We start from the raw sequence: 55,317 nt of genomic DNA on the forward strand, positions 1-55,317 counted from the left end.
AAGGCGTACCAGGAACAGCAGGCCCAAGAGCAACAGCGGTCCTACCAAGAGCAGCAGCAGGCGTACCAGGAACAGCAGACCTATCAAGAGCAACAGCGGGCCTACCAGGAGCAACAGCGGGCATACCAAGAGCAACAGCAGGCATACCAAGAACAGCAGGCCCGCCAGCAGCAGCAGCAGTACGCCGAGCAGCAGCAGTACGTCGAGCAGCAGCAGCACGACCCCGAGCCTGAGCCGGCCTACGAGTCGGGCAGCTTCCTGTCCGACGACGACTACGGCAACGATCCGGCAACCGACACCTCGGGCGGCGGTTCGCGCCGTCGGAGGCCGAAGAAGAAGCGCGGCGGTGGCGCCCGCTGGCTGGTGGTCCTCCTGGTGCTCGGTCTGTTCGTGGGCGCCGGCTGGTTCGCGGTCGGCAAGGGCATGGACGCATGGAACAGCCTGTTCGCCGACGCGCCCGACTACCCCGGCCCCGGCTCCGGCTCTGTGATGGTCGAGGTCAAGTCCGGCGACAGCGCGGCCGCGATCGGCCGGACGTTGAAGTCCGCCGGTGTGGTCGCCTCGGTGGATGCCTTCATCGACGCCGCCAGCCAGAACCCGGATTCGGGCGGCATCCAGGTCGGCCACTACCAGCTGAAGAAGAAGATGAAGGCATCCGACGCCTTGGCGGTGCTGATCAACCCGAAGAACATCGTCGCTAGCGGGGTCACGATCCCGGAGGGCTACACCGTCGAGCAGACGATCGAGAAGATCGCCAAGGAGACCGACTTCAAGGAGGCCGAGCTTCGCAAGCTCGTCGAGAAGCGGTCCGGCCTGGGCCTCCCGGCGTACGCCGAGGGCAACCCGGAGGGGTTCCTGTTCCCGTCCACCTACGACGTCAAGCCCGACATGACCGCGGCCGGTCTGCTGCAAGAGATGGTCAAGAAGTTCAAGGACGAGGCCGGATCGACGGTGAGCAAGGCCAGCTCGGTCGACCTCACCGAGCACGAGCTGGTGATCCTGGCGAGCATCATCGAGAAGGAGGTGCGGCGGCCGCAGGATCTGCCCGCCGTCGCCGAGGTGGCGCTGAACCGGTTGAGCGGGGCGTGCTCGGACCAGGGCGTGCCGCAGGGCCGGCTGCAGATGGACTCGACCGTCCACTACATCGAGGGCGAGAACGGCAGCGTCTTCACCACCGACGAGATGCGCAACAACCAGTCGGAGTACAACACCTATGAGCACGACGGCCTGCCGCCCGGTCCGATTGCGGCACCCGGCCTCGCGGCTCTCAAGGCTGCGCTGAATCCGACCGACGAGGGCTACTGCTACTTCGTGGCGGTCAACCTGAAGTCGGGGGAGACTCTCTTCGCCCAGTCGATCTCCGACCACGAGACCAACAGGGCGAAGCTCGACGAGTGGTGCGCCGACAACCCGGACTACGACTGCTGATGGTCGGTACCCGCCGCTGCGGCGTGCTCGGTGACCCGATCGCGCACTCGCTGTCGCCGGTGCTGCACCGCGCCGGCTATGCGGCTCTCGGGCTCGGTTGGGAGTACGACGCGCACCGGGTCGGCGAGGCGGAGCTGCCGGCGTTCCTCGCGTCGCTCGACGACTCCTGGCGCGGCCTGTCGCTGACGATGCCGCTGAAGCGCGCCGTACTTCCGCTCGCCGATGACCTCTCCGAGACGGCGGTGCTTGCGGGAGCGGCCAACACCCTGGTCCTCGGCGATCGCGGCATGCTCGCCGACAACACCGACGTCCCCGGGGCGGCGGCCGCACTCCGGGAGCGGTACGACGGGCCGGTCCGCTCCGCCACCATCCTCGGCGGCGGCGCTACTGCGGCGTCGACCCTGCTCGCGCTCACGGACCTGGGCTGCACGTCGTTCCGCCTGCTGGTGCGCGATGCCGGCCGGGCCGCGGAGACGCTGGCGGTGGCGACCCGGCACCCGTCGACACCGTCGGTCGAGGTGGCGCCGCTCGAGCTGGCGCCGGCGGAGGGCGACGTACTCGTCTCCACGGTGCCGGCGGCCGCTCAGACCCCCGACCTGCTCGCCCGGTGCGCGGGCGTACCTGTGGTGTTCGACGTGCTCTACGACCCGTGGCCGACGCCCCTGGCCACGGCGGCCAGCGTCAGCCAGCAGATCCTGGTCGGCGGGCTGGACCTGTTGGTTCATCAGGCGGTCCTGCAGTTCGCCGCGTTCACCGGCCAGGAGGCCCCACTCGCCGCGATGCGGTCGGCGGGAGAGCTCGCTCTAGCCGGCTGAGGTCGGGCGTACGACGTTCGCGCGGCGCCCGCGCTGGGTAGGGTTCGTCCATGGACTGGGCCGCAAACCTGGACACCGCCGCAGTGGCGGCAGCAGTGGGCGCGGTCGCCTCGGCGTTCGTCCCGCGCCTGATCGCCGCCGTGCCCGAGCCGGAGCCCGAGGAGGCACCGCCTGCCGACGGCCAGGACGGCCTGGTCGGCGAGGCGGACACGCCGCGCACCGACAAGCTGCTCGACAAGCCCAAGGAGCCGTACGCCGACATTGCGGCGCGGCCCCGGCTGGCCGTGAAGTCGACCGTGGCGGGGCTGGTTGCCGGTGGTCTGCTGGGCGCCGCGGTCGGCTGGGAGTGGCCGCTCACCTTCCTGGTGTTCCTGGTGCCGGTCGGGATCGCGCTGGCGGTCATCGACTTCCACACCTGGCTGCTGCCCACCTGGCTGATCCTGCGGGCCTATGCCCTGGTCGCGATCCTGGTCGTGATCTCGGCCGCAGCGACCCAGGACTGGTCCGCACTCGGCGCCGCGTTCGGCGGGTCGCTGCTCGCGTTCGGGCTCTACTGGGTGCTGTGGGTCGTCTCCGCCGCGATGGGGTACGGCGACGTCCGGCTCTCCGCGCTGCTCGGACTCGCGCTGGGCTACCTCGGCTGGGGTGAGCTGATGACCGGCATCTGGGTAGCCTTCCTGCTCGGCACTGTCGGCTGGATCCCGCTGCGGCTCCTGCGGATCACCGAGACCAAGCACTTCCCCTTCGGCCCGTTCATGCTGCTCGGCGCGCTGTTCGGCGTGCTCTTCGGTGCCGATATCTGGAGCAGTCTCTTCGAATAGCGGCCTGCGCCGACCCGGCCCGTGTTCACGCGGGGCGACGCCGACCCGGCCGGTGTTGACGCGGGGCGACGCCGACCCGGCCGGTGTTGACGCGTAGCGATGCCGACCCGGCCGGTGTTGACGCGTAGCGACGCCGACCCGGCCCGTGTTGACGCGTAGCGACGCCGACCCGGCCCGTGTTGACGCGTAGCGATGCCGACCCGGCCGGTGTTGACGTGTGGCGACGCCGACCCGGCCTGTGTTCACGCGCTGCCAGCGGACCTTCGAGTCGCCACAGGGGTCGTGACCAATGGCCGGGTCGGCGTGGTGGTGCGTGAAGACGGGCCGGGTCGGCGTGCTGGTGCGTGAACACCGGCCGGGTCGGTGGGCTGGCGCGTGAAAGACTGGCGCCATGTTGCGTTGGCTCACCGCGGGCGAGTCCCACGGCCCGTCCCTGGTCGCGATCCTGGAGGGTCTGCCCGCCCACGTCGAGGTCACCTCGAACGACATCGCGGAGTCGCTCGCGCGACGCCGGCTGGGCTACGGCCGCGGCGCCCGGATGAAGTTCGAGCAGGATCAGGTCACGGTCATCGGCGGCGTCCGACACGGACTCACCCAGGGCGGCCCGGTGGCGATCCAGATCGGCAACACCGAGTGGCCGAAGTGGGAGAAGGTGATGTCGGCCGACCCGGTGGACCCGGTCGAGCTGGACGCCCTGGCCCGCAACGCGGCGCTGACCCGGCCCCGGCCCGGCCACGCCGACCTGGTCGGCATGCAGAAGTACGGCTTCGAAGACGCCCGGCCGATCCTGGAGCGCGCCAGCGCCCGGGAGACCGCGGCCCGGGTCGCGCTCGGCCGGGTCGCCACCAACTTCCTGCAGCAGGCGGTCGGCGCCGAGGTTGTCTCGCACGTCGTCGAGCTCGGCGGCGTGCCCGCGCCGTACGGACTGGTGCCCGAGCCAGGTGACGTCGCGCGACTGGACGCCGACCCGGTGCGCTGCCTGGACCCGGACGCCAGCAAGCAGATGGTCGCGGCGATCGACCAGGCCCACAAGGACGGCGACACACTGGGCGGCGTGGTCGAGGTCGTGGTCCACGGGCTGCCACCTGGCCTCGGCTCGCACGTGCACTGGGACCGTCGCCTGGACGCCCGGCTGGCCGGTGCGCTGATGGGCATCCAGGCGATCAAGGGCGTCGAGGTCGGCGACGGCTTCCAGCTCGCGGCCGACCCGGGCTCCAAGGCGCACGACGAGATCGTGCCGACCAGCGAGGGTCTCCGGCGTACGTCGGGTCGCTCGGGCGGCACCGAGGGCGGCATGAGCACCGGCGAAGTCCTCCGGGTACGCGCCGCGATGAAGCCGATCGCCACGGTCCCGCGTGCTCTGCGGACCGTCGACCTGGCCACTGGCGAGGCGGCCGTGGCCCACCACCAGCGCTCGGACGTATGCGCGGTTCCGGCTGCAGGCATCGTCGCCGAGGCGATGGTCGCGCTGGTGCTGGCCGAGGCCGTGGTCGAGAAGTTCGGCGGCGACTCGGTCCGCGAGACCCGGCGCAACGCCGAGAGCTACCTGGACACGCTGAGGTTCCGGTGAGTACACCGACGCCACGGCCGCTGGCCGTGCTGATCGGGCCGATGGGTGCCGGGAAGACCACGGTCGCCCGCCTGCTCGCCACGGCGTGGGGCGTCGAGGTCCGCGACACCGACGCCGACGTCGAGGCCACCGCCGCCAAGCCGATCTCCGAGATCTTCGTCGACGACGGCGAGGCGCACTTCCGGTCGCTCGAGCGCGCGGCGGTCGCGGCAGCCCTCGCCGAGCACACGGGCGTACTCGCGCTGGGCGGGGGAGCGGTGCTCGACCCAGCGACCCGGGAGGCGCTGGCCGGGCACGCGGTGGTCTTCCTCCGGGTCGGCCTAGCCGACGCGGTCAAGCGGGTCGGGCTCGGCACCTCGCGGCCGCTGCTGCTCGGCAACGTCCGCGGCCGGATCAAGGCGCTGCTCGATGAGCGCACACCGATCTACGAGTCGGTCGCCACGCTGGTCGTCGACACCGACGGCCGAGCGCCGGAGGACGTGGCCGACGAGGTACGCCGCCAGATCGAGGCCGCCGCCCATGTCTGAGCCAGCCGACACGAGCCGCCTCCACGTCGCCGGCGCCGCGCCGTACCACGTCCTGATCGGTACCAACCTGCACGCCGAGGTCGTCGGGATGCTCGGGGACTCGGTGCAGCGGGTCGCCTTCCTGTACGCCGCCGACCTGGGCGAGCTCGCTCAGCCGCTGCTTGAGGCGCTGGTCGCCGAGTACGACGTACTCGCGCTCGGCCTGCCCGAGGGCGAGCAGGCCAAGTCCGCCGCGATCGCCGCCGACTGCTGGGACGCGCTGGGCGAGTCCGGCTTCACCCGGTCGGACGCAGTGGTCACCTTCGGTGGCGGCGCGACCACCGACCTCGGCGGCTTCGTAGCGGCGACCTGGCTGCGCGGTGTCCGTGTCGTACACGTGCCGACCACGCTGCTCGGCATGGTCGATGCCGCGGTCGGTGGAAAGACCGGGATCAACACCGGCGCCGGCAAGAACCTGGTCGGCTCCTTCCACGAGCCGGCCGGAGTGGTCTGCGACCTTGCCACTCTCGCCACGCTGCCGCGACCGGAGCTGGTCAGCGGCATGGGTGAGGTGATCAAGTGCGGCTTCATCGCCGACCCGGAGATCCTCACGCTGGTCGAGAAGGACCCCGAGGCCGCGCTCGACCCCGCCGGTCCGGTCCTGCGCGAGCTGGTGGAGCGCAGCATCCAGGTCAAGATCGACGTGGTCACCGCCGACCTCAAAGAAACAGTCGCCACGACGGACTCTGCTGGCTGGCCTGGCCGCGAGGTGCTCAACTACGGGCACACGATGGCGCACGCCATCGAGCGGGCCGAGTCCTACTCGATGCGGCACGGCGACGCGGTCGCGATCGGCTGCGTCTTCGTGGCCGAGCTGGCTCGGCTGGCCGGCCGCCTCGACGACGCCACCGCCGACCGGCACGCCGCGACCTTCGGTTCCGTCGGCCTGCCGACCGGCTACGCCGGTGCGTCGTACGACGACCTGCACGCCGGCATGAAGGTCGACAAGAAGGCACGCGGCAACACGCTGCGGTTCGTGGTCCTCGACGGCCTCGCCGAGCCGGCGATCCTCGCTGGGCCGTCCGACGAGCTGCTGCGGGCGGCGTACGACGCGATGGTGGGCCGGGCATGAGCAAGGTCCTGGTCCTGAACGGACCCAACCTGGGCCGCCTGGGTCGCCGCCAGCCTGATATCTACGGCCACACCACCCACGCCGAGCTTGCCGAGCTGTGCCGGCAGTGGGGCGCCGAGCTGGGCCTCGACGTGGAGGTCCGGCAGACCAATCACGAGGGTGAGCTGCTCGACTGGCTCAACGAGGCCGCCGATGCGGCTGTGCCTATTGTCCTCAACGCGGCCGCGTGGACCCACTACTCGTGGGCGATCTTCGACGCCTGCGCCCAGCTGACCGCGCCGCTGGTGGAGGTGCACATCTCCGACCCGTCGCAGCGGCCCGAGGAGTTCCGGCACACCAGCGTGGTCACGCCGCACGCGGCCCAGGTCATCGCCGGTCAGGGCATCGACGGCTACCGCCAGGCCCTGGAGGCGCTGGCGGCAGCCGACTGAAGCTGCTGCCTACTTGCGGTGCGTGCCGTGGTACTTCCCGCCGCGGCCATCATCGGACCGGCGCGGGGGGACGGCGCCGGCGTCGCCCCATTCGAACGCCCGGACCGCCTGCGCCACGATGCTGTGCCGCCGCCCGTAGATGACGTAGAAGAGCAGGCCGATCGCCATCCAGATCGCGAAGTTCCGCCACGTCGGCACCGTCAGGTTGAGCATCAGCCACAGCGTGGCGAGGGTCGACAGCAGCGGGAGTAGCGGCACCAGCGGTGCCCGGAAGCCTCGCTCGAGGTCCGGCTGGGTGTAGCGCAGGACCATCACCGCGAGCGAGCAGAACAGGAACGAGAAGAGCGCGCCGATGACCAGCAGCTCCTCGAGGTTGACCAGCTTCGGGTAGAGCGCCAGCACGGCCGCGGCGATGCAGGCGACCGCGGCGGCGCTGGTCGGCGCGGTGAAGGAGTGGTTGATCCTGCCGAGCGGCGCCGGGAGCAGCCCGTCGCGGCCCATCGCGAAGAGCACCCGGCTCTGCGCGATCAGCACCACCAGGATCACCGTGGTGAGTGCGAGTACGGCGCCCACGTTGACCACGTCGGCCGCCCAGTCCACGCCTGCCGCGGCCAGCGCGTCGGAGACCGGCGCTCCGGATGCGAGCTCGGAGTACGGCCGCAGCCCGACCATCACCGCGGCCATCGCGATGTACAGGACGGTCACGATCAGCAGCGAGATGAAGATACTGCGCGGAATGCTGCGCCGCGGCTCTTTCGCGTCCTCGGCGGCGGTGGCGATCAGGTCGAAGCCGATGTAGGCGAAGGCGACGACGGCGGCGGCGCTGAAGACTCCCAGCCAGCCGAAGGAGCCCGAGGACCCGAGCATGGTCTCCAGCACCGACTTGCTGGCGTCGGCTGCCTGGACGTGCTCCGGGACGAACGGGGTGTAGTGGTCGGCCTTGACGTACGCCGTACCGACGGCGATCACGAACAGGATCACCGCGACCTTGGCGATCACGACGACGATCAGCACCCGCGCCGAGAGCTTGGTGCCGGTCGCGACCAGCAGACCAAGGGCCAGCACGGTGGCGAACGCCACCCAGTTGACGCCCTGGTCCGCCTGGGCGTGCTCAGCGACCCAGGTCGGCACTGCGACCCCGAACCCGTCGAGCGTGGCCAGCAGGTAGGTTGCCCAGAACCGTGCCACGAGCGCGGCGGCCACGAGCAGCTCCAAGATGAGCGCCCAGCCCACCAGCCAGGCGCCGATCTCACCGATTGCGACGTAGCTGAACGTGTAGACGCTTCCCGCTGCCGGAATCGTCGAGGAGAGCTCGGCGAAGCTGAAGGCGGCGAGGAGGCAGACGAGCGCGGCGATCGCGAACGACACGATCACGGCCGGCCCGGCGTTGGTGGCGGCTTGTCTTCCCGAGAGTCCGAAGATGCCGGCGCCGATCATGACGCCGAGTCCCAGCATTACCAATGCCGGCGTACCGAAGACGCGGGGGAGGCGGTGCCGGCCCTCCGCGACCTGATGAATAGCGTGGTCCGCCGGCATTCGGCGCGCACTGGTCGGCGTAGAGACCATGGTCTGCTGTCCGCTCATGTTCACCTCGTGCTCGTGGCTCTGGTTTGTCCTTAGCGCTGGTGGCGCGTTGGTGCGGGGAAGGTACCCCCCGGCACCCCACAATGTCTGTGACCCAAACCCCCGGTTTCCCGATGCCGGGGTTACTACGAGGTCCGGCTAGACTGACCGGTCGTTGCCCACCACCCTCTGTTCGGCGCGGGCGACGGACCGGCTAACCATCCCGACGTCAGTAAAGACAGGTTTCCGCACGCATGGCAACGACCAACGACCTCAAGAATGGCATGGTTCTCAATCTCGACGGCCAGCTTTGGTCCGTCATCGAGTTCCAGCACGTCAAGCCCGGCAAGGGCCCGGCCTTCGTCCGCACGAAGCTGAAGAACGTCGAGTCCAACAAGACCGTGGACAAGACCTTCAACGCCGGCACCAAGGTCGAGACCGCCAACGTGGACAAGCGGACCATGCAGTACCTCTACAACGACGGTACGTCGTACGTCTTCATGGACACCGGCACCTACGACCAGCTCGAGGTCTCTCCCGAGGTCATCGGCACCGCCTCGAACTTCATGCTCGAGAACCAGGAGGCGATCGTCGCCACCAACGAGGGCCGGGTCCTCTACATCGAGCTGCCCGCCTCGGTCGAGCTCGAGGTCACCTACACCGAGCCCGGCCTGCAGGGCGACCGCTCCTCCGGCGGCACCAAGCCGGCGACCGTCGAGACCGGCGCCACCATCCAGGTCCCGCTGTTCATCACCACCGGCGAGAAGATCAAGGTCGACACCCGCGACTCCTCCTACCTGGGCCGCGTCTCCAGCTGATGGCCTCGCGCTCCAAGGCCCGCAAGCGGGCACTCGACCTGCTCTATGCCTCGGAGCTGCGGGGGGAGAGCGCCACCGACGCGCTCGACCGGGCGATCGCCGACGGCGAGGGCCCGACCAACGACTACACCTCGTTTCTGGTGCGCGGCGTGGTCGAGCACCAGGCCCGGATCGACGAGCTGCTGACGTCGTACGCCCAGGGCTGGACGCTGCAGCGAATGCCGGCCGTGGACCGAAACGTGCTGCGGCTCGGCGTCTTCGAGCTGCTGTACGTCGACGACGTCCCGGACCCGGTGGCGGTCTCCGAGGCGATGGTCCTGGTCCGCGACCTGTCCACCGACGAGTCGCCGACCTTCGTCAACGGCGTCCTCGGCAACATCCTGCGCGACAAGGCCACCCTGGCCATCTGAGGTGGTCCGTCGCTGGTCGAGCAGCGAGCGCTAGCGGGCGGGCGTTGTCGAGACCACTGCATGGGGCGGGCGGCCCGACCTCGGACGCCTCCGGGCGCTGCGGCGGCGCGTCGCGCGCATGGCCATCCCTGTTGGTTGCGCGCCGCTGGCGCGCGCCGCGGCCAAGCCGCGTGACGCCGCCCGAAGGCGTCCGAGGCCAAACCGCCCGCACGGGTACGCGGGCGGGTTCGGCGCAGTCCGAGTGGTTGAGTAGCCACCCTTTGGGGGCGAGTAGGTCGCTCAGTTCCTGTGAGTTGGTGCATGATCACGCACATGACGCGGATCTCGGTGGATGTGGACGACAAGTTGCTTAAGGCCGCGCGTGAGGAGCTCGGCACCGACACCGACGCTGCGACCGTCACTGAGGCTCTTCGGTTGCTCTTCCTGCGTCGCCATGCAGCCGACATCATGGCCGCTCTGGAAAGCGCGGAGATGGACTACACCGGCTCGGCGGACGCCTGGCGCTACGGCGGTGGGCGTGACTTCTCGCGCCTTGCCGAGGACGCCCGCTTCGAGCGCGGGAGCCTCTCACAAGTGAGGTTCCGGGCGCGGGTACGGCGGGTCGACCCGGTCACCCGCGCCGCGATGATCGGCGTCTCGTGGCATCCCGGCTGCCCGGTGGAGATCGACGACCTGCGGATCATCGAGATGCCGCACCACGGCTTCGACGGCGAGGTCCATCGGGGTGAGCTGATGGTGCACCAGGACATCGCGCGCGACGTCGTCCGCGTGTTCCGCGAGCTGTTCCGCGCGGGTTTCCCGATCCGGCGGATGGAACTGGTGGAGCGGTACGGCGGCTCCGACGACGAGTCGATGGCTGCCGACAACACCTCGTGCTTCAACCACCGGCCGATCGAGCGCGCGCCCGAACGGACGTCGAACCACTCCTACGGCAAGGCGATTGACCTCAACACCGTCAAGAACCCGTACGTGCTGGACGACACGGTGCTGCCGCCGGCCGGCCGTGACCACCTCGACCGGACCGACGTCCGGCCGGGGATGATCGTGGACGGCGACGTCGTGGTCCGCGCCTTCGCCAAGTACGGGTTCGAGTGGGGCGGTCACTGGACCACGCTCAAGGACTACCAGCACTTCGAGATCCCTCGGCGTGAGCCCTGATGAGCCATGACCGGAGCCTCCTGGCCGCCGTACTCCTGGTGGCGGTAGCCGCTGCGGTCATCGGCGCGGTCATCGGAGAGTTCCCAGACCTGCACGTCTATCGGTACGGCGGCCGGTCGGTGCTCGACCAGGTGCCCGGCTACGAGTCCGACGACCCGGTCACCGGCTACCCGCTGACCTATCCGCCGTTCGCGGCGCTGGCGATGGTGCCACTGGCACTGCTGCCCGGCTGGCTCGCGGCCGGCCTGTGGACCGCGCTGTCGGCGGGCTGCCTGGCCGGCGCCGTGGTGCTGGTACGCCGGGAGCACGACCAGCAGGTCGCCGGCTGGCTGGTGCTGGCCGTCGCCGCCGGCTCGCCCGCGCTGGAGCCGGTCTGGCAGAACTACTCGTTCGGGCAGATCAACCTGATCCTGATGCTGGCGATCCTGGTCGACCTGGTGTTTCCGGAGCGGCGCTGGTCGGGACTGCTGCTCGGCATCGCCGCGGGCATCAAGCTGACCCCGCTGGTGTTCGTCGTGCTGCTGGTGCTGGTCGGCCACCGGCACACAGCCGTTCGGGCATCCCTGAGCTTCGCCGCGACGGTCGCGATCGGGTTGGTCGCGATGCCGGGCGCGTCGTCGTACTGGACCGATGGCCTGGTCGACCCGAAACGGGTCGGTCCACCACAGCTGGCCCACAACCAGTCGCTCGCCGGCGCCCTGACTCGGATGCTGGGAGAGCCGCCGCCAACGGTGCTCTGGCTCGCCGTCGCCGGACCGGTTGCGCTCGCGATCATTGCCGTCGCGGCTGCCTGGTGGCGGCGCGGCGACCGGGTCCTGGGTGCCTGTCTGGGCGCGATGGCGATGCTGGTCGCCTCTCCGGTGTCGTGGTCGCACCACTGGGTGTGGGCGGTCCCGGTCGCGCTGGTTCTGTGGGAGCGGCTGCGCTGGGCGGCGGCCGGGTGGACTGCGGTGTTCGTGGCCCGGCCGATGCTGTGGCCGCCCTGGGGCGATCGGCGCGAGTTCGACTGGCGCTGGTTCGAGCACGTCTACGGCAACGCCTACCTGCTCGCCGCGCTCGCCCTGGGTAGCGGGGCCGCTGTCGCAATCGCCAAGATGGGCACTGAACCGTCGGCGATGCAGGATCGTATGCAGTCATAAGGAAGGGGTGACATGCCGGACGACTCAGCGATGAAGGATCTGCACGACGACCACGCTGGGGCTCTCTGGGCGTTCTGTCTGCACCTCACGGGCAACGACCGAGCGAGGGCGGAGGACGTGGCACAGGAGACGCTGCTGCGCGCGTGGCGGAACTCGGCCGTCCTGGCCGAGTCCAGAGGCTCGGTGCGGTCCTGGCTGTTCACGGTCGCCCGCAACATCGTGATCGACGAGTGGCGTACCCGGCGGGCCCGGCTGGAGTTCGCGACCGACGAGGTCCCGGACCTGACGCCGTCGGGCGACAAGACCGACGAGCTGCTGCTCTCCTGGGTGGTTGCCGAGGCGCTCTCCACGCTGTCGCCCGAGCACCGCGCGGTACTCGTCGAGTGCTACTACCGCGGTCAGTCCGTGGCCGAGGCCGCCCGCCGGCTCGACATCCCTGAAGGAACCGTGAAGTCACGCACCCACTACGCACTGCGGGCCCTGCGGCTCGCGCTCGAGGAGCAGGGGGTGGTCGCATGAGGTGCGAGTTCGCCCACCTCGACGGCAGCTACGTCCTCGGCGCGCTCGCGGCCGCTGAGCGTACGGCGTTCGAACGGCACCTGGCCGGGTGCGACGAGTGCTCCCGCTCGGTCCGTGAGCTGGCCGGGCTTCCCGGGCTGATGGGCCGGGTCCCGCTGGAGGTGCTGGAGCCACCGGGCCAGCACGAGCCGGTCCCGGACACGCTGCTGCCGGCCGTCGTCTCCGAGGTACGCCGCTCCCGGCGCCGCCGCATGGGCGCGGTGGCCGGGGTGGCCGCTGCCGCCGCGACGATCGTCGTCGCCGGTCTGGTCGGCGTCGCCGTCACGGCGCTGGACAGCGACGACGAGAACCCGCAGGCAGGTCCGCCGATCACGTCGACGACGACCACCGAGGACGCCGTACGGATGGAGAGCCTCGGGTCCGGCCGGGTCACCGGATGGATCACGCTGACCGAGAAGCCCTGGGGCACCCGGATCGACCTGAACTGCACCTACGGTGGCGGGAGCTACGGCGGCGGTGAGGACAGTGGACAGGGCCGCGGCCGCGGCGGCCCGCCGACGTACGTGATGTTCGTCCGCGCCACCGACGGCGAGTTCGAGCAGGTCGGGACCTGGACGGCCGACTACGGCTCGGCGATGCACGTGACCATGGCGGCCGCCCCGTCACCCGAGGACATCGAGGAGGTCCTGGTCAAGACGGGTGAAGGGAAGTCAGTGCTCCGCCTTGTGAAGTGAGCTTTGCCGCACCGGAAGAAACCTGTCCAGCCAGCCCTCGGCACGCAGCGACCAGAGCCCGGCGACGATCACGACCACCTCGGAGGCGGCGGCCAGCCACTCGTCCCAGCCCTCCCAGGAGGCGTGCACGTCGAACAGGCCGACGGTCGTGGAGATGATGAACGCGCCGAGCGTCGAGATGCCGAACCCGACGACCAGGAACAGTGGCAGCCAGTGTCGCCAGGTCACCAGGAGTACGGCGATCACCGCACCCGCGATCGCGTTCACCATGAACGCCGGCCCGATCACGTCCTGATCGCGCACGCCCTCGAACCACAGCCACAGGTGCACCGCCGCCGAGACCAGTGCCGCCACCGCTGCCAGAACCCTTATCGCCATGATCTGCTCCGCTCTGCTCGAACTGCCGTATGACTAGACGTACGGCGACCCGGGCAGCCCGGTTCAGCGTGGCTTCATTCCGGCGAGCCGAAGGCGGAGAACAGCCGGTCCCGGACCTCGTCCATCCGCCAGACCGGCGCGTCCGGTCGCGGGTACAGCCCGTCCTGCCACTCCCAGTCGGCGATCCGCTCGATCACCGCGGGGTCCTGGGCGATCACGGTGACCGGCACGTCGCGGCCGGAGTCGTCACCGCTGACGAACGAGTGTGGCTGGTGGTCGCCGGCGATCAGCAGCACCCGGTTCGGGTCGGGGTAGGTGCGCAGGAACGAGATCAGCGTGCGCCACGTGTACTCGATCGACTTGCCGTAGTACCGCTGGGCGGTCTCCGGGTCCTGCCGCCCGTCCACCGCCTCCTCGCCGCGCTCCGGCATCCCCGAGAAGACCGAGCCGTCGCCGACCTCGCGCCACGGGACCAGCTTCGGCAGCGGCGCCCACGGATGGTGGCTGGAGATCAGATCGATCTCGGCCATCACCGGCCGGCGGTCCGCGGGCTCGAGCTCGGTGCGGCGGAAGTGCTCCAGCGTGTACTGGTCGGGCATAGAGGCGTAGCCGAACTTGGGGCCGTCGTACTCGACGTCGCGGGAGTCGGTGAGGTCGTCGAACCCGTAGTACGCCGCCCCCTCGGGCCAGTCGCGGGTGTTTGCCGGCACCGCGAAGACCGTGCGCCAGCCGGCGCGGTCGAACGCCCGGGTCAGCGACAGCCGGTCGCTGTCCAGCAGCTGCCGGTAGCGCTGCTCGGAGTTCGCCCACACCCCCGACTGGAGGGTTCCGTGCGCCAGCCAGCTCCCGGCGCCGAACGTCGGCGAGGTCAGGTAGGCGCTGCGGGTTCGGTAGCCGGCGGCCTTGAGCCAGCGCTCGCCGTCGTCGAGTACGTCGACGATGTCCGGCGCGAACGCCGAGTCCTCCAGCGCGATCCGGCCGTAGCTCTCCACCCAGACCAGCAGCACGTCCTTGCCGCGCAGGCCGGAGAGGAGCTGGTCCGACGGGGTGTCGCGGAACGCGTCGGCGTCGAGCTCCTGCTGGAACGACACGCGGTCGCGGCGGTCCGCTCGTACCTGGTCGACCGTGTCGACCACCAGATCGGCCGACCGTGCGGCCGCCACCTGCGCCGCAACTCCGCCCGACGCCGCGCACAGCGCCCACGCCACCGCGAGCGCGACGGTCGCCTCGGTGGCACGGCGGCGGTGCTCGGTCGCCACCCGGGTCACTCGCAGAGCGGCCCACGGTACGACGACGGCCAGGCCCACGATCAGCGCTACGACGGCCACCAGCGCCAGCACCGCAGGCGCGGTCCCCTCGGTGTCGCGCACCAGCTCGACCGCCTTCGGCAGATAGGACCAGTCGCTCAGCAGGTGGTAGGAGCGGTCCAGCACGAACTGGAAGCCGAAGCCGAGCGCACGCAGCACCGCCAGCGCGGCGGCCGCGAGCCCGAGCACGACCGCGGCGATCCGGCGCGGACGGTGTGGCAGCACCAGCGCGATGCCGACCAGGGCCAGCCCCTCGATGGGGATGCGCAGCAGATCGCCCGCGTCGAACCCGTCGGTGAGCCGGGGCGGGGCGAGCGCGGCCCACAGGACGATGACGGCGGCGATGGTCGGGACCGCGGCCCGGGCGAAGGCGTGCTCGGTCGGGGGAGCGGGTACGACCGGCAGCGGCTCGCGGCGGTGCCGCCACTGCCACCTGACGTCGGTGCCGAAAGAGTGCAGAAGGAGCAGCAGCGCGACCGCAAGCACCAGCCGGGTCAGCAGGTTGGGCAGCAGGCTGGTCGCCGCGACCGTCAGCACGATGCCCTGGATGGCGGCGACCACCTTGGCGGCGTACCGCGGCGGCGTCGGTCGCCGCAGCCACGACAGCAGCCAGCCGGCCGCGACGTACCCGTAGCGCATGGCGCCGATCGCGAGCACCCACCAGCCGCTGGCCGCGGCGGCGTACACACTGAGCACCGCGATCAGGAAGGCGTCGACCTCCATGTCGAAGCGGGCGCCGAATGCGGTCTCGGTCGTGGTACGGCGGGCGACGTGGCCATCGACCGCATCCAGCACGAGAGCGACCGACGCGAGTGCGACCAGCGCCGCCACCGTCGTCGAGCCGACCAGCGCGTCGGCGGTGAGCGCCGCGACACCGCAGGCGAGCACCGCCCGAGTCACCGTGATCCGGCCGGCCGGGCCGAGGCCGGGCAGGCCGTGCCGGACCAGCGCGGTGTCGAGCAGGACCGCGAGCACCGCACCGCAGCCGAGACCGACCACCCAGCCGGCCGCACCCAGCCCTACCGTCGCCGCGAGCACGCCGCAGAGCGTCGCCGCACCGGCGAACCCTGCTACCGCCCCGAGGTGAACCCGCTCCATCCCGCCTCCGTGAACTAGCTCATCTAGGTTGTATCAATGCTGGCTACGGCGTCGGAGAGGCGTCGGTTCAATGGATCACCGGAGGGAGACCGAGGTCGTGTCCCGAATGGCGGCGGACGACGCGCAGGCCTTCTGGCTCGCTGAGCCGGGCAGGGGAGAGATCCGTCCGGTCACGCTGGCCGAGCCGGGTTCCGGCGAGGTGCGGGTGCGGGCGGTGCGCTCCGCGATCAGCCGTGGCACCGAATCCCTGGTCTTCGCCGGCAAGGTCCCGGCGAGCGAGCGTGACCGGATGCGGGCCCCGTTCCAGGACGGCGAGTTCCCGGCACCGGTGAAGTACGGCTACCTCAGCGTCGGGGTGGTCGAGCAGGGGCCGCCGGAGCTCGCGGGCCGGACCGTCTTCTGCCTCTACCCCCACCAGACCGCGTACGTCGTACCGGCCGGCGCGGTCGTTCCCGTTCCCGACGGCGTTCCCGCGGCGCGGGCGGTGCTGGCCGGCACCGTGGAGACGGCCGTGAACGCGCTGTGGGACGCCGCCCCGCTGGTCGGCGACCGGGTCGCGGTGGTCGGCGCCGGCATGGTGGGCTGCAGCGTGGCCCGTCTGCTCGCCGGCATCCCGGGCGTCCGGGTCACGCTCGTCGACACCGAGCCGAGCCGGGCCGAGGTGGCCGCCGCTCTCGGGGTCGGCTTCGCGGCGCCCGAGGCTGCGCCGGCCGGCTGCGACCTCGTCGTGCACACCAGCGCCACCGAAGCCGGGCTGCGGACCTCACTCGGGCTGCTGCGTCCTGAGGGCACCGTCATCGAGCTCAGCTGGTACGGCGACACCCAGGTCGCCGTACCGCTCGGAGAGGCGTTCCATGCGTCGCGGCTCAGCATCCGCGCCAGCCAGGTCGGCACCGTCGCCCCTGTCCGACAGGGCAGCCGCAGCCACCGCGACCGCCTAGCGCTCGCGCTCGAGCTGCTGCGCGACCCGGCCTTCGACGTGCTGTTGACCGGCACGTCGCCGTTCGCGGAGCTCCCGGAGACGATGGCGGCACTGGCCGCCGGACGCCTGCCGGGCCTGTGTCACTCAGTCAGCTACGACGATCTGGAGGCCTAGCCAGTGTTCAAGGTGACCGTCCGCGACCACATCATGATCGCCCACAGCTTCCGGGGTGAGGTCTTCGGTCCGGCGCAGCGACTCCACGGCGCGACGTACGTCGTCGACGCCAGCTTCGCCGCGCCCGAGCTGGACGCCGACGGGATCGTGGTCGACATCGGGCTGGCCACCACCCAGCTGCACGACGTCCTCGCCGCGCTCAACTACCGGAACCTCGACGACGAGCCGTCTCTCGCCGGCCAGAACACCTCCACCGAGATGCTGGCGCGACTGATCGCCGACCAGCTCGCCGAGCGCGCCAAGGACGGCCGGCTCGGCCCGGGCGCCCGCATTCTCTCGGGGATCGAGGTGACGCTGCGCGAGTCCCACGTCGCCTGGGCCAGCTACGAGCGTGCGCTGTGACTCCTGTTGTCGGCCGGGTCCATTTCGTCGTCCCGGAGGGCATCGACGACCCGGCCCGTCCCAGCGGCGGGAACGTCTACGACCGGAGGCTTGCCGCGGAGCTGACCGGGCTGGGCTGGACGGTCCACGAGCACCATGTGGCGGGGTCACGACTGCTCGCCGAGATCCCCGACCGGGCGATCACCGTCGTCGACGGCCTGGTCGGCACGGCCGAGGTGATGGTGACCGAGGCGGCCCGGCTGCGGCTGGTGCTGCTGGTGCACATGCCGCTGGGTGGGCCGGTCGAGCGCGCCGTACTCAACCACGCGGCGGCGGTCATCACGACCAGCCAATGGGCCCGAGGCTGGCTGATCACCCAGCACGGGCTTGCGGCCGACAAGGTGTCGGTCGCGCTTCCCGGCGTGGACCCTGCGCCGGTGGTGGCCGGGTCGGCCGGAGGGACAAATCTTCTGTGTGTCGGCCCCGTCGTCCGCGAGAAGGGGTACGACGTCCTCATGGACGCGCTGCGCAACCTGCCGGACCTCGCCTGGCACTGCACGGTCGCCGGCGCCCTCGACCTCGAGCCCGGGTTCGTCGCCGACTCGGCCGGCGTCGCTGACAGGGTGTCCTTCCTCGGACCGGTCACGCAGGCCCGTCTCGACACGATCCGCTCGGCCACCGATCTGGTCGTGTCGGCGTCGCGCCGGGAGTCGTTCGGCATGGCCGTGGCCGAGGGGCTGGCCCGTGGGATCCCGGTCGTCGCGACCGACGTCGGCGGGCACCCCGAGGTGGTCGGCCCAGCCGGCGTCCTGGTGCCGGCCGGCGACCCGGTGCGCCTCGCCTCGGCGCTCCGCGAGTGGCTGACCGATCCTCGGCTGCGTGACCGGCTGCGCCGGGCGGCCATCCAGCGCAGCGGTGAGCTGACGACCTGGGCCGACACCGCAAGCGCGGTGAACCGATCGCTGCTGGCGCTCGTATCCCCGTCCAACAGTCAGCTGCCAAATAGGCAGACGACCGCCGGCTAGGGGGACCACGATCAGCACGACAAGACTCTGGAAGCTGGCCCGACCGCTCGTCGGCCTGGCGATCCTGGCGGCGCTCGGCTACCGACTCGGCGCGGAGCCGTTCGTCGAGGGGCTGCGGCGCACTGAGCCGTGGACCCTGGCCGCCGCGCTCGCGATCACGGCGGTCACCACCTGGTGCTGCGCCCGGCGCTGGAGCCTGCTCGCGGAGCGGCTGGAGGTAGCGGTGCCGGTGGGTGCGGCGTACCAGGCCTGCTACCGCGCCCAGTTCTTGAACGCCACCCTGCCCGGCGGGATCGTCGGCGACGTACACCGCGCGGTCCAGCACGGCCGTGACGCCGGGGCGATGGCGCGCGGCGTGCGGTCGGTGGTGTGGGACCGGGCTACCGGGCAGCTGGTGCAGGTCGGGCTTGCGATCGCGGCCGTCCCGCTGCTGCCCGGATCGCTGCGAGCACCGGTGCTATGGACGCTGGCCGTCGTCGCGGTTGCCGTGCTGACCGCGGTGATGACGGAGTTCCGGATGCTGTTCGGCGCGGCCGGCGTCTGGCAGCGCGCCGTACTCCTCTCCGCGGTCGCCGCCTGCGGGCACCTGGTCGTCTTCCTCATCGCCGCCCGGGCGGTCGGGGTGGACATCCCGGCCGTTCAGGTCATCGCGCTCGGGCTGGTGGTGATGCTCGCCTCGGCGATCCCGCTGAACGTCGCCGGCTGGGGACCGCGCGAAGGTGCGGCCGCGTGGGTGTTCGGTGCCGCTGGCCTCGGCGCGGGCACCGGGCTCGAGGTCGCGGTCGCGTACGGCGTGATGTCGCTGGTCGCGACCCTGCCCGGAGCGCTGATGCTGCGCGGCAGGACCGCGACCGAGCGCCCGGACCCGGCGCCGGTCGCCGTGCCGGCAGGAGTTGGGGTCCCGGCGCATGGCTGAGCGGCCGTACACGATCCTGAGCTGCAGCATGTCGCTGGACGGCTACATCGACAGCGCCGCCGACGAGCGGCTGCTGCTGTCCAATGAGGCCGACTTCGACCGCGTCGACGAGGTCAGGGCCGGCTGTGACGCGATCCTGGTCGGTGCCGCCACGGTGCGCAACGACGACCCGGCGCTGCTGGTCCGCTCCGAGCAGCGCCGGCAGCGACGCCTGGCCGCCGGCAAGCCGGAGTCGCCGGTCAAGGTGACGCTGACCAAGGGCGGCGATCTGGATCCGGCTGCCCGGTTCTTCACCCAGGGTTCCGGCGAGAAGCTCGTCTACTGCCCGTCCACGGCGATGCCGGCGACCGCCGCCCGCGTCGGCCGGCTGGCCACCGTGGTCGACGCGGGCGCCGGCGTGACGATGAGCGGCCTGCGCGCGGACCTGCACGCGCGCGGCGTACGACGGCTGATGGTCGAGGGGGGCGGCACCGTGCACACCCAGTTCCTCACCGAGGGCCAGGTCGACGAGCTGCAGCTGGTGGTTGCGCCGTTCTTCGTCGGCGACTCCGGCGCGCGCCGGTTCGTGTACGACGGCCGCTTCCCGTGGTGCGCCGAGCATCGCGCCACCCTGGTCGAGGCGCGGCCGATCGGCGACGTCGTGCTCCTGCGCTACGCGATGTCGGACCGCTTCCGGCGCGAGTCGAGCGGGGGAGGTGTCTGATGTGCGCCGAGCTTCCCGCCGCCCGGATCCGCAGCGAGCTGGCCCTGCCGATCCGGTCGGCCGACGGCTTCGCGACCGTGGCCCGCGCGTACACCTTCGACGGTCTCGTCGACGGCCGGGAGCACCTTGCGCTCCGGCTCGGCGACGCTGGCGACAGGGGCGACGCGACCCCGCTCGTGCGGCTGCACAGCGAGTGCCTGACCGGCGACGTACTCGGCAGCCAGCGCTGCGACTGCGGGCCGCAGCTGAACGAGGCCATCGAGCGGCTCACCGAGGCCGGCGGCTACCTGCTGTACCTCCGGCAGGAGGGCCGCGGGATCGGGCTCTACAACAAGCTCGACGCCTACAAGCTCCAGGACGGCGGCCTCGACACCTACCAGGCCAACCTGGCGCTCGGGCACGGCGCCGACGAGCGCGACTACACCGTCGGCGCGCAGATGCTCGCTGCGCTCGGGATCGGCACGCTGGCGCTGCTGAGCAACAACCCGGACAAGGCGGCCCAGCTCGCGGCGGCCGGGCTGACTGTCGTGGAACGGGTGGCGACCGGCGTCCACGTGTCGCCCGACAACGTCGCGTACCTCGCCGCGAAGGCACTCCGTGGCGACCACGATCTGGAGCTCGGGGACGCACAAACCAGTGTTCTGGGCTATTGACCCCGCCTTGGGGGCGACTTAACTTTCGAGGTGGGGAGGTTTACCAGATCTCGGGAGGAACCGAGGTCCTGTGATGCGCCGATCGCTTATCGGCAGCCTTTCCCTGGCTGTCTGCGTTGCCTTTCTCACGACTCCCGGTGAGGCCCGGACCGGTCCGTCCGCCGAGCCCACGGCCGCTCAGTCCGCGCAGACCGCCCGGTTCACCGACGGCCGCTACCTCGTCACGTTCAGCGATGATCCCGTCGCGTCGTACGACGGCTACAAGCAGGGCTTCCCGCGCACCCGTCCCGCTCCCGGACGCAAGATCAACCGCAACGCTGCCGCGGTCACGAAGTGGCAGGCGCACCTGGTGGGCAAGCACAACGCTGCGCTCAAGACGGTCGGGGCCGAGAAGATCTACGACTACACGGTGACCAACAACGGCGTCGCGGCGATGCTCACCGCCCGGCAGGCCAGCCGCCTGGCCAAGATGGCCGGCATCGTGGCCGTCACCAAGGACGAGCTGAGGCAGCCCGCGACCACTGACTCCCCGGCCTTCCTCGGGCTCGACGCCCCGGGTGGGCTGTGGTCGCAGCTCGGTGGGCCTGCGAACGCCGGCGCTGGCGTGGTGGTCGGCGTGCTCGACACCGGCATCTGGCCGGAGAGCGCGGCCTTCGCCGGAGGGACCGGCATCCCGGTGCCGGCCGGCTGGAGCGGCGAGTGCGTGGCCGGCGAGCAGTGGACGAAGAAGAAGCTGTGCAACGACAAGCTGATCGGCGCCCGCTACTACCTCGACGGTTTCGGACACAACAACATCGCCGTCGCCGACTACCACTCGACCCGGGACGGAAGTGGCCACGGCTCGCACACCGCCTCCACGGCTGCCGGTAGGAACGGCACCAATGTCACCATCGACGGCAATCCGATCGGCAGCGGGTCCGGTATGGCGCCGGGCGCCAAGGTGGCGGCGTACAAGGTCTGCTGGGAGGGCAAGCCGGGCGTCGCCCCGGGATGCTTCAGCTCCGACAGCGTCGCCGCCATCAACGACGCCGTCCTCGATGGCGTGGACGTGATCAACTACTCCATCGGCGGCGGCTCGGAGTCCTCGGTGTTCGACTCGGTGGAGCAGGCGTTCCGGGGCGCGTCCAACGCCGGTGTCTTCGCCGCGAACTCCGCCGGCAACAGTGGCCCCGGCGCCAGCACGTTCGACCACCCGTCGCCCTGGGTGACCACGGTGGCCGCGGCGACCTTCCGGCGCGCGTTCCAGGCTGTTGAGCTCGGCAACGGCCAGCGCTTCGTCGGCGCGTCGATCACCTCCGGACTCGCAAACGCCACCCAGCTGGTGACGTCGCTGAGCGTCAAGGCCGCCGGCGCCACCGACGCCAACGCCAGGCTGTGTGCTTCTGGTTCGCTCGACCCGGCCCTGGCGGCCGGCAAGGTGGTCCAGTGCGACCGCGGCGTGGTTGACCGGATCGCCAAGAGCGCCGAGGTCAAGCGGGTCGGTGGCGTGGCGATGGTGATGACCAACACCTCGGAGAACTCGCTCAACGCCGACTACCACTTCGTCCCGTCTGTGCACCTGAGCCACGTGGCCCGGCAGCCGATCCTCGACTACATCACCGCTGCCGGCACGGGCGCGACGGCGAAGCTGGTACCGCTGACCGCGGCCGAGCTCGCAGTGGCACCCCAGGTGCCCGAGATCGCGGCGTTCTCCTCACGCGGGCCGTCGGTCACCCTGGCTGGTGACCTGATCAAGCCGGATCTGGCCGCCCCCGGTGTCGACGTCGTGGCTGCGGTCGCCCCGCCGTCCGGGTTCGGCCGGAGCTGGGACTTCCTGTCCGGTACGTCGATGTCCAGCCCACACGTGGCCGGCTTCGGAGCGCTGCTCAAGGCGGCGCACCCGACCTGGCTGCCCTCGGAGATCAAGTCCGCACTGATGACCACGGCCACAGACACCGTGTCCAGCGCGGACGACCCGTTCGCCCAGGGAGCCGGCTTCGCGCAGCCGAACTCCTCGGTCGACCCGGGCCTGGTTTACCCGACCACGCCCAACGAGTACCGCTCCTTCATGGTCGGCCTGGGCGCGCAGTTCCTGCCCCCGTTCGACACGTTGCCGCCGATCTCGACGTCCAACCTGAACCAGCCGTCGATCGGTGTGGGTGACCTCGCCGGAGTCGAGACGGTCACCCGGCGGGTGAAGAACGTCGGTGACGCCACCGCGACATACACCGCGGCCGCGGAGGTCAGCGGCTTCGACATCGTGGTCACACCGAGCCAGCTCGCGCTCGACCCGGGCGAGGAAGCCGAGTTCACGGTGCAGTTCACCCGCACCGATGCACCACTCAGCGCCTGGGCGGTTGGCTCGCTGACCTGGACCGACGGCACGCACGTGGTCCGCAGCCCGATCGCGCTGGAACCGGTCGCGGTGAGCGCTCCGGTCGAGGTGCACGCCGACGCAAGTGCCGAGGGCTCGGCGGACTTCCAGGTCACGCCCGGCTTCACCGGCGTCCTCAACAGCTCGGTGGCCGGGCTGGTCGGGGTCACCCCGGTCACGGACTCCGTCGTCACCGGCCCGTTCGACATCAACAACCCGGAAGCCGACGCGGACACGAAGCTGTACGAGGTGACGGTGCCGGATGGCACTCCGGTGGCCCGGTTCAGCCTGGACGCGGATGACGACACCTCCGACCTCGACCTCTTCGCATACGTCGATGGCGAGTTCGTCGCTCTGTCGGCCAGCGGGGCGGCCGACGAGGAGATCACTCTCGTCGACCCGCTCGCGGGGACCTATCAGGTCTACGTCAACGGATTCGCGACACCAGGAGGGTCGACGTCCTACCAGCTGGCGAACTTCGTGGTCGGGGCCGCGTCTGCGGGCAACGCCACCGTGGCGCCGGCCTCGACGCCGGTGACGATCGGCGATCCCGTGACGCTGACCGTGTCCTGGTTCGGCCTTGACCCGGCGAAGCGTTGGCTTGGGGCCGTGCAGTACGAGAACAGTGACGAGGTGACGCTGGTATCGGTCGGCTGAGCCGCGGGAAGGGTCGCCCGGCTGGTATTCTCGCTGGCGATCGACATCCTTTAACGAGCCGTCCTGTGAGGCGGAGAAGGAGGTTCGGCGAGCCTTGTCTGCTGAGCAGACGCCGGCCACGCCCGGCGCCCCCGCCACCGGTGGACGCACCGTCCTCGACGCCCGTGACATCGCCCGGGCGCTGACCCGCATCTCCCACGAGATCCTCGAGCGCAACAAAGGCCCTGAAGGGCTGTTGCTGCTCGGCATCCATACCCGCGGCGTCCCGCTCGCCAAGCGGATCGCGGAGAGGATCAGCACGGTCGAGGACCACACCGTCGCGGTCGGCTCCCTCGACGTGACGATGTACCGCGACGACCTCCGGTCGCACCCGACCCGGAGCCCGCACCACACCCAGACCCCGGCGTCCGGCATCGACGGCAAGGTCGTGGTGCTGGTCGACGACGTACTGTTCTCCGGCCGCACCATCCGGGCGGCACTCGACGCGGTCAACGACCTCGGCCGGCCTGCGGCCGTGCGCCTCGCCGTACTCGTGGACCGCGGGCACCGAGAGCTGCCGATCCGAGCCGACCACGTCGGCAAGAACCTACCCAGCGCACGCGCCGAGCGGGTCAGCGTGCTGCTCGACGAGATCGACGGCGTCGACGAGGTCCGGATCTCCGATGCGCCCAAGTCTGCTGTGAAGGAGGGCGTCGCGTGAGACGGCATCTGCTCTCGATCGACGACCTGACAGTCGATGACATCGACACCCTCTTCGACACCGCCGCCGAGATGCACGACGTCCAGAACCGGCAGGTCAAGAAGCTGCCGGCGCTGCGCGGGCGGACGGTGATCAACCTGTTCTTCGAGGACTCGACCCGGACCCGGTCCAGCTTCGAGATCGCGGGGAAGTGGCTGTCGGCCGACGTCATCAACATCTCCGCGAAGGGCTCCAGCGCCAGCAAAGGCGAGAGCCTGCGCGACACCGTGCTGACGGTCTGCGCGATGGGCGTGGATGGGCTGGTGATCCGGCACGGCGCGAGCGGCGCGGCCAAGCAGGTCAGCGAATGGGTCGACGCGGTCGTGATCAACGCCGGCGACGGCATGCACGAGCACCCGACCCAGGCCCTTCTCGACGCCTACACCCTGCAGCGCAAGCTCGGCCCGTTGGAAGGCCGCCACGTCGTGATCGTCGGCGACCTGACCCACAGCCGGGTGTTCCGCAGCAACGTGCTCTCGCTGCGCAAGCTCGGTGCCTCGGTGACTGTCGTCGCGCCACCGACGCTGATGCCGAGCGGTATCGACGGCTGGTCCAAGGACGGCGGCTTCACGACGTCGTACGACCTGGACGCGGTGCTTCCGGACGCCGACGCAGTGATGATGCTGCGGGTCCAGCGCGAGCGGATGTCGGGCGGCTACTTCCCGAGCGCACGGGAGTACACCGTCGGCTACGGCCTCACCCGCGACCGGCTCGCGCTCCTCAAGCCCGACGCACCGATCTGCCACCCCGGCCCGATGAACCGCGGCCTGGAGATCGCCGCCGACGCCGCCGACGCGGCCCAGTCGGTGGTGCTCGATCAGGTTTCCGCCGGCGTCGCGGTCCGGATGTCGGTGCTCTACCACCTGATGGCCGGAGAGGACTCTTCCGAGTGACTGTGCTGACACAAACGGTGCCGAAGACTGTGATCGTCAAGGGCGCCCTGCTGTACGGCGAGAAGCAGGCCGACCTGCTGGTCGAGGACGGGCTGATCCGAGAGGTCGGGGAGGTCTCCGCGCCGAAGGACGCGCAGGTGATCGACGCCGACGGGCTGGTCGCGCTGCCCGGCCTGGTCGACCTGCACACCCACCTGCGCGAGCCGGGTCGCGAGGACGCCGAGACCGTGCTCACCGGTTCCCGGGCGGCCGCCGTGGGCGGCTTCACCGCGGTGCTGGCGATGGCCAACACCAACCCGGTCACCGACACCGGCGAGGCCGCGGAGCGGGTCTGGGACCTCGGCCGGACGGCCGGCCTGGTCGACGTACACCCGGTCGGCGCGGTCACCCGCGGCCTGGCGGGGGAGGAGCTGGCCGAGCTCGGGCTGATGGCCCGCTCCCGCGCCAAGGTGAGGGTCTTCTCCGACGACGGCAAGTGCGTCGGCAACGCCCGGGTGATGCGGCGCGCGCTGGAGTACATCCGCAGCTTCGGCGGCGTGATCAGCCAGCACGCCCAGGACCCCGACCTGGCCGGTGCAACGTCCTGCTGCCACGAGGGTGAGCTGTCCGGGCGGCTCGGCCTGCCCGGCTGGCCCGGCGTCGCCGAGGAGGTGATCGTCGCGCGCGACGTGATGCTGGCCCGCCACACCGGCTCCCGCGTGCACATCGCGCACGTGTCCACCGCCGGCTCGGTCGAGGTGCTCCGCTGGGCGAAGTCGCAGGGGATCGCGGTCACGGCCGAGGTCACCCCGCATCACCTGCTGCTGACCACCGACCTGCTGGCCGGCTACGACCCGACGTACAAGGTCAACCCGCCGCTGCGTCCGGCTGAGGACGTCGAGGCGCTGCGTGCTGCGCTCGCCGACGGGACAATTGACGCGGTCGCCACGGACCACGCGCCGCATGCCCGCCACGACAAGGAGCACGCGTTCGTGGACGCGGCGTTCGGGATGCTGGGGCTGGAGACCGCGCTGTCGGTGGTGTCGACGGTGATGGTCGAGAACGGTCCGATGTCGTGGATGGACGTGGCCCGGGTGATGTCGGCGAACCCGGCTCGGATCGCCGGGCTGGACGGCCAAGGGCGTGGTCTGGAGGCGGGGGAGCCGGCGAACCTGACCCTGGTTGACCCCACCGCGTCGGTGACCGTCGACCGCGCTGCCTCGGTCTCGCTGTCGCGCAACAATCCCTACCACGGGCGGACGCTTACCGGCGCCGTCCGTGCCACGCTCCTTCGAGGAACGCCGACCGTCCTCGAAGGGACCCTGCATGAAGACGATCCTGATCACCGGAGCGACCAGCGGCATCGGCCGGGAGTCGGCCAAGCAGCTCGGAGCTGACGGCCACCACCTGGTGCTGGTCGGCCGCAGCGAGTCCAAGCTCGCCGCGGTCGCCGAGGAGGTGCGCGCCGCCGGCGCCGGCCAGGTCGACACGCTGGTCGCCGATTTCGAGTCGCTGGACTCGATCCGCGCGCTCGCCGCCGAGGTGCGGGAGCGCTACGACCGGGTCGATGTGCTGGTCAACAACGCCGGCACGGTGTACGCCGACCGTACGCTGACCGGCGACGGCTTCGAGGCGACGTTCGCGGTCAACCACCTCTCCGGCTTCCTGCTGACGGAGTCGCTGAAGGACGTGCTGGTCGCCAGCGCCCCGGCCCGGATCGTGAACACCGCCTCGGTCGGCCACTACGACGGCACCATGGACTTCGACGACCTCGGCTACGAGAAGGGCTACTTCGTCATGCGGGCCTACACCCGCTCCAAGCTGGCGAACGTGCTCTACACCCGCAGCCTGGCGCGCGAGCTGGACGGCACCGGCGTCACCGTCAACGCCCTGCACCCCGGTGCCGTCGCGACCCGGATCTGGTCGCACGCCCCGTGGTACGCCCGCCCGGCCCTCGCCGTCGCGAAGCTCTTCATGCGTTCGCCGGCCAAGGGCGGCCAGACCATCACCTACCTCGCAGCCTCGCCCGAGGTCGACGGCAAGACCGGCCTCTACTTCGACAACAACAAGCCGAAGGAGCCGTCGAAGCTCGCCCAGGACGACGCCGTCGGCGAGCGGCTCCGCGCCGAGAGCGCTCGCCTGGTCGGGCTTGGCTGACTTAGGATTGCTGACGCATCATCCGAACTCGCAGGAGAAATGCGTATGGCTAGACAAGATCCTGACTCGCAATCAGTTAAGCGCCCTAGCTGGATAGGTGAGTTGATTGCCGCCGCGGAGGAGTACGGCGGACCGCGCGGCGTGGCCCTGGACGCTTCGATCAGGAAGGCCGGACCGGTGGCTTCCTGACTTCAGCGACTGGACGTTCGACTTGCTCGACGGTGGCGAGGTCACGTGATCATCCTTGACACCGGAGTGGTCACTGAGTTGATGAAGGCCGAAGAGGCAGCGCCCGAGGTGGCTTCCTGGTTACGCAACCTGACGGAGCCGCCGCTGACGACGATCATCACGCGTGCCGAGGTCTTAGCCGGAGTCGCAGCGCTGCCTGCAGGTCGTCGACGCGACCGACTGCGTGCCCGAGCCGAGGCGGCGTTCGATCTGCTCGGAGCCTGCCTGCCACTGGATATCGCGGCCACGGACATCTACGGCGAGATAGTTGCGACGCACCGCCAAACCGGAAGGTCCTTCCACGAACTCAACGGACTGGTCGCGGCCATCGCACTCCAAGCCGGTGCGCCGCTCGCCACCCGTAACATTCCGGCCTTCGAAGGTCTCGGGATCGAGCTCGTCAATCCCTGGGAAGCGGCGGCCGGCTGATAAGGTCTGGGCAGTTCGACATCCTTTAACGATCCGTCCTGTGAGGCGGAGAAGGAGGTTCGGCGTGCTGCCGCATGCCCCTAGTTCGACGCCCGCGTTGCTGGTCCTCGAGGACGGCCGGGTGTTCCGCGGCGATTCCTACGGCGCCGGAGGTGAGACCTTCGGTGAGGCCGTGTTCAACACTGGGATGACCGGCTACCAGGAGACGCTCACTGATCCGTCGTACCACCGCCAGGTCGTGGTGATGACCGCCCCCCACATCGGCAACACCGGTGTCAACGACGAGGACCCGGAGTCCAGCAGGATCTGGGTGGCCGGGTACGTCGTGCGCGATCCCGCCCGGGTCCCCTCCAACTGGCGCTCCCGCCGCACCCTCGACGACGAGCTCCGCGACCAGGGCGTCGTCGGCATCTCCGGCATCGACACCCGCGCGCTGACCCGGCACCTCCGCGAGCGCGGCGCGATGCGGGTCGGCATCTCCTCCACCGAGACCGACTCCGACGCGCTGCTGGCGCGGGTCCGGGAGTCGGCGCCGATGGCCGGGGCCGAGCTGTCCGGCGAGGTCTCGACGACCGACACCTACGTCGTGCCCGCGGTCGGCGAGAAGCGGTTCACCGTGGCCGCGCTCGACCTCGGCATCAAGACGATGACCCCGGCCCGGATGGCCGAGCGTGGCATCGAGGTGCACGTGCTGCCGGCCACCGCCTCCCTCGAGGAGGTTCTCGCGGTCCAGCCGGACGGGCTCTTCTACTCCAACGGCCCCGGCGACCCGGCCGCGACGACCGGCCAGGTCGAGCTGCTGCAGGGCGCTTTGGGGCGGGGGCTGCCGTACTTCGGGATCTGCTTCGGCAACCAGCTCTTCGGCCGCGCGCTCGGCTTCGGCACCTACAAGCTGAAGTACGGCCACCGCGGCATCAACCAGCCGGTCATCGACCGCACCACGGGCAAGGTCGAGGTGACCGCGCACAACCACGGGTTTGCCGTGGACGCTCCGCTCGACGCGCCCACGCAGACGCCGTACGGCGTGGCCACGGTCTCCCACGTCTGCCTCAACGACGACGTGGTGGAGGGCCTAGAGCTGCGCGACGCGGACGGCGTACTCAAGAGCTTCTCGGTGCAGTACCACCCGGAGGCCGCCGCCGGTCCGCACGATGCGGCGTACCTCTTCGACAGATTCGTCGAGCTGATGGAGGGTGGCGCCTGATGCCAAAGCGTGAGGACATCAAGAGCGTCCTGGTCATCGGCAGCGGGCCGATCATCATCGGGCAGGCGTGCGAGTTCGACTACTCCGGGACGCAGGCGTGCCGGGTGCTCAAGGCCGAGGGCCTGCGGGTGATCCTGGTCAACTCCAACCCAGCCACGATCATGACCGACCCGGAGTTCGCCGACGCGACGTACGTCGAGCCGATCACGCCGGAGTTCGTGGAGAAGGTGATCGCCAAGGAGCGGCCGGACGCGCTGCTCGCGACCCTCGGCGGCCAGACCGCGCTGAACACCGCGACCGCGCTCGCCGAGCAGGGCGTGCTCGACAAGTACGACGTCGAGCTGATCGGCGCCTCGATCGAGGCGATCGACCGCGGCGAGAACCGGCAGGTGTTCAAGGGGATCGTGGAGGAGCTCGGCGGCGAGTGCGCCCGCTCGGTGATCTGCCACTCGATGGACGACCTGCTCGCGGCCGCCGATGACCTCGGCTACCCGATGGTGGTCCGGCCCAGCTTCACCATGGGCGGCACCGGCTCCGGGATGGCGTACGACGAGGACGACCTGCGCCGGATCGGCGGCGCCGGCCTCGCGGCCAGCCCGACCACCGAGGTGCTACTCGAAGAGTCGATCATCGGCTGGAAGGAGTACGAGCTCGAGGTCATGCGCGACACCGCGGACAACGTGGTGATCATCTGCTCGATCGAGAACCTCGACCCGATGGGCGTGCACACCGGTGACTCGATCACGGTGGCGCCGGCGATGACGCTGACCGACCGCGAGTACCAGGCGATGCGCGACCTCGCGATCGGCATCATCCGCAGCGTCGGCGTGGACACCGGCGGCTGCAACATCCAGTACGCCGTGAACCCGGCCGACGGCCGGCTGATCGTGATCGAGATGAACCCACGGGTCTCTCGGTCCAGCGCCCTCGCGTCCAAGGCGACCGGCTTCCCGATCGCCAAGATCGCGGCCAAGGTGGCGATCGGCTACACCCTCGACGAGATCCCGAACGACATCACGCGGGAGACGCCGGCCAGCTTCGAGCCGACGCTCGACTACGTGGTGGTGAAGGTGCCGCGGTTCGCGTTCGAGAAGTTCCCGGCCGCGGACCCGACGCTGACCACGCACATGAAGAGCGTCGGCGAGGCGATGGCGATCGGCCGGAACTTCACCGAGGCTTTACAGAAAGCCCTGCGCTCGCTGGAGACTCCGTCATCTGGCGAGGGGGCCGCGCCGTTCGACTGGAGCCACGAGTGGGTGGACCTCGACAAGGCGGCGCTGCTGGAGCAGATCAGGACCCCGCATGACGGGCGGCTGCGCAAGGTGATGGACGCGATCCGGGCCGAGGCGACGCCCGATGAGCTGTTCGAGGCGACCGGCATCGACCCGTGGTTCCTCGACCAGCTGGCGCTCATCAACGAGGTGGCCGGTGAGATCGCGGCGGCCCCGGAGGTGACTCCGCAGCTGCTGAGGCGCGCCAAGCGGCACGGCTTCTCCGACGTGCAGATCGGCAAGATCCGCAACATGAGCGCGGACGTGGTCCGTGGCGTCCGGCACGCGCTCGGCATCCGGCCGGTCTACAAGACCGTCGACACCTGCGCGGCCGAGTTCGCCGCGCGGACGCCGTACCACTACTCCTCCTACGACGAGGAGACGGAGGTGGCGCCGCGCGAGAAGGAGGCGGTGATCATCCTCGGAAGCGGGCCGAACCGGATCGGGCAGGGCATCGAGTTCGACTACTCGTGCGTGCACGCGAGCCTGGCGCTGAGCGCGGCCGGTTACGAGACGGTCATGGTCAACTGCAACCCCGAGACCGTCTCCACCGACTACGACACCTCCGACCGGCTGTACTTCGAGCCGCTCACGCTGGAGGACGTGCTGGAGATCGTCGACGCCGAGCGCGCGGCCGGTCCGCTCGCCGGCGTGATCTGCCAGCTCGGCGGCCAGACCCCGCTCGGCCTAGCGGCCGGGCTGGAGGCAGCGGGCGTCCCGATCGTCGGGACCTCGCCCGGTGCGATCCACCTCGCCGAGGACCGGGGCGCGTTCGGCCGGGTGCTGGCCGAAGCGGGGCTGCCGGCGCCCAAGCACGGCACCGCCACGTCGTACCCGCAGGCGCAGCGGATCGCCGAGGAGATCGGCTACCCGGTGCTGGTGCGGCCGTCGTACGTGCTCGGCGGCCGCGGCATGGAGATCGTGTACGACGACGCCGCGCTGGAGGCCTACCTCGAGAAGTACGTCGCGGCCGGGCTGATCAGCGCCGAGCAGCCGGTGCTGGTCGACCGGTTCCTCGACGACGCGGTCGAGATCGACGTGGACGCGCTCTTCGACGGCGAGGAGCTGTTTCTCGGCGGTGTGATGGAGCACATCGAGGAGGCCGGCATCCACTCCGGCGACTCGTCCTGCGCGCTGCCGCCGATCACCCTCGGCACCGAGGAGATCGAGCGGATCCGGCGCTCCACCGAGGCGATCGCCCGCGGCATCGGCGTCCGTGGGCTGCTCAACATCCAGTTCGCCCTCGCGTCCGACACGCTCTACGTCCTGGAGGCCAACCCGCGCGCGTCGCGGACCGTGCCGTTCGTGTCGAAGGCGACCGCGACCCCGCTGGCCAAGGCGGCGTCCCGGGTGATGCTCGGCGCCACGATCGCGGAGCTGCGTGCCGAGGGCATTCTGCCGGCCGAGGGCGACGGTGGGCACCTGCCCGACGGGTCGCCGATCGCGGTCAAGGAGGCCGTGATGCCGTTCAACCGGTTCAAGACCAAGGACGGCAAGACCGTGGACGCCATCCTCGGGCCGGAGATGCGCTCGACCGGCGAGGTGATGGGCTACGACCTGTTCTTCGGTACGGCGTTCGCCAAGGCCCAGGCCGCGGCGTACGGCTCGCTGCCGCTGGGCGGCTCGGTCTTCGTCAGCGTCGCCAACCGCGACAAGCGGCACATGATCTTCCCGATCAAGCAGCTCGCCGACCTCGGCTTCCAGATCCTCGCGACCGCCGGCACCGCCGAGGTGCTGCGCCGCAACGGCGTGTCGGCCGCTGTGGTCCGCAAGCACAAGGAGGGTCCGGGCCCCAACGGCGAGCCGACCGTGGTCGGCAAGATCCTCGCGGGCGAGGTGGACCTGGTCATCAACACCCCGCACGGGACCACCAGCGGCGGCTCGCCCCGCCTCGACGGCTACGAGATCCGCACCGCCGCGATCCTCACCGACGTCCCCTGCATCACCACGGTGCAAGGGCTCGGCGCGGCCGTGCAGGGGATCGAGGCGATGCGCCGCGGCGAGATCGGCGTCCGCAGCCTCCAGGACTGGGCCGCGCGGTGACGGCGTACCGGCTGCTGTTCGACAAGGTGCTCACGCGCACCGACCCCGAGCAGGCCCACCACGTCGCCTTCCGCGCCATCCGTACCGCGCGGCCGGTCTTGAGCCGGCAGCGCGGGGTGGGGGAGGCGGTCGAGGCACTGGGCCTGACCTTCCCGAACGTGCTAGGGCTGGCGGCCGGCTTCGACAAGAACGCCGTCGGCATCGACGCGCTCGCGGCACTCGGATTCGGGCACATCGAGATCGGCACGGTCACCGGCGAGCCACAGCCCGGCAACCCGAAGCCGCGGCTGTTCCGGCTGCCGGCCGACCGAGCCGTGGTCAACCGGATGGGCTTCAACAACGACGGCGCCGAGGTGGTCGCGCGCCGGCTGGCGGCTCGAGAGCGCAAGGCCGACTCGCGGATCGTCCTCGGAGTCAACATCGGCAAGACCAAGGCCGTCCCGGAGGACGCGGCCGTCGCCGACTACGAGAAGTCGACCGGCCTGCTCGCGCCGTACGCCGACTACCTGGTCGTCAACGTCAGCTCACCCAACACGCCTGGGCTGCGCGATCTGCAGGCGGTGGAGAAGCTGGAGCCGCTGCTGCGGGCGGTACGCCGCAGGGCCGACGAGGTCACCGACGAGCGTCGAGTGCCGCTGCTGGTCAAGATCGCCCCCGACCTGAGCGACGAGGACGTGCTCGCGGTCGCCGACCTGGCCGGTGCGGTCGGGCTCGACGGGATCATCGCCACCAACACCACGATCAGCCGCGACGGCCTGGCCACGGCGCCCGCCAAGGTCGAGAAGATCGGCGCCGGTGGGCTGTCCGGGCAGCCGCTGACCGCCCGTTCCCTCGACGTGATGAGGCTGCTCCGCGGGCGGGTGGCAGCCGACCTGACCCTAATCGGCGTCGGCGGCATCACCACGGTCGACGACGCGGTCGCCCGGCTGGACGCGGGCGCGGACCTGCTCCAGGGCTACACCGCGTTCATCTACGAAGGACTGCTTTGGCCGCGCCGGATCGTCACCGGCGTCGCCGAGCGGCGCGCGCAACCGGGCTAGTGGTCACTCCAGTGAGCGAGACGCGCGGCCCCGTTCACATCACCGGCGAGGTGCTGTCGGCGCGCCGGGTCGGCGGCTATCGCCACCTCACGCTGGCGGCACCGGGCCTGCCCGAGCGGTTCCGCCCGGGCAACTTCGTGGCGGTCTCGGTGGGGGAGACCCGGCTGTCGCGGCGCGCCTTCTGGATCCACCGGGCCAGGCCCACCGGCGGGTACGGCGCCACCGTCGACCTGGTCGTCGCCGAGACCGGCTTCGGCGGCCGATGGCTGGCCACCCGCACCCAGGGTGCCCCGGTCGAGCTGACCGGACCGCTCGGGCGGCCGTTCGCGCTGCCGAAGGAGCCGGTGAGCTGCGTCCTGGTCGGCGAGGGGTACGCCGCCGCCACGCTGTTCCCGCTGGCCGAGCGGCTGCGCGAGCGCGGCTGCGTGGTCACCATGCTGCTGGCCGCGCCGGACGAGTCACACCTGCTGTCGGCGCTGGACGCACGCCGTACCGCCCGCTCGGTCCTGGTCGTCACCGAGGACGGCTCGGTCGGCCGGAGCGGTGCGGTCCGGGACGTGATCGGTGATGTGCTCACCCGCGCCGCCGCCGAGGTCGTGTACGCCGCCGGCCCGGCCCGCACCCTGCACGACGTCGCCGCGGCCGCGGAGCTGCACGGTGCCTGGAGTCAGACCGCACTGGAGCGGCCGCTGACCTGTGCGACCGGTCTGTGTCACGGCTGCCCGGTCCCGGTGCTCGGCGAGCACGGCGCCGCGCGCCTGGCACGAGCCTGCTACGACGGACCGGTGTTCCGCGGCGACCGGGTCCGGTGGGCCGACCTCGCCGCATGGGACTCTGGACATTCTGAGGCCGCCGGATGACCACCAGGATCGGGGAGACCGAGCTGGCCGGACCGGTGCTGGTCGCGGCCGGCTGCGGCGGCAGCGGACCAGAGCTCGCGCCGTTCGCCGACCTGTCCACGCTCGGCGGGTTCGTCACTCGCTCGATCACACTCGACCCGCGGCCGGGCGGGCCCACGCCGCGGCTGGTCGAGTCTCCGGCCGGTCTGATCGCGGCGACCGGGCTGCCGAACCCGGGCGCCGACCAGTTCCTGGCCACCGAGCTGCCCTGGCTGCTGCAGCGCCGGGTCCGGGTCTTCGCCTCGATCGCGGGCACCACGTTCGCGGAGTACGCCCAGCTGGCCCGCCGCCTCACCGAGTCCCCGGGCCTGACCGGCATCGAGGTCAACCTGTCCGCACCCGATGCCGCCGCACTCGGGCTGGTCGACACCCAGGACCCGTTCCAGGCGGCCGGCCTGGTCGCGGCCTGCCGTCGCGAGCTGCCCCGCGGCCTACTCCTGCTGGTGAAGCTGCGGCCGGACCCCGGCCATGTCGTCGAGGCCGCCCGGACCGCCGCCGACGCCGGCGCGGATGCCGTCGTGCTCGGCAACGCCGTCCCCGCCGCGATGCCGGACGGCCGCCCGGCCGGCCTCGGCGGCCCGGCGATCGGCCCGATCGCGCTGCGCTGCGTGGCCGACGTGCACGCCGCGCTGCCCGACCTCCCGCTGATCGGCTGCGGCGGGATCAGCACCCCCGACGACGCCCGAGCCTTCCTCGCTGCCGGTGCCACCGCCGTACAGGTCGGCACCGCGCTGCTCCACGACCCGACCACCGCCGCGCGGATCGCGGCGAATCTAGGAGGGTGTTGAAGGATGCGACCTGCTGCGCGACCCCCGGCACGCACGCTGGCTGCGTTGTCGTCGGTCGACAGGCCACCGGCCTGCCTGCCTCCTCCGCCTTGCCAGCGCACGCACCGGAGGCCGCTCGCGACGGCCGCATCCTTCAACACCCTCCAGGAGGACCAGGAATGAGTACGACGTTCGGTGCCCGGCTCCGGCACGCCATGGACACCCGTGGGCAGCTCTGCGTCGGGATCGACCCGCACGCCTCGCTGCTGCTCGACTGGGGGCTGTCCGACGACGTGGCCGGGCTGGAGTGGTTCGCCGCGACCGTGGTCGAGGCGGTCGCCGGCGAGGTGGCCGTGGTCAAGCCGCAGTCGGCGTTCTTCGAGCGGTTCGGCAGCCGGGGCGTCGCGGTCCTGGAGCAGACGATCGCCGACTCCCGCGCGGCCGGCGCGCTGGTGCTGCTGGACGTGAAGCGGGGCGACATCGGCTCTACCTCGCAGGCGTACGCCGACGCCTACCTCGACCGCTCCTCGCCGCTGGCCGCCGACGCGATCACCGCCTCGCCGTACCTCGGCTTCGGCTCGCTGCAGCCGATGTTCGACACCGCGGCGGCCAACGACGCTGGCGTGATCGTGCTGGCTCTCACCTCCAACAAGGAGGGCCCGGAGTTCCAGCACGCGACCACCGCGGGCGGCCGCACGGTCGGCGGCTCGGTGCTCGACCAGCTCGCCGCCCTGAACTCCGGCGCCGACCCGCTCGGCTCCTTCGGCGCGGTCGTCGGAGCCACCGTCAGCGACACCGGCGAGTCCTTCGAGATCAACGGGCCGCTGCTCGCGCCGGGAGTCGGCGCGCAGGGCGGAACCGCGGCCGACGTACGCCGGATCTTCGGGGCGGCCGCCCGCAACGTGCTGCCCAGCACCTCGCGGGATGTGCTCCGAGCGGGACCGGACGCGGCACGGATTCGCGATGCCGCCGCCCGTGCCCGGGACGAGTTCGCGTCGTTGTCCCACGCATGAGCCGCCTGCGTAGCCCGATCGCGCTCCTCGTCGCGCTCGGCGTCCTCGCCGGCGCCGTGAGCGGCTGTGGGAAGGACGCGCAGGAGGCCTACTGCGACGAGGTGAAGGCGAGCCAGGAGGAGCTCGGCAAGATCACCGGCGACGGGGGAGCGGACGCCCTGCTCCGGGCGCTGCCGATCCTGGAGGAGCTCGGCGAGCAGGCACCGTCGGACATCAAGGACGAGTGGAAGATCCTGCTGAGCCGGGTCCAGGCGTTCGAGAAGGCGGTCGACGAGACCGGCGTCGACCCGGCGACCTACGACCCGAAGGAGCCTCCGAAAGACCTCACCGCAGCCGAGAAGACCCGTCTCGAGGAGGCCGCGAGCGACCTGCTCGCGTCCGATACCCAGGAGGCCAGCCAGGCCGTGACCCAGCATTCACTCGACGTGTGCAAGACCCCGATCAGCCTGTGAAAGCACGTAGGGGTGACATGACACGCAACAACCTGGACGACATTGCCCAGGCCAACTTCTTCGAACTACATTGACGACTCCAGCCGACCGACCAGTAACGAGAACGAGGACACCACCAGTGGCACTGCCCCCGCTCACACCCGAACAGCGTCAGGCCGCACTCGAAAAGGCCGCGGCCTCCCGCAGGGAACGGGCCGAGGTGAAGAATCGCCTCAAGAACTCCGGTGCCTCGATCGTCGACGTGCTCCGTGAGGGCCAGGAGAACGAGGTCATCGGGAAGATGCGAGTCATCGACCTGCTCCAGTCGATGCCCGGTCTCGGGAAGGTCCGCGCCCGCCAGATGATGGAGCGGCTCAGCATCGCCGAGAGCCGCCGAGTGCGTGGCCTCGGTGCCAAGCAGGTTGCCGCGCTGGAGCGCGAGTTCGCCTCTCGTGACTGAGCGGTCACGTCTCGTCGTACTCGCCGGCCCGACGGCCGTCGGCAAGGGCACGGTGGCGGCCGACGTCCGTGCCCGCCATCCCGAGGTCTGGATCTCGGTCTCGGCAACCACCCGGCCGGCGCGGCCCGGCGAGGTCGACGGCGTGCACTACCACTTCGTCTCCGACGACCAGTTCACCGAGATGGTGGAGACCGGCCAGTTCCTGGAATGGGCGACCGTGCACAAGGCGGCCCGCTACGGCACGCCGAGGCAGCCGGTGGACGAGGCCCTCGCCGCGGGCCGGCCCGCGATGCTGGAGATCGACCTCCAGGGTGCCCGTCAGGTCAGGGAGACGATGCCGGAGGCCCTGTTCGTCTTCCTGAAGCCGCCGTCCTGGGACGAGCTGGTACGCCGGCTGGTCGGCCGCGGCACCGAGTCGGCCGAGGAGCGGGAGCGGCGGCTGGACACCGCGCAGGTCGAGCTGGCCGCCGAGAAGGAGTTCGACGTGACCATCGTGAACCATGAAGTTCACGCTGCGGCCGAGGAATTGGTAGCCTTGATGATGCTCAACTGTGAGCAACCCCCATCCACTGACTTGTGAGGCCTGCTTCGTGTCTGCCCCCACCCCAGCCGCCGAGGGCGTGACCAACCCCTCGATCGACGACCTGCTCTCGAAGACCGACAGCAAGTACAAGCTGGTTCTGTACAGCGCCAAGCGCGCTCGCCAGATCAACGCCTACTACTCCCAGCTCGGCGAGGGCCTGCTGGAGTACGTCGGTCCGCTGGTCGACACCCACGTCCAGGAGAAGCCGCTGTCGATCGCGCTCCGCGAGATCAACGACGACCTGCTGACCTGCGAGGACATCGACCCGGCCGAGGTTGCCGCGGCCGAGGCTGCGACCAAGGCCGCCGCCGCTGCGGCTCCCTTCGGCACCGGCGAGTAGTCCATCCGGTCCATGACCGACCAACCGTCCACGGCGGCCGCTTCCTCTGAGGGGAAGCGGCCTCGTGTCGTTCTCGGAGTCGGTGGCGGAATCGCGGCGTACAAGGCCTGCGAGCTGCTCCGCCGGCTGACCGAGTCCGGGCACGACGTGACCGTCGTACCCACCGCGGCCGCACTGAACTTCGTCGGCGCCGCGACCTGGTCCGCGCTGTCCGGCAAGCCGGTCGCCGCCGACGTGTGGACCTCGGTCCACGAGGTGCCGCACGTGCGGATCGGCCAGACCGCCGACCTGGTGATCGTCGCCCCGGCCACCGCCGACCTGCTCGGCAAGGCCGCCCACGGCCTCGCCGACGACCTGCTCACCAACACGCTGCTCACCGCGCGCTGCCCGGTGGTGTTCGCCCCGGCGATGCACACCGAGATGTGGGAGCACGCCGCCACCCAGGCCAACGTCGCCACCGTGCGCGAGCGCGGGGCCGTGGTGGTCGAGCCGGCGGTCGGCCGGCTGACCGGCAAGGACACCGGCAAGGGCCGGCTGCCCGACCCCGAGGAGCTGTTCGAGCTGGCGACCGAGGTACTGGCGCGCGGCGTCGCGGAGCCAGACCTGGCGGGCCGGCACGTCGTCGTGTCCGCGGGCGGCACCCGCGAGTACCTCGACCCGGTCCGCTTTCTCGGCAACCGCTCGTCCGGTCTCCAGGGCTATGCCCTGGCCCGTGCGGCGGCCGCGCGGGGCGCAGAGGTCACCCTGATCGCCGCGAACGTGACGCTGCCCGACCCCGCAGGGGTCAAGGTGATCCGGGTGGTGAGCACCGGTGAACTGCGCGACCAGGTGGTGGCCGCAGCCGCGCTCGCCGACAGCGTGGTGATGGCGGCTGCGCCGGCCGACTTCCGGCCGGTCGGTGTCAGCGACACCAAGATCAAGAAGGCCGACGACGGCAGCTCGCCGACCATCGAGCTCACCCAGAACCCCGACATCCTCGCCGAGATTTCGGCCCACCGGGCCCGCGACGGCCAGGTGATCGTCGGGTTCGCCGCCGAGACCGGCGACGGGTCGGGCTCGGTCATGGACCACGCCCGCGCCAAGCTGGCCCGCAAGGGCTGCGACCTGCTCGTGGTCAACGACGTCAGCGGGGGAGCCGTCTTCGGCAGCCCCGACAACGAGGCGGTGATCCTCGGCGCCGACGGCGCCGCGGTCGACGTACCTCATGGTTCGAAATCCGCTCTGGCCCATGTGATCTGGGACCAGGTAGCCAGCAGGCTCAGCGGTTGAGCACGGGCGGCGAGACGATTCTCTCGCCGACCTGGTGCTTCGTTATCGTGTAACTCACTACACCTACCGGGAGAGAGTACGAACGTGGCTGGACGGCTATTCACCTCGGAGTCCGTGACCGAGGGTCACCCGGACAAGATCGCTGACCAGATCAGCGACACTGTCCTGGACTACCTGCTCGAGCACGACCCGAAGAGCCGCGTCGCTGTCGAGACGCTGCTGACCACCGGCCTGGTGGTCGTCGCGGGCGAGGTGACCACGTCGGCGTACGCCCCGGTTGCCCAGCTGGTCCGCCAGAAGATCCTGGAGATCGGCTACGACTCGTCCGAGAAGGGCTTCGACGGCAGCACGTGCGGCATCCAGGTCGCGATCGGCTCCCAGTCCGCCGACATCGCGCAAGGCGTCGACGACGCCTACGAGGAGCGCCGCGAGCACTCGGTCGACGAGCTCGACCGGCAGGGTGCAGGCGACCAGGGCCTGATGTTCGGCTACGCCTGCGACGACACGCCCGAGCTGATGCCGCTGCCGATCACGATCGCGCAGCGCCTGGCGCAGCGGCTGTCGGAGGTCCGCAAGGACGGCACGCTCGACTATCTGCGCCCCGACGGCAAGACCCAGGTCACCATCGAGTACGACGGCGAGGGGCGTCCGCTGCGCGTGGACACCGTGGTGCTGTCGACCCAGCACGCCGAGGAGATCGACCTCGAGTCGACCCTGGAGCCCGACATCAAGAAGCACGTGATCGACCCGGTGCTCGCCTCCTTCGACATCGAGTCCGAGGGCTACCGGCTGCTGGTCAACCCGACCGGCCGCTTCGTTGTCGGCGGCCCGATGGGCGACGCCGGCCTCACCGGCCGCAAGATCATCATCGACACCTACGGCGGCATGGCCCGCCACGGCGGCGGCGCCTTCTCCGGCAAGGACCCGTCGAAGGTGGACCGCTCCGCGGCGTACGCGATGCGCTGGGTGGCCAAGAACGTCGTCGCCGCAGGCCTCGCCAGCCGCTGCGAGGCGCAGGTCGCCTACGCCATCGGCAAGGCACACCCGGTCGGCGTCTTCATCGAGACCTTCGGCACCGAGACCGTCCCGGTCGAGAGCATCCAGAAGGCCGTCACCACCGTCTTCGACCTGCGCCCCGCCGCGATCATCCGCGACCTCGACCTGCTTCGCCCGATCTACGCCAAGACCGCGGCGTACGGTCACTTCGGCCGCGAGCTCCCCGAGTTCACCTGGGAGCGCACCGACCGCGCCGACGCCCTGAAGGCCGCCGTCTCCGGCAGCTGATCGTCGCGGCTGCAGGATTCCCCGGGCGCCCGGGGAATCCTGCACCTGGCAGGCATTGCAGTGCCCGCCAGGTGACAGAACTGCCTGCCAGGTTGGCGAGAATCTCGCCCTGTCCGCGTCGACTGGTAGGAATGCGGCGATGAGTACGACGCCGCGCGGGACTGAGCCGGATGCCGGGCAGCCGGAGCTGCTGCCCGGGCTGGTGCGTGCGACCGTGCGGGAGTCGAAGGCCAAGGCGTCCAAGGCGTCCAAGGAGAAGCCGCTCGCCGAGACCGACCCGGTCGCGCGGGTGCTGGTCGACGTACCGCTCGCGCACCTGGACCGGCCGTTCGACTACGCCGTACCGGCGACGATGAGCGACGCTGCGCAGCCTGGCACCCGCGTCAAGGTCAGGTTCGCCGGCCAGGATGTCGACGGTTTCGTCGTCGCCCGTGCCGCCGAGACCGACCACAAGGGGAGGCTGACGCCGCTGCGCCGGGTGGTGAGCGACGAGCCGGTGCTCGCCCCCGAGATCGCCGAGCTCACCGCCGACATCGCCGCCCGCTACGCCGGAACCCGCTCCGACGTGCTCCGCCTCGCGGTGCCCGCCCGCCATGCCGCCACCGAGAAGGAGCCTCCGCCGCCCGCGCCGGCCCCACCAACCACCACGAGCACAGACGCCTGGCGCGACGTCGAGTACGGCGAGTCGTTCCTCGCCAGCCTGACCAGCGGGCAGAACCCGCACGCGGTATGGGCCGCCGCGCCGGGCGACGACTGGCCGCGGATGATCGCGCAGGCGGTAGCGGCGACGTACCAGGCCGGCAGGGGAGCGCTGGTCTGCGTGCCGGACGGCAAGGACGTCGCCCGGGTCGACCAGGCACTGACCGCAGCCCTGGGCGAGGGCCATCACGTCACCCTGACCGCCGACAGCGGCCCGGCCGCGCGCTACCGCGACTTCCTGGCCATCAGCCGGGGTGCCCGCCGCATCGTGGTCGGGACCAGGGCGGCCGCGTTCGCCCCCGTCCACGCCCTCGGCCTGGTCGTGATCTGGGACGACGGTGACGACCTGTTCGCCGAGCCGCGGGCGCCGTACCCGCACTCCCGTGAGGTGCTGCTCCAACGAGCGAGCCAGCAGCAGACGGCAGCCGTGCTCGGCGGCTTCGCCCGCACCGTCGAGGCGGAGTACCTGCTGCGTACCGGCTGGGCGCGCGAGCTGGCCGGCCCGCGACAGCTGCTCCGTGAGCGGATCACCGTGTCCGTCGCTGGCGCCGCCGAGCGCGACCTCGACCGCGACCCGCACGCCCGCGCCGCCCGGATCCCGCGCCAGGTCCACGACACGATCAAGGCCGCGATCGCCGACGGGCCGGTGCTGGTGCAGACCCCCCGCATCGGGTACGCCGTCGCGCTGGCCTGCGAACGCTGCCGAACTCCGGCCCGCTGTGCGCACTGCCGCGGCCCGCTCCACCAGCCGGCGTCGGCGCAGCCACCGTCGTGTCGGTGGTGTGGCCAGGCGGCGCCGGGCTGGTCGTGTGCCGAGTGCGGCTACCGCGGGCTCCGGGCGCCGGTACTCGGCGACGCGCGCACCGCCGAGGAACTGGGCCGCGCCTTCCCCGCCACCCGGGTCCGGTCGAGCAGCGGCGACCAGGTGCTGGCGACGGTGCCCGGGACACCCGCGATCGTGGTCGCTACCCCCGGCGCGGAGCCGGTCGCGGACGGCGGCTACAGCTGCGTCGTACTCCTCGACGCCTGGCTGATGCTGAGCCGCGTCGATCTGCGCGCCGAGGAGGAGACGGTACGCCGCTGGCTCAACGCGGCCGCGCTGGTCCGGCCGGGCGGGACCGCGGTGGCGGTCGGCGACGCCGCCCATCCCGCTCTGCAGGCGTTGGTGCGCTGGGACCCGGCCGGGTTCGCCCAGCGCGAGCTCGCCGACCGGCAGTCGGCCAGGCTGCCACCGGCGTGCAGGCTGGCGACGATCACCGGCGAGCCGGATGCGGTCGGCGACGCGCTTACGCTCCTCGAGCTGCCCGAGCACGCCGAGGTGCTGGGACCGGTGCCGACGTCGGCCGACGGCGAGGAGGAGCGGGCGGTCCTCCGGGTGCCACGAGCCTCCGGCACCGCGCTCTCGCGGGCGCTCGGCGACCTGCAGCGGGTGCGCAGCAGCCGCAAGCTCGCCGCCGTCCGGATCCAGGTCGACCCGTACACGCTGTAGGCCCTCACTAGACTTGCCCGCGCACCCCAAGCCTTCAAGGAGATCCGTGGCAGTCCAGCCCATCCGCCTGTTCGGCGACCCGATCCTGCGCCGACCCGCTATCGAGGTCGTCGACTTCGACAAGGAGCTGCACAAGCTGGTCCAGGACCTCACCGACACCATGCTCGAGGCGCCCGGCGCAGGCCTGGCCGCGCCGCAGCTGGGCGTCGGGCTCCGGGTGTTCACCTGGAACGTCGAGGACGAGGTCGGCCACCTGGTCAACCCGGTGCTCGACCTCTCCGAGGAGATCCAGGACGGTCCGGAGGGCTGCCTGTCGCTGCCCGAGCTGACCTACGACTGCAAGCGCGCGCTGTCGGTGGTCGCGAAGGGCTTCAACATGTACGGCGAGCCGGTGACCATCGAGGGCAGTGACCTGCTCGCCCGCGCGATCCAGCACGAGACCGACCACCTCGACGGCGTGCTGTTCATCGACCGGCTCGACACCGACGCCCGCAAGGCCGCGATGAAGGAGATCCGCGAGGCCGACTGGTTCGGCGTCGAGAAGCCAACGGTCAAGGTCTCCCCACACCGCACCAACGGGCTCGGATTCTGATGCGGCTCGTCTTCGCCGGTACGCCGGAGGTCGCGGTCCCGGCGCTCGACGCGATCGCCGAGAGCCGGCACGAGCTGGTCGGCGTCGTGACCCGTCCCGACGCGCCCGCAGGCCGCGGCCGGAAGCTGGTCGCCTCGCCGGTCGCGCAGCGCGCCGAGGAGCTCGGCGTACCCGTGCTGAAGCCGGAGCACCCACGCGACCCGGACTTCCAGGACGCCCTCAAGGCCCTCGCACCCGACTGCTGCCCGGTGGTGGCGTACGGCGCCCTGCTGCCGCAGTCGGCGCTCGACATCCCGGAGCACGGCTGGGTCAACCTGCACTTCTCGGTGCTGCCCGCCTGGCGCGGCGCTGCACCGGTCCAGCACTCGCTGTGGGCCGGCGACGAGGTCACCGGCGCCACCACCTTCCGGATCGTCAAGGAGCTCGACGCGGGGCCGACGTTCGGGCTGATGACCGAGCGGGTCCGGCCCACCGACACTGCCGGCGACCTGCTCGGCCGGCTGGCCGAGGGCGGCGCCGGCCTGCTGGTTGCGACCCTCGACGGCATCGAGGACGGTGCGCTGGAGGCCCGCGATCAGTCCGTCGACGGGCTCAGCTTCGCGCCGAAGATCACCGTCGAGGACGCCCAGGTCGACTGGACCGAGCCCGCGATCGCCGTTGACCGCCGGATCCGGGCCTGCACCCCCGCCCCCGGCGCCTGGTCGACCTTCGACGGCGAGCGGATCAAGCTCGGCGCGGTCACCCTCACCGACCGGCCGGCCCTGGCCCCCGGCGTCCTGGAGGTCACCAAGAACGCCGTGTACGTCGGCACCGCAACCGGGCCGGTCGAGCTGGGCGAGGTCAAGGCGTTCGGCAAGAAGCTGATGCGCGCGGCCGACTGGGCGCGGGGCGTGCAGTTCGCGGCCGACGCCCGCCTGGGAGACTGACTCACATGGGCCGGCCCGCGACACCCGACGACATCGACCGGATCGCGATGGCGCTGCCTGAGGTCGAGTTCGGCACCTCGTGGGGCGACCGGCCGACGTACAAGGTCCCGACGGGTGACAAGGGCAAGGGCTTCCTGCTCTACCGCGCGCCGCACAAGTCTGCGATCGACCCGGACACGGGCGAGCAGTACGACGACCTGCTGGTGATCATGGTCCCGACCGAGGCCGACAAGCGGGCGCTGGTCGAGGACGGCGCGCTGCCGTTCTTCACGATCCCGCACTTCAACGGCTACAACGCGGTGCTGGTCCAGCAGTCGCGGCTCGGCGAGGTCGACGTCGACGAGCTGACCGAGATCATCACCGACGCCTGGGCTTGCAAGGCCCCGAAGAAGCTGGTCAAGCAGCACCTCGATGGCGATGGCTGATCCTCGCGGCAAGGGTGCCCGGCGCTCGGGTGGCCGGCCACCGGCGCGCCGGGTCACGGTCGACGCGCCTCGGGCGGCGGCGTACGACGTCCTGAAGGCGGTCCGTGTCGATGGTGCGTACACGAACCTGGTGCTGCCGAAGGTACTGGCCGAGTACGGACTCAGCGGCCGGGACGCGGCGTTCGCCACCGAGCTGGTCTCCGGCACCATTCGTCGCCAGGGCAGCTACGACCCGATCATCGACGCCTGTCTCTCCCGGCCGAAGCTGGAGGCCAAAGTCCGCGACGCGCTGCGCCTCGGCGTCCACCAGCTGCTCGGGATGCGGGTGCCCGCACACGCCGCGATCAGCACCACCGTCGACCTGGTCCGGGCGCGGGTCGGCGTCGGCCCGGTCGGCCTCACCAACGCCGTCCTCCGCCGAGTCGCCGAGCACGACCTCGACGGCTGGGTACGCCGGATCGCGCCGGACCCCACGACCGACTCGCACGGCTTCGCCGCGATCGCGCACTCGCACCCGCGCTGGGTGGTCGACGAGCTGGCCCGCGCCGTCGGCGAGGAGCACCTGGACGCGCTGCTGGCCGCCGACAACGCACCGCCGCGCGTGACCCTGGTCGCCCGGCCCGGCCGGGCCAGTCCCGACGAGCTGCCGGGGGAGCGGACGCCGTACTCGCCGTACGGCATGGTGCTCGACGGCGGCGACCCGGGTGCCGTCCCCGCGGTGGCCCAGGGCCGTGCCGGAGTCCAGGACGAGGGGTCGCAGCTGGTGGCGATCGCCCTCGCCGCAGCCCCGCTCGCCGGGCGCGACGAACGCTGGCTGGACGTCTGCGCGGGCCCCGGCGGCAAGTCGGCCCTGCTGGCCGCCCTGGCCGCGGAGCGGGGCGCGGCGGTGCTGGCCGCCGAGCTCCAGCAGCACCGCGCGTTGCTAGTACGCCGCAACCTGGGTCGCGCCGACGGTGTCCTGGGCGTGGTGACCGCCGACGGCACCCGTCCCGCGTGGCAGCCCGAAACGTTCGACCGGGTGCTGGTCGACGCGCCGTGCTCCGGCCTCGGCGCCCTCCGGCGCCGTCCTGAGGCTCGCTGGCGGCGTACCGCCGGCGACCTGGACGACCTGGTGCCGCTGCAGCGGCGGCTGCTGGCCGGCGCGCTCGACAGCGTCCGGCCCGGGGGAGCGGTGCTCTACGCGACCTGCTCGCCGGTCCTGGCCGAGACCAGCGGGGTGGTCACCGACGTGCTCGGCGCTCGGGCCGACGCCAGCCTGGAGGACGTCGCCCCAGCCCTCCCCGGCGTACCCGACTGCGAGGGCCCGATGCCCGGCACCATCCAGCTCTGGCCGCACCGGCACGGCACCGACGCGATGTTCCTCGCCCTCCTCCGCCGTACCTAAAGCCCGCTGCCAGCGGAGCCCCGAGTCGTGCCAGTCTTCGCAGGCTCAGACTCGCATCGACCCGGCCCGTGTTGACAGGTCAGGTGTGAAGACGGGCCGGTCAGGGGGTGGGGGTGGCGTTCTTGCTGCCGAGTCCGGGCTTGCCGCACTCCACGCCGCCGTCGCCGGTGCCGATCCAGGCGTGCTTGACCGGGTCATCGGGATCCACGCAGACGAAGTACGCCGCGCTCGCGTCCCAGTCCTCCGGACGCACGGTCTGCGACGCGACATAGGCCTTGCCGTCCAGCTCGTAGGAGTAGGTGACCTCGTGGGCCGCGTCGCCGCCCGGAACACCGGCGTCGTCCGGGTTGGTCATCGTGTCCTCGACGGACTGGACCGAGACCTGGAGCCGCTCGGTGTACGCCTCGGAGGCCGCGACATTGCAGGCGGCGAGTACGCCGAGTAGCGGGAGCACCGGCCCGAGTCGTCGCATACCGGCCACGCTAGTCGAGGACGTGCTTCAGGTAGCGCTGCGGCGCCTGCAGGTAGGCCCGCCAGTGGTGGACCAGCTCCAGCTCGTCCCAGCTCGTCTGCCGCAGCCCCCAGTCGCCGACCTCCAGCAGTGTGGCGCCGGGCATCGCCGCCAGCACCGGCGAGTGCGTGGCACACAGCACCTGGCCACCGTCGTCGACCACCCGCTGCAGGACCGAGATCAGCCCGAGCGTGGATGAGAACGACAGCGCGGCCTCCGGCTCGTCGAGGCAGTAGAAGCCGGGCGAGTCGAACCGGGTGCGCAGCACCTCGAGGAACGACTCGCCGTGGCTCATCTCGTGGAAGAGCGGGTCACGGCCGCTCGGGGACCGATGCTGCTCGGCGAAGCTGTACCAGCCGTGCATGGTCTCTGCGCGCAGGAAGAATCCCCAGCGCATAGTCCCGATGCCGCGCTGCAGAGCGAGTCGGCGAGCGGCGACTCGCTCTGGTGGGTGGAGTGCCGGCCGAATGGCGTACCGCCCTCGGGGCGAGAGCCCGTAGGCGACGCCGGCGGCCTCCACGATTGTGGACTTGCCCGAGCCGTTCTCGCCGACCAGGAAGGTCACCCCGCGCGGCAGCTCGAGTCCCTCACGCGCCAGCTGGGCGATCGCGGGGATGGTCATCGGCCACTCGTCCTGTGCCGGCGCCCGCTCGTGTCGACCGAGATGCGTACGACGGGCGGCTGGTCGAAGTCCACGCGTCCGAAGGTAGACGGCACCACCGACGAACCTGATTGGCCGGTACGGCGTCTGGTTGGTGTCGAACAACGAAGATGAGTCGGAGACGACCTGAGAGACGAGGCAAGGTGGCCACAGCAACCGAGGACTACACGGCGTACGTCGAGGAGTCCTGGACCCGGCTGTTCCGGACGGCGTACGCCCTGACCGGCGACGTGACGGCAGCCGACGATCTCATGCAGGCGACGCTGGTGAAGGTGTTCGTCAGCTGGCGCAAGGTCCGCAAGGCCGACTCGGTAGACGCGTACGTGCGCCGGGTCATGGTCAACCAGGCGGCCTCGACCTGGCGTAGCAGGACCCGCCGGGCGGAGGTGCTGACGGCGGAGCCGCGGGTCGCGGCCACCGACGGTCCGGTCCACGACCCCGATGGGGAAGACGAGCTGTGGGCGCTGATCCACGAGCTACCGGCACGGCAGCGCGCGGTGCTGGTCCTGCGCTACTACGAGGACCTCTCCGAGCAGGAGATCGCCCAGGCACTCGACATCGCGCCCGGCACGGTCAAGAGCCAGGCCAGCGCCGCCATCGTGAAGCTCCGGGACCGGCTGATGCCGGTTCAGGTCGAGAGGGGACAGGCATGAACGAGAAGATGGAGACGCGGGTGAAGCAGACCTTCGACCACCGGACCGACGAGCTGGTGCCGCCACCGGTCGACGTCGCCGCACTGGTCCGGCGCGGCCGGCGGCGCCGTAGCTGGCGCAGTGCCGGCGCGGCCGCAGTGGCTGTCGCGGTGGTCGGCGGGACGGCGTACGCCGCCGGCACCGTGGCCGGCGACGCCGACCCCGACCCCGGCCGCCCGACGAAGGAAGGGCTGCCCGTGGTGACCGGCGGCGCCGCCGGCCCGCAGCCCGTCGACGGCCCGACCGCTGTCTTCCACACGAAGAGCTCGGTGTCGATCGACGGCCGGACCTACCCAGCGGGCAACTTCCCGTGGGATACCGGGCCGCACGTCGGCCAGCTCGGCGTCGCCTATCCCGCGAAACGGACCGGTGTCCCGCACCTGATGAAGCGAGACGGCTCGCAGGTCGCGCTCGCACCCGACCGGCCGAAGGTCGGCGATCGGTACAGCGGCTGGGTGGCGGCCGACGCCGCCAGCCCGCTCGTAGCCTGGGGCGAGGTCGGCCCCACGGGCGTCGACGTCGTCGCCTACGACACGGCGAAGGGGTCCGAGATCGCCCGCAAGCGGGTGAACTGCCAGAACGCAACGTCGAGCAGCTCGTTCGGCTGCGCGGTGCCGTACGTCGCCTCGGACGGTGTCGTGTTCGTGCACACCAACCGGCCGGGGACGATCGCCTGGCGGCCGGCCGACGGCACCTGGCAGCGGCTCGGTGACGGCTCAGTGAGCCAGGCGCACGGCAAGGTGGTCGACACGTTTTCGGGTCCGGACCAGCTTGACCTCTCGGTGCTCGGCGACGGCTGGTCTCGGCTGCGGCTCACCGGACCCTTCTGGGAGGAGCAGGAGAAGCAGGGTGACGCCGAGGCGCTGCTGTCCTTCGACGGCTCCTGGGTGACCGACCCGGAGGGCAAGCGCGTCGAGGACTGGCACAACCCCGAGGCGACGGTCACCTATGACCCGCCGGGCAGCGAGGTCGCGGCCCAGTACGACACCGATGGCAGCATGCTCTACGTGACCATGTCGGGCGACAAGTACCGCGCCTGGGACTGCACGGCGACGGCCAGGTGCGAGCCGCTCACCGAGCCGACCGACGAGGAGATCCGGCTGATCTCGTGGGACCTGTGACCTGAAACAGCAGGGCCTCGGCGTGACTGCCGAGGCCCTACGTCGTGCTAGTTGCAGGTCACTTGCCGTTCCTCTGCCAGGCGACGTGGGTGACCACTTCGTTGATCTCCGGGACCGTCAGCTCCACGCCGTGGAAGGTGATGAACCACTTGCCCTTCGCCGGGCCGATGGCGACCATGTCGCCGGCGAAGACGTCGCCGGTCCCGCCGAGCATCGGGGTTGTGGTGTGGGCGCCGGTGCTCTTGGACACGAACATCGCGCGTTCCCGCGCCGCCCGCCAGTTCACCGAGGCTGCGGCCTTGCCCGGGCCCTGGCACCACATTTTGTCGTCGACGAGGAACACCTCACAGGTCCAGCCGTCGGCCTTCAGCACCACGGGCGCGCGTCCCTTCGGTGTCTCTTTCTCTGGCGTGACCGGCAAGCCCGTGGGGCTGGGGCTCTCGGTCGGGGTTCCGCCGGTGGCGAAGCCAGGGGACTCCTGGATCGCCTTCTCCTCGGGCAGCAGCGTGCTCACGCCGTACGACGCGGCGCCGACGGCGGCCACGCAGGCGATGCCGCCGAGCACGGCTCCGGTGGTACGGCGGCGCCGGATCCGGCGTCCGGCGGTGATCGACCCGGAGACGATCTCGTCGACGGGAGTGGTGAGGTCGGCCGCGCCGCGGGCCAACGTGTCGGTCAGGAAGGTGTCGTCGTTCATGGTGTCCTCGCGTCAGGAATAGGGCTGTGGTCGGCGAGGCGGACCCGCAGGCGGTCGGCGGCTCGCTTGGTCCGCGCGCGCACCGCCGTCTCGCTGATCCCCAGGTCGCGCGCGGTCTCGGCCACGCTGCGGTCCTCCCAGTAGCGGAGGACGAGGACGGTGCGATCGGTCGGGCTGAGCTCGCGGAGAGCGGCCAGGACATCCATGGCGGTGTCGGGGCTCTCGAGGTGTGGCGTGGGCTCGGGCGTCGCGTCGACCGGCAGCTCACCGGAGCGACGCAGCCGCCGGTGCGACAGATAGACGTTGGTCAGCGTGACCTGCGCGTACCCGACCGGGTTGTCGGCCCGTCGTACCCGCCGCCACGATGCGTAGAGGCGCGCGTACGTCGTCTGGACCAGGTCCTCGGCCAGGTGCCGGTCGGCGGTCAGCAGGACGGCGGTCCGGTGCAGCCGGGCCGCCGTCTCGTGCACGAACTCCGTGAAGTCGCTCGTCATGTCGTGTCCCACACCTGGATAACGCCCGGACCACCCGGTCGCGTGACACCGGCCGGCGTGACGAAGTCCATCCCGAGTGACCGCACGGGCACTAGGTTGGGAGCCATGGCCGGCAACCGCAACCCCGACGTCGACGCCTGGCTTGCGGCGTACGACAACCCGCAGAAGGAGCTCGTCCAGGCCGTCCGGGAGACCATCCTCGGCGCCGACGAGCGGGTCACCGAGGCGATCAAGTGGCAGGCGCCCACGTTCATGTTCAACGGCAACATCGCCTCGTTCTATCCGAAGGCCAAACAACATGCGTCCTTGATGTTCCACCAGGGGGCGCAGCTTCCGGACCCGGCCGGACCGCTGGAAGGCACCGGCGAGACCTCGCGGGTCGCGAAGTTCCTCGACGCCGACGACCTGGCTGCCAAGTCGAGCGCGTTGCAAGACATCGTCCGTGCCTGGATCGAGAGCAAGTCCTGACGTGGCGTCCCCATTCACCGAGATCGAGGTCGACGACAAGGTCGTCAAAGTGACCAACCCGGACCGGGTCTACTTTCCGGAGAGCGGTGCGACCAAGCGCGACCTGGTCGAGTACTACCTCGCCGTCGGCGACGGCATCGTCCGCGCGCTGTACGAACGGCCGTGCATGCTGCACCGGTTCCCGAAGGGACTGGCCGGCGACAAGGTGCACCAGAAGAGAATCCCGTCCGGCGCGCCGCCGTGGATCGAGACCGTCAGACTGCACTTTCCGCGCTGGAACCGCACCGCCGACGAGCTCTGCGTCACCGAGCTCGCCCAGGTGATCTGGGCGGTGCAGATGTCGACCGTGGAGTTCCATCCGTGGAACAGCCGCCGCGCGGACCCCGAGAAGCCGGACGAGTGGCGGATCGACCTCGACCCCGGCCCGCTGTCGGACTGGGCGCAGGTACGCCGCGTGTCCCACGTCGTCCATGAGGTGCTCGACGAGCTGGGCGTGCCCGGCTTCCCCAAGACCAGCGGTGGCAAGGGCCTGCACATCTACGTCCGGATCAAGCCGGACCACGGCCACAAGGTGGTACGGCGCGCCGCGCTGGCCTTCGCCCGCGAGATCGAGCGCCGCGCCCCCGATGACGTGACCACCGAGTGGTGGCGCAAGAACCGCGACCCGTACCACCTGTTCGTCGACTACAACCAGAACGCCCGCGACCACACCATCGCCGCGGCGTACTCGGTGCGTGGCTTTCCCGACGGCCGGGTCTCCGCGCCGGTCCACTGGGAGGAGATCGACGACGCGGTCCCGCAGGACTTCACCATCTACACCATGCCCGCCCGCTTCGCCGAGCTCGGCGACCTGCACGAGGCGATCGACGAGTCGGTGTACGACATCGCGCCGCTGATCGAGTGGGCCGACCGCGACGAGGCCGGGGGCAAGGAGACGCCGGCCGAGCCTGAGGAGCAGCGATCATGACCCAGGCCTTGCCGTTGACCAGCATCGACCTCGAGGAACTGGCTAGGCATCTGGACAGTCCTGAATACGGCGCGGGCTACTTCGACCCGGCCACCGGAGCGATCTACCAAGCGCTCGAAGGCGAGGTGCTCGGCGACGACGGCGAACCGGTCGATCTCGACGACACCGATTGGGTCTCGCTGGGTGGGCGCAGTTCTCACGAGGCATACGACGACATGGCGGCGTTCGCGGCAGCGGTTGCTGATCCCAAGCTCGTCGATCGGCTTGAGTCCGCGCTGCGGGGCCGAGGGGCGTTCCGCCGGTTCAAGGATGCGATGTACGCCGCACCAGAGCCCGTTGGCCGGGCGTGGAACAGCTTTAGAAACTCGCGAGCCGAAATCCGCGCGGTCGCCTGGTTGCTGACCCACGAGTTCGTCTCCGAGGCTGACGGATCGGTGGCCCTCGAGGACCTGCATCGTGCGTGCGACGAGGCGCTGGCGGTGGCACGGACGCCGACAGCGGTGACCTGCGAGTCCGACGACCTGCCTGCCCGGTGGCGTGAGCTGTCGACTGTCGTCGAGTCGGGCGAGAACGTCGTTCTACTGAAGGACGGCGAGCCATGGGCTCTTATCGACCGGCTCTGAGATGCCGCGGCTGCTCGCGCGCGTTGGGGAGGTGGCCCACTTCGAGCAGGCGGCAGCCGACGGCGGCGGGTCGTTCGTGGAGGTCCTCGTGGTCGATGACCGCGGCGAGGGCGTCGAGCGCTTCTACCGGCGCGACGGCGACGACCCGTGGCACGACACCGTGAAGCAGTTCGTGGCGAGTGCCGGCGGACCGGCGATGCTGGCGGGCTTCGAAGGCCGGCTGCGGACCGTTGTCGCCGAGCGGCCCCTGATCCGGACGCTGGTCAGCCGCGAGGGCGACGTGGACGCGACGTACGCCGCCCTGCTCGACCTCCTCGGCGAGGCGGCTCGCTGATGACCGACCTGACCACCGAACGGATGGAGCTGCGGCTGCTGACCGCGGATCGTGCCGAGTACGGCGAGCTGATGGCCGAGCTGGACGGCGATCCGGAGGTGATGCGGTTCATCACCGGTACGCCGACGCCGAGGGCCGACATCGTCGACCGCGAGCTGCCGACGCTGCTCGCCCGGCAGGCGGCGTACCCAAAGCTCGGCCGGTGGTTCGCGTTCGGTCGCGAGGACGGCGCGTTCCTGGGCTGGTTCGAGCTGGCGCCGACGGTCCCGGAGGGCCGGGAGGGGGAGCAGCCGGCCGACGACGAGGCCGAGGTCGGCTACCGCCTGCTGCGCTCGGCGTGGGGGAGCGGCTACGCGACCGAGGGCACCCGTCGCGTGATCGCGCACGCCTTCGACACCGCCGGCCTGCGCCGGGTCTGGGCACAGACGATGGCGGTCAACCTGCCGTCCCGCGGCGTGATGGAGCGGGTCGGGATGACGCACCTCCGGACCTTCCACGTGCACTTCGACGACCCGCTGCCCGGCACCGAGCACGGCGAGGTCGAGTACGAGCTGCTGCGGCCCTAGGAGGCGGTGGCGAACTCCACCGCGTCCGCGAAGGCGCCGCGCTCGGCGATCCGGCGGCGGAACTTCATGATCTCGCGGGGCCGGTCGATGGTGAGCGCGCCGACGATCCGGTCGTCGCGCCGGTAGAGCGCGGTGAAGGCGTCGCCTGCCGTCGCCACGACCTGCACCTCGTCGGCGCGCGGGGTGCCGACGAACTGGATGCGCCGGCCGTACCAGTCGGACCAGAAGTAGGGGACCGGCGCCAGGGGAGTGGCACTCGCCGGGTCCAGGGCGTGCTTGGACGCGGCCGCGCCCTGCTCGGCGGCGTTGGTCCAGTGCTCGAGCCGCATCAGCTCGTCGTCGAACAGCGGGTTGGCGACGTGGGCGACGTCTCCGGCGGCGTACACACCGGGCAGCCCGGTCCACAGCGTCGCGTCGCAGACCACCCCGCGGTCGCGCTCGTGCAGCGGTACGCCGCTGCCCTCCAGCCATCCGGTGGCGGGCTGGACGCCGATGCCGACCACAACCAGGTCGGCCGGCAGCACCGACCCGTCGTCGAGCCGGACCCCGGTGACTCGGCCGCCGGACGACTCCACCGCGGACACACCGACGCCGAGCCGGAGATCGGTCCCGTTGGCGACGTGGAGGTCGGCGCAGACTGAGCCCACCTCGGCGCCGATGGACCGGACCAGCGGCAGGCCGAGCGACTCGACGACGTGCACGGAGAGCCCACGCTTGCGGGCCGCGGAGGCGACCTCGGACCCGATGAAGCCGGCGCCGATGACGACGGTCCTGGCGCCCGCGTCCAGAGCGTCGCGGATGGCGGTCGCGTCGTCGACGGTACGCAGATGGTGTACGCCGGCCACCCCGTCGGCGCCGGGCAGCCGGCGCGGGCTGGCGCCGGTGGCGATCACGGCTGCGTCGTACTCGAACTGCCGATCACCGACCGACACCAGCTGCTGCGCGGGGTAGAGCCCGTCGGCCGGAGCGCCCAGGACCAGGTCCACGCCGAGGTCGTCGCGCAGCTCCTGCTCGCTCCGGAACGGCGTGACCTCGGCCGCGTCGCCGCAGAGGAAGGCCTTGGACAGCGGGGGCCGGTCGTACGGCAGGTGCTCCTCGGCCCCGATCAGCGTGATCGGCCCGGCGTAGCCGGTCCGGCGAGCCGCCTCGACGGCCCGCAGGCCCGCGAGCGAGGCGCCGACGACGACGAGTCCGCCTGTGCCGGTCACCGCTCAGTCCGCCAGTGAGAGCGCCAGCACCGGGCACGCGTCCACGGCGGCCGCGATGTCCTGGCGGTGGCTCTCGGCGGGCCGCTCGTCCAGGAGCTCGACGAACCCGTCCTCGCCCACCTCGAAGAACTCGTGGGCCATGGCTTCGCACATGCCCAGTCCCTCGCACTTGTCCCGATCGACCACGATCCGCATGTGACCTCCTTCACTAGGTTTACAAGTAGACCTGGTTTGTAAAGCGACGTCAAGGGGGGAGTCCGGTCGTTGGGCGACTACGATCGTGGTTCGTGGGCATCCAGATCACTCCGAGCATCCTCAACGCCGACCTCGCCTCGCTGAGTGCGGAGGTGGCGCGGATCGGCAGCGCCGACTGGGTGCACGTCGACGTCATGGACGGCCACTTCGTGCCGAACCTGACCCTCGGCGTACCCGTGATTGAGTCGCTGGCGAGATCGACCGACCTGCCGCTGGACGCGCATCTGATGATCGACGACCCAGACCGCTGGGCGCCGGCGTACGTCGAGGCCGGCTGTGGCTCGGTCACCTTCCACGTCGAGGCGGCCAAGGCGCCGATCCGGCTGGCGCGCGAGATCCGGGCCAAGGGGGCTCGGGCGTCGATGGCGCTCAAGCCCGCCACCCCGATCGACCCCTACGAGGATCTCCTGGCCGAGCTGGACATGGTGCTGATCATGACCGTCGAGCCCGGCTTCGGCGGCCAGAAGTTCCTCGATCTGTGCCTGCCCAAGATCCGGCGCGCTCGGGAGCTGATGGACAAGCACGGCGTGGAGACCTGGCTCCAGGTCGACGGTGGCGTCTCGCT

Annotated in this window: 59 protein-coding genes (2 of these 59 cut by a window edge); 50 read left to right on the top strand and 9 right to left on the bottom strand. The window is 71.0% G+C overall.

The features are described 5' to 3' along the window. The 7 genes from mltG to DDV73_RS19265 form a co-directional block, all read left to right on the top strand. Window positions 1-1,428, top strand: the 3' portion of a protein-coding gene (mltG, locus tag DDV73_RS19235) for an endolytic transglycosylase MltG (protein ID WP_109508861.1). 90 nt of this gene lie to the left of the window's left edge; 1,428 of the gene's 1,518 nt are visible here — the last part of the coding sequence; its start codon lies beyond the left edge, outside the window; the stop codon is at window positions 1,426-1,428. Beyond that, entirely contained in the window at window positions 1,428-2,243 is an 816-nt protein-coding gene (locus tag DDV73_RS19240; protein ID WP_109508862.1) for a shikimate dehydrogenase, read from the top strand. The genes mltG and DDV73_RS19240 overlap by 1 nt, the downstream gene beginning before the upstream one ends. A 50-nt stretch (window positions 2,244-2,293) precedes the next feature. Further along, window positions 2,294-3,064 (top strand): prepilin peptidase, encoded by a 771-nt coding sequence (locus DDV73_RS19245; protein ID WP_109508863.1) that lies wholly within the window; start codon window positions 2,294-2,296, stop codon window positions 3,062-3,064. Between the two features lie 391 nt (window positions 3,065-3,455). Beyond that, window positions 3,456-4,634, top strand: coding sequence for a chorismate synthase (gene aroC, locus DDV73_RS19250; RefSeq protein ID WP_109508864.1), 1,179 nt, complete (start codon window positions 3,456-3,458; stop codon window positions 4,632-4,634). 41 nt (window positions 4,635-4,675) lie between these two features. Next, window positions 4,676-5,161 carry a shikimate kinase gene (locus tag DDV73_RS19255; protein ID WP_109508981.1) on the top strand — a complete coding sequence of 162 codons (486 nt, stop codon included), beginning with the start codon at window positions 4,676-4,678 and terminating at the stop codon, window positions 5,159-5,161. After that, window positions 5,154-6,272 (top strand): 3-dehydroquinate synthase, encoded by a 1,119-nt coding sequence (gene aroB / locus DDV73_RS19260; RefSeq protein ID WP_109508865.1) that lies wholly within the window; start codon window positions 5,154-5,156, stop codon window positions 6,270-6,272. Before DDV73_RS19255 ends, aroB begins: the two co-directional genes overlap by 8 nt. After that, window positions 6,269-6,703: a type II 3-dehydroquinate dehydratase gene (locus tag DDV73_RS19265; protein WP_109508866.1), complete on the top strand. Its 435-nt coding sequence runs from the start codon at window positions 6,269-6,271 to the stop codon at window positions 6,701-6,703. The genes aroB and DDV73_RS19265 overlap by 4 nt, the downstream gene beginning before the upstream one ends. Before the next feature lie 9 nt (window positions 6,704-6,712). Here the strand turns inward: DDV73_RS19265 and DDV73_RS19270 are convergent, their stop codons facing one another. Next, a complete protein-coding gene (locus tag DDV73_RS19270) occupies window positions 6,713-8,287 on the bottom strand; it encodes an amino acid permease (protein WP_240617367.1) in 1,575 nt (524 codons plus the stop codon). A 233-nt stretch (window positions 8,288-8,520) separates the two neighbouring features. Here DDV73_RS19270 and efp point away from each other — a divergent pair, with 233 nt between their 5' ends. From efp to DDV73_RS19300, 6 genes are all read left to right on the top strand, one after another. After that, window positions 8,521-9,084, top strand: coding sequence for an elongation factor P (efp, locus tag DDV73_RS19275; RefSeq protein ID WP_109508867.1), 564 nt, complete (start codon window positions 8,521-8,523; stop codon window positions 9,082-9,084). Further along, window positions 9,084-9,494, top strand: a complete 411-nt coding sequence (nusB, locus tag DDV73_RS19280; RefSeq protein ID WP_109508868.1) for a transcription antitermination factor NusB — start codon at window positions 9,084-9,086, stop codon at window positions 9,492-9,494. Before efp ends, nusB begins: the two co-directional genes overlap by 1 nt. A 312-nt stretch (window positions 9,495-9,806) precedes the next feature. Next, window positions 9,807-10,652, top strand: coding sequence for a M15 family metallopeptidase (locus DDV73_RS28845; protein WP_109508869.1), 846 nt, complete (start codon window positions 9,807-9,809; stop codon window positions 10,650-10,652). Further along, complete coding sequence (locus tag DDV73_RS19290; RefSeq protein ID WP_109508870.1) at window positions 10,652-11,791, top strand: glycosyltransferase 87 family protein; 1,140 nt, start codon at window positions 10,652-10,654, stop codon at window positions 11,789-11,791. Before DDV73_RS28845 ends, DDV73_RS19290 begins: the two co-directional genes overlap by 1 nt. A gap of 12 nt (window positions 11,792-11,803) precedes the next feature. Next, window positions 11,804-12,310: a sigma-70 family RNA polymerase sigma factor gene (locus DDV73_RS19295; RefSeq protein ID WP_109508871.1), complete on the top strand. Its 507-nt coding sequence runs from the start codon at window positions 11,804-11,806 to the stop codon at window positions 12,308-12,310. After that, window positions 12,307-13,044, top strand: coding sequence for an anti-sigma factor family protein (locus tag DDV73_RS19300; RefSeq protein WP_109508872.1), 738 nt, complete (start codon window positions 12,307-12,309; stop codon window positions 13,042-13,044). Before DDV73_RS19295 ends, DDV73_RS19300 begins: the two co-directional genes overlap by 4 nt. Here the strand turns inward: DDV73_RS19300 and DDV73_RS19305 are convergent. Together DDV73_RS19305 and DDV73_RS19310 are read right to left on the bottom strand one after the other, a co-directional pair. Continuing rightward, entirely contained in the window at window positions 13,021-13,422 is a 402-nt protein-coding gene (locus DDV73_RS19305) for a hypothetical protein (RefSeq protein WP_109508873.1), read from the bottom strand. The genes DDV73_RS19300 and DDV73_RS19305 overlap by 24 nt on opposite strands. A gap of 74 nt (window positions 13,423-13,496) precedes the next feature. Then, the gene (locus DDV73_RS19310; RefSeq protein ID WP_109508874.1) at window positions 13,497-15,827 is read right to left on the bottom strand and encodes a CDP-alcohol phosphatidyltransferase family protein; all 2,331 of its coding nucleotides are present in this window, start codon (window positions 15,825-15,827) and stop codon (window positions 13,497-13,499) included. A gap of 70 nt (window positions 15,828-15,897) precedes the next feature. On the opposite strand from DDV73_RS19310, the gene DDV73_RS19315 reads away from it, so the two are divergent. From DDV73_RS19315 to DDV73_RS19455, 29 genes are all read left to right on the top strand, one after another. Further along, entirely contained in the window at window positions 15,898-16,923 is a 1,026-nt protein-coding gene (locus tag DDV73_RS19315; protein ID WP_240617368.1) for a zinc-dependent alcohol dehydrogenase, read from the top strand. Window positions 16,924-16,926: 3 nt separating this feature from the next. Beyond that, the gene (locus DDV73_RS19320; protein ID WP_109508876.1) at window positions 16,927-17,325 is read left to right on the top strand and encodes a 6-pyruvoyl trahydropterin synthase family protein; all 399 of its coding nucleotides are present in this window, start codon (window positions 16,927-16,929) and stop codon (window positions 17,323-17,325) included. Further along, the gene (locus DDV73_RS19325) at window positions 17,322-18,329 is read left to right on the top strand and encodes a glycosyltransferase family 4 protein (RefSeq protein WP_109508877.1); all 1,008 of its coding nucleotides are present in this window, start codon (window positions 17,322-17,324) and stop codon (window positions 18,327-18,329) included. Before DDV73_RS19320 ends, DDV73_RS19325 begins: the two co-directional genes overlap by 4 nt. A 55-nt stretch (window positions 18,330-18,384) precedes the next feature. After that, window positions 18,385-19,245 carry a lysylphosphatidylglycerol synthase transmembrane domain-containing protein gene (locus tag DDV73_RS19330; RefSeq protein WP_206050975.1) on the top strand — a complete coding sequence of 287 codons (861 nt, stop codon included), beginning with the start codon at window positions 18,385-18,387 and terminating at the stop codon, window positions 19,243-19,245. Beyond that, window positions 19,238-19,948 (top strand): RibD family protein, encoded by a 711-nt coding sequence (locus tag DDV73_RS19335; RefSeq protein ID WP_109508879.1) that lies wholly within the window; start codon window positions 19,238-19,240, stop codon window positions 19,946-19,948. The genes DDV73_RS19330 and DDV73_RS19335 overlap by 8 nt, the downstream gene beginning before the upstream one ends. Further along, entirely contained in the window at window positions 19,948-20,601 is a 654-nt protein-coding gene (locus tag DDV73_RS19340) for a GTP cyclohydrolase II (RefSeq protein ID WP_109508880.1), read from the top strand. The genes DDV73_RS19335 and DDV73_RS19340 overlap by 1 nt, the downstream gene beginning before the upstream one ends. A gap of 73 nt (window positions 20,602-20,674) precedes the next feature. Beyond that, window positions 20,675-23,611, top strand: coding sequence for a S8 family peptidase (locus DDV73_RS19345; RefSeq protein ID WP_109508881.1), 2,937 nt, complete (start codon window positions 20,675-20,677; stop codon window positions 23,609-23,611). A 94-nt stretch (window positions 23,612-23,705) separates the two neighbouring features. Further along, window positions 23,706-24,311, top strand: coding sequence for a bifunctional pyr operon transcriptional regulator/uracil phosphoribosyltransferase PyrR (pyrR, locus tag DDV73_RS19350; RefSeq protein WP_109508882.1), 606 nt, complete (start codon window positions 23,706-23,708; stop codon window positions 24,309-24,311). After that, the gene (locus tag DDV73_RS29310) at window positions 24,308-25,243 is read left to right on the top strand and encodes an aspartate carbamoyltransferase catalytic subunit (protein ID WP_109508883.1); all 936 of its coding nucleotides are present in this window, start codon (window positions 24,308-24,310) and stop codon (window positions 25,241-25,243) included. Before pyrR ends, DDV73_RS29310 begins: the two co-directional genes overlap by 4 nt. Continuing rightward, window positions 25,240-26,619: a dihydroorotase gene (locus DDV73_RS19360; RefSeq protein WP_420818484.1), complete on the top strand. Its 1,380-nt coding sequence runs from the start codon at window positions 25,240-25,242 to the stop codon at window positions 26,617-26,619. Before DDV73_RS29310 ends, DDV73_RS19360 begins: the two co-directional genes overlap by 4 nt. After that, entirely contained in the window at window positions 26,549-27,379 is an 831-nt protein-coding gene (locus DDV73_RS19365; RefSeq protein ID WP_109508884.1) for an SDR family oxidoreductase, read from the top strand. Before DDV73_RS19360 ends, DDV73_RS19365 begins: the two co-directional genes overlap by 71 nt. Window positions 27,380-27,613: 234 nt before the next feature. Beyond that, window positions 27,614-28,036, top strand: coding sequence for a PIN domain-containing protein (locus DDV73_RS19370; RefSeq protein WP_109508885.1), 423 nt, complete (start codon window positions 27,614-27,616; stop codon window positions 28,034-28,036). Window positions 28,037-28,100: 64 nt separating this feature from the next. Continuing rightward, window positions 28,101-29,240, top strand: a complete 1,140-nt coding sequence (gene carA, locus DDV73_RS19375) for a glutamine-hydrolyzing carbamoyl-phosphate synthase small subunit (RefSeq protein ID WP_109508886.1) — start codon at window positions 28,101-28,103, stop codon at window positions 29,238-29,240. Next, window positions 29,240-32,554: a carbamoyl-phosphate synthase large subunit gene (gene carB, locus DDV73_RS19380; protein ID WP_109508887.1), complete on the top strand. Its 3,315-nt coding sequence runs from the start codon at window positions 29,240-29,242 to the stop codon at window positions 32,552-32,554. The genes carA and carB overlap by 1 nt, the downstream gene beginning before the upstream one ends. Next, window positions 32,551-33,594, top strand: coding sequence for a quinone-dependent dihydroorotate dehydrogenase (locus tag DDV73_RS19385; RefSeq protein WP_240617369.1), 1,044 nt, complete (start codon window positions 32,551-32,553; stop codon window positions 33,592-33,594). Before carB ends, DDV73_RS19385 begins: the two co-directional genes overlap by 4 nt. Window positions 33,595-33,605: 11 nt before the next feature. Then, on the top strand, window positions 33,606-34,454 hold the full coding sequence (locus DDV73_RS19390; protein WP_109508888.1) for an iron-sulfur cluster-binding protein: 849 nt from the start codon (window positions 33,606-33,608) through the stop codon (window positions 34,452-34,454). After that, the gene (locus DDV73_RS19395) at window positions 34,451-35,281 is read left to right on the top strand and encodes a tRNA-dihydrouridine synthase (protein WP_109508889.1); all 831 of its coding nucleotides are present in this window, start codon (window positions 34,451-34,453) and stop codon (window positions 35,279-35,281) included. Before DDV73_RS19390 ends, DDV73_RS19395 begins: the two co-directional genes overlap by 4 nt. Before the next feature lie 158 nt (window positions 35,282-35,439). Then, the gene (pyrF, locus tag DDV73_RS19400) at window positions 35,440-36,273 is read left to right on the top strand and encodes an orotidine-5'-phosphate decarboxylase (RefSeq protein WP_109508890.1); all 834 of its coding nucleotides are present in this window, start codon (window positions 35,440-35,442) and stop codon (window positions 36,271-36,273) included. Then, entirely contained in the window at window positions 36,270-36,725 is a 456-nt protein-coding gene (locus DDV73_RS19405; protein ID WP_109508891.1) for a hypothetical protein, read from the top strand. Before pyrF ends, DDV73_RS19405 begins: the two co-directional genes overlap by 4 nt. Window positions 36,726-36,843: 118 nt before the next feature. Further along, a complete protein-coding gene (gene mihF, locus DDV73_RS19410; RefSeq protein ID WP_109508892.1) occupies window positions 36,844-37,164 on the top strand; it encodes an integration host factor, actinobacterial type in 321 nt (106 codons plus the stop codon). Beyond that, on the top strand, window positions 37,157-37,744 hold the full coding sequence (gene gmk, locus DDV73_RS19415) for a guanylate kinase (protein WP_109508893.1): 588 nt from the start codon (window positions 37,157-37,159) through the stop codon (window positions 37,742-37,744). Before mihF ends, gmk begins: the two co-directional genes overlap by 8 nt. Window positions 37,745-37,754: 10 nt before the next feature. Further along, window positions 37,755-38,087, top strand: coding sequence for a DNA-directed RNA polymerase subunit omega (gene rpoZ, locus DDV73_RS19420; RefSeq protein ID WP_109508894.1), 333 nt, complete (start codon window positions 37,755-37,757; stop codon window positions 38,085-38,087). A 12-nt stretch (window positions 38,088-38,099) separates the two neighbouring features. Next, complete coding sequence (gene coaBC / locus DDV73_RS19425) at window positions 38,100-39,356, top strand: bifunctional phosphopantothenoylcysteine decarboxylase/phosphopantothenate--cysteine ligase CoaBC (protein ID WP_109508895.1); 1,257 nt, start codon at window positions 38,100-38,102, stop codon at window positions 39,354-39,356. Between the two features lie 84 nt (window positions 39,357-39,440). Next, window positions 39,441-40,640 carry a methionine adenosyltransferase gene (gene metK, locus DDV73_RS19430; RefSeq protein WP_109508896.1) on the top strand — a complete coding sequence of 400 codons (1,200 nt, stop codon included), beginning with the start codon at window positions 39,441-39,443 and terminating at the stop codon, window positions 40,638-40,640. A gap of 139 nt (window positions 40,641-40,779) precedes the next feature. Then, window positions 40,780-42,828, top strand: a complete 2,049-nt coding sequence (locus tag DDV73_RS19435) for a primosomal protein N' (RefSeq protein ID WP_161962463.1) — start codon at window positions 40,780-40,782, stop codon at window positions 42,826-42,828. Between the two features lie 46 nt (window positions 42,829-42,874). Then, on the top strand, window positions 42,875-43,420 hold the full coding sequence (gene def, locus DDV73_RS19440) for a peptide deformylase (protein WP_109508897.1): 546 nt from the start codon (window positions 42,875-42,877) through the stop codon (window positions 43,418-43,420). Next, window positions 43,420-44,346 carry a methionyl-tRNA formyltransferase gene (fmt, locus tag DDV73_RS19445; protein ID WP_109508898.1) on the top strand — a complete coding sequence of 309 codons (927 nt, stop codon included), beginning with the start codon at window positions 43,420-43,422 and terminating at the stop codon, window positions 44,344-44,346. The genes def and fmt overlap by 1 nt, the downstream gene beginning before the upstream one ends. A 5-nt stretch (window positions 44,347-44,351) precedes the next feature. Beyond that, window positions 44,352-44,771 carry an MmcQ/YjbR family DNA-binding protein gene (locus DDV73_RS19450; protein WP_109508899.1) on the top strand — a complete coding sequence of 140 codons (420 nt, stop codon included), beginning with the start codon at window positions 44,352-44,354 and terminating at the stop codon, window positions 44,769-44,771. Then, a complete protein-coding gene (locus DDV73_RS19455; protein WP_109508900.1) occupies window positions 44,764-46,155 on the top strand; it encodes an RsmB/NOP family class I SAM-dependent RNA methyltransferase in 1,392 nt (463 codons plus the stop codon). The genes DDV73_RS19450 and DDV73_RS19455 overlap by 8 nt, the downstream gene beginning before the upstream one ends. A 100-nt stretch (window positions 46,156-46,255) precedes the next feature. Here DDV73_RS19455 and DDV73_RS19460 read toward each other — a convergent pair whose 3' ends face one another. Together DDV73_RS19460 and DDV73_RS19465 are read right to left on the bottom strand one after the other, a co-directional pair. Then, the gene (locus tag DDV73_RS19460) at window positions 46,256-46,627 is read right to left on the bottom strand and encodes a hypothetical protein (RefSeq protein ID WP_154402818.1); all 372 of its coding nucleotides are present in this window, start codon (window positions 46,625-46,627) and stop codon (window positions 46,256-46,258) included. Window positions 46,628-46,637: 10 nt separating this feature from the next. Then, window positions 46,638-47,288, bottom strand: a complete 651-nt coding sequence (locus DDV73_RS19465; RefSeq protein WP_206050958.1) for an AAA family ATPase — start codon at window positions 47,286-47,288, stop codon at window positions 46,638-46,640. A gap of 182 nt (window positions 47,289-47,470) precedes the next feature. On the opposite strand from DDV73_RS19465, the gene DDV73_RS19470 reads away from it, so the two are divergent. Both DDV73_RS19470 and DDV73_RS19475 read left to right on the top strand, forming a co-directional pair. After that, on the top strand, window positions 47,471-47,980 hold the full coding sequence (locus DDV73_RS19470) for a SigE family RNA polymerase sigma factor (protein ID WP_240617370.1): 510 nt from the start codon (window positions 47,471-47,473) through the stop codon (window positions 47,978-47,980). Further along, a complete protein-coding gene (locus tag DDV73_RS19475; RefSeq protein ID WP_109508903.1) occupies window positions 47,977-49,140 on the top strand; it encodes a hypothetical protein in 1,164 nt (387 codons plus the stop codon). The genes DDV73_RS19470 and DDV73_RS19475 overlap by 4 nt, the downstream gene beginning before the upstream one ends. Window positions 49,141-49,198: 58 nt before the next feature. On the opposite strand, the gene DDV73_RS19480 is transcribed toward DDV73_RS19475, so the two are convergent. Together DDV73_RS19480 and DDV73_RS19485 are read right to left on the bottom strand one after the other, a co-directional pair. Beyond that, the gene (locus DDV73_RS19480; protein WP_109508904.1) at window positions 49,199-49,837 is read right to left on the bottom strand and encodes a hypothetical protein; all 639 of its coding nucleotides are present in this window, start codon (window positions 49,835-49,837) and stop codon (window positions 49,199-49,201) included. After that, window positions 49,834-50,331, bottom strand: coding sequence for a SigE family RNA polymerase sigma factor (locus DDV73_RS19485; protein ID WP_109508905.1), 498 nt, complete (start codon window positions 50,329-50,331; stop codon window positions 49,834-49,836). Before DDV73_RS19485 ends, DDV73_RS19480 begins: the two co-directional genes overlap by 4 nt. Before the next feature lie 105 nt (window positions 50,332-50,436). Between DDV73_RS19485 and DDV73_RS19490 the strand changes: the two genes are divergently transcribed. The 5 genes from DDV73_RS19490 to DDV73_RS19510 are packed head-to-tail and all read left to right on the top strand — an operon-like array spanning window position 50,437 to window position 53,289. Continuing rightward, window positions 50,437-50,799 carry a DUF1801 domain-containing protein gene (locus tag DDV73_RS19490; protein ID WP_109508906.1) on the top strand — a complete coding sequence of 121 codons (363 nt, stop codon included), beginning with the start codon at window positions 50,437-50,439 and terminating at the stop codon, window positions 50,797-50,799. A 1-nt stretch (window position 50,800) separates the two neighbouring features. Then, on the top strand, window positions 50,801-51,766 hold the full coding sequence (gene ligD, locus DDV73_RS19495; RefSeq protein ID WP_109508907.1) for a non-homologous end-joining DNA ligase: 966 nt from the start codon (window positions 50,801-50,803) through the stop codon (window positions 51,764-51,766). Then, window positions 51,763-52,389, top strand: a complete 627-nt coding sequence (locus tag DDV73_RS19500) for a UPF0158 family protein (protein ID WP_109508908.1) — start codon at window positions 51,763-51,765, stop codon at window positions 52,387-52,389. Before ligD ends, DDV73_RS19500 begins: the two co-directional genes overlap by 4 nt. A gap of 1 nt (window position 52,390) precedes the next feature. Continuing rightward, a complete protein-coding gene (locus DDV73_RS19505; protein WP_109508909.1) occupies window positions 52,391-52,723 on the top strand; it encodes a hypothetical protein in 333 nt (110 codons plus the stop codon). After that, window positions 52,723-53,289 carry a GNAT family N-acetyltransferase gene (locus tag DDV73_RS19510; protein ID WP_109508910.1) on the top strand — a complete coding sequence of 189 codons (567 nt, stop codon included), beginning with the start codon at window positions 52,723-52,725 and terminating at the stop codon, window positions 53,287-53,289. Before DDV73_RS19505 ends, DDV73_RS19510 begins: the two co-directional genes overlap by 1 nt. Here the strand turns inward: DDV73_RS19510 and DDV73_RS19515 are convergent. Continuing rightward, window positions 53,286-54,497 carry an NAD(P)/FAD-dependent oxidoreductase gene (locus tag DDV73_RS19515; RefSeq protein WP_109508911.1) on the bottom strand — a complete coding sequence of 404 codons (1,212 nt, stop codon included), beginning with the start codon at window positions 54,495-54,497 and terminating at the stop codon, window positions 53,286-53,288. The two genes, DDV73_RS19510 and DDV73_RS19515, sit on opposite strands and share 4 nt — an antisense overlap. 3 nt (window positions 54,498-54,500) lie before the next feature. Next, complete coding sequence (locus DDV73_RS19520; protein ID WP_109508912.1) at window positions 54,501-54,692, bottom strand: ferredoxin; 192 nt, start codon at window positions 54,690-54,692, stop codon at window positions 54,501-54,503. Between the two features lie 92 nt (window positions 54,693-54,784). On the opposite strand from DDV73_RS19520, the gene rpe reads away from it, so the two are divergent. Further along, on the top strand, window positions 54,785-55,317 hold the 5' portion of the coding sequence (gene rpe, locus DDV73_RS19525; RefSeq protein ID WP_109508913.1) for a ribulose-phosphate 3-epimerase. Its footprint extends 121 nt past the window's final position; only the first 533 of its 654 coding nucleotides appear in the window; it begins with the start codon at window positions 54,785-54,787; the stop codon falls past the right edge of the window.

This window comes from Nocardioides speluncae, assembly GCF_003121585.1.
Lineage (GTDB): Bacteria > Actinomycetota > Actinomycetes > Propionibacteriales > Nocardioidaceae > Nocardioides > Nocardioides speluncae.

Coding starts and splice junctions, on each gene's coding strand:
- DDV73_RS19465 (WP_206050958.1), bottom strand. CDS start 47,288: ATGACCATCCCCGCGATCGCCCAGCTGGCGCGTGAGGGACTCGAGCTG.
- DDV73_RS19505 (WP_109508909.1), top strand. CDS start 52,391: ATGCCGCGGCTGCTCGCGCGCGTTGGGGAGGTGGCCCACTTCGAGCAG.
- nusB (WP_109508868.1), top strand. CDS start 9,084: ATGGCCTCGCGCTCCAAGGCCCGCAAGCGGGCACTCGACCTGCTCTAT.
- DDV73_RS19335 (WP_109508879.1), top strand. CDS start 19,238: ATGGCTGAGCGGCCGTACACGATCCTGAGCTGCAGCATGTCGCTGGAC.
- aroC (WP_109508864.1), top strand. CDS start 3,456: ATGTTGCGTTGGCTCACCGCGGGCGAGTCCCACGGCCCGTCCCTGGTC.
- DDV73_RS19270 (WP_240617367.1), bottom strand. CDS start 8,287: ATGAGCGGACAGCAGACCATGGTCTCTACGCCGACCAGTGCGCGCCGA.
- DDV73_RS19460 (WP_154402818.1), bottom strand. CDS start 46,627: ATGCGACGACTCGGGCCGGTGCTCCCGCTACTCGGCGTACTCGCCGCC.
- DDV73_RS19290 (WP_109508870.1), top strand. CDS start 10,652: ATGAGCCATGACCGGAGCCTCCTGGCCGCCGTACTCCTGGTGGCGGTA.
- DDV73_RS19455 (WP_109508900.1), top strand. CDS start 44,764: ATGGCTGATCCTCGCGGCAAGGGTGCCCGGCGCTCGGGTGGCCGGCCA.
- DDV73_RS19315 (WP_240617368.1), top strand. CDS start 15,898: ATGGATCACCGGAGGGAGACCGAGGTCGTGTCCCGAATGGCGGCGGAC.
- DDV73_RS19295 (WP_109508871.1), top strand. CDS start 11,804: ATGCCGGACGACTCAGCGATGAAGGATCTGCACGACGACCACGCTGGG.
- DDV73_RS19485 (WP_109508905.1), bottom strand. CDS start 50,331: ATGACGAGCGACTTCACGGAGTTCGTGCACGAGACGGCGGCCCGGCTG.
- DDV73_RS19490 (WP_109508906.1), top strand. CDS start 50,437: ATGGCCGGCAACCGCAACCCCGACGTCGACGCCTGGCTTGCGGCGTAC.
- DDV73_RS19405 (WP_109508891.1), top strand. CDS start 36,270: ATGAGCCGCCTGCGTAGCCCGATCGCGCTCCTCGTCGCGCTCGGCGTC.
- DDV73_RS19475 (WP_109508903.1), top strand. CDS start 47,977: ATGAACGAGAAGATGGAGACGCGGGTGAAGCAGACCTTCGACCACCGG.
- DDV73_RS19435 (WP_161962463.1), top strand. CDS start 40,780: ATGAGTACGACGCCGCGCGGGACTGAGCCGGATGCCGGGCAGCCGGAG.
- DDV73_RS19300 (WP_109508872.1), top strand. CDS start 12,307: ATGAGGTGCGAGTTCGCCCACCTCGACGGCAGCTACGTCCTCGGCGCG.
- DDV73_RS19480 (WP_109508904.1), bottom strand. CDS start 49,837: ATGAACGACGACACCTTCCTGACCGACACGTTGGCCCGCGGCGCGGCC.
- DDV73_RS19395 (WP_109508889.1), top strand. CDS start 34,451: ATGACCACCAGGATCGGGGAGACCGAGCTGGCCGGACCGGTGCTGGTC.
- carB (WP_109508887.1), top strand. CDS start 29,240: ATGCCAAAGCGTGAGGACATCAAGAGCGTCCTGGTCATCGGCAGCGGG.
- DDV73_RS19255 (WP_109508981.1), top strand. CDS start 4,676: ATGGGTGCCGGGAAGACCACGGTCGCCCGCCTGCTCGCCACGGCGTGG.
- coaBC (WP_109508895.1), top strand. CDS start 38,100: ATGACCGACCAACCGTCCACGGCGGCCGCTTCCTCTGAGGGGAAGCGG.
- DDV73_RS19365 (WP_109508884.1), top strand. CDS start 26,549: ATGAAGACGATCCTGATCACCGGAGCGACCAGCGGCATCGGCCGGGAG.
- efp (WP_109508867.1), top strand. CDS start 8,521: ATGGCAACGACCAACGACCTCAAGAATGGCATGGTTCTCAATCTCGAC.
- fmt (WP_109508898.1), top strand. CDS start 43,420: ATGCGGCTCGTCTTCGCCGGTACGCCGGAGGTCGCGGTCCCGGCGCTC.
- DDV73_RS19245 (WP_109508863.1), top strand. CDS start 2,294: ATGGACTGGGCCGCAAACCTGGACACCGCCGCAGTGGCGGCAGCAGTG.
- DDV73_RS19340 (WP_109508880.1), top strand. CDS start 19,948: ATGTGCGCCGAGCTTCCCGCCGCCCGGATCCGCAGCGAGCTGGCCCTG.
- DDV73_RS19520 (WP_109508912.1), bottom strand. CDS start 54,692: ATGCGGATCGTGGTCGATCGGGACAAGTGCGAGGGACTGGGCATGTGC.
- DDV73_RS19305 (WP_109508873.1), bottom strand. CDS start 13,422: ATGGCGATAAGGGTTCTGGCAGCGGTGGCGGCACTGGTCTCGGCGGCG.
- pyrF (WP_109508890.1), top strand. CDS start 35,440: ATGAGTACGACGTTCGGTGCCCGGCTCCGGCACGCCATGGACACCCGT.
- DDV73_RS19345 (WP_109508881.1), top strand. CDS start 20,675: ATGCGCCGATCGCTTATCGGCAGCCTTTCCCTGGCTGTCTGCGTTGCC.
- aroB (WP_109508865.1), top strand. CDS start 5,154: ATGTCTGAGCCAGCCGACACGAGCCGCCTCCACGTCGCCGGCGCCGCG.
- DDV73_RS19310 (WP_109508874.1), bottom strand. CDS start 15,827: ATGGAGCGGGTTCACCTCGGGGCGGTAGCAGGGTTCGCCGGTGCGGCG.
- DDV73_RS19450 (WP_109508899.1), top strand. CDS start 44,352: ATGGGCCGGCCCGCGACACCCGACGACATCGACCGGATCGCGATGGCG.
- DDV73_RS19510 (WP_109508910.1), top strand. CDS start 52,723: ATGACCGACCTGACCACCGAACGGATGGAGCTGCGGCTGCTGACCGCG.
- DDV73_RS28845 (WP_109508869.1), top strand. CDS start 9,807: ATGACGCGGATCTCGGTGGATGTGGACGACAAGTTGCTTAAGGCCGCG.
- DDV73_RS19265 (WP_109508866.1), top strand. CDS start 6,269: ATGAGCAAGGTCCTGGTCCTGAACGGACCCAACCTGGGCCGCCTGGGT.
- DDV73_RS19500 (WP_109508908.1), top strand. CDS start 51,763: ATGACCCAGGCCTTGCCGTTGACCAGCATCGACCTCGAGGAACTGGCT.
- DDV73_RS19240 (WP_109508862.1), top strand. CDS start 1,428: ATGGTCGGTACCCGCCGCTGCGGCGTGCTCGGTGACCCGATCGCGCAC.